The sequence below is a fragment of the Bradyrhizobium sp. Ses1 genome (assembly GCF_059512365.1).
The window spans coordinates 56549-113521 of record NZ_JCAMOQ010000004.1 but is presented as its reverse complement, the minus strand read 5'-3'; the positions used below and the strand labels follow the sequence as shown (position 1 = coordinate 113521).

The following is a 56973-nucleotide window of genomic DNA, read 5'->3' as shown; positions in this document are numbered from 1 at the left end:
ACGAGCCGCAGCTGTTCTTCAGCAACCGCTTCATCCCCGATGAGAAGGCCGAGCCGCAGGACATCCTGCAGGTGTGGTTCGCTGGTGTGCATGGCGACATCGGCGGCGGCTATCCGGAAGCGCAAAGCGCGCTGTCGAAATATCCGCTGCTGTGGATGATCGAGGAAGCCACCAAGTTCGGGCTGACGGTGAACATGCAGATGGTGAAGCAACTCGCCTGGGGCGTGCAGCGCAGGGGCAGCCCGTTCACTTACGTGAAGCCCGATGTGGCGGGCGAGATGCACGACCCGATGACCTGGGGCTGGCGCATGCTCGAATACATCCCGAAGAAGGCCACCTACAAGGAATGGCCGGAGCGCAAAACGCATTTCGGCTTCTACATCCCCGACTGCGAGCCGCGGCTGATTCCTGAAGATGCCGTGATCCATGAATCGGTGGTGAAGCGCATGGACGCGGTGACGGACTATCGGCCGATCAACCTGCCGAAGCAGTACAGGACCTTCCCGATGCCGGAAGCGCCGACAGAGCAGGCCCCACCGGAAGCGGCGTGAGCGGCGGCGCGTGTTGCGCGACGCCTGCGCCGCAGTCTCCCGCCTCTCCCCTTGTGGGAGAGGCCGGATTTCGCGCGTCAGCGGGAAATCCGGGTGAGGGGTATGCCTCCGCGAGGCGTAGTCCCTCGATAGGCCGGGACCCCTCACCCGGATCGCATTCCGCTTCGCTGCATGCGCTCAGGCCTCTCCCACAAGGGGAGAGGCGAAGCGGAGCAAGCGGCAAAACCACAGGCCAGCACCACTAATTCCTTCTCGCGGCATGCTCGCCAATCACATGCATTTGCCGCGGCGCCACCTCCCCGCCCGCGCGCTTGCCACGATCTCCGCCCGCTGGTTTGCTCATCCTGTCGACACGCCGCGCGTGCGGCGCGCTCGATCCGATAACAAGCAGAACAAGAGCAAGGGAGAGAGACAATGAAATGGCAAGCGTTCGTCGCGATCGCAGCGCTCGTGACATCGGCAGCCGCGGCGGCGGAGAAGAAATATGGGCCAGGGGTGACCGACACCGAGATCCGGCTCGGGCAGACCTCTCCCTATAGCGGGCCGGCCTCGGCCTACAGCGTCATCGCGAAGACCCAGCTCGCCTATTTCAAGATGATCAACGACAAGGGCGGCCTCAACGGGCGCAAGATCAACCTGATCAGCCTGGATGATGCCTACAGCCCGCCGAAGACCGTGGAGCAGACCCGCAAGCTGGTCGAGCAGGAGGAAGTAGCCGCGATCCTCAACCCGCTGGGCACGCCGACGGGATTGAGCGTGCGCAAATATCTCAACGACAAGAAGGTACCGCAGCTCTTCGTCGGCGCCGGCGCGACGCTGTGGGGCGACCACGAGCACTTCCCCTATTCGATCGGCTTTCAGCCCTCCTACCAGGCCGAGACCGCGGTCTACGCAAAATACGTGCTGAAGAACAAGCCGGACGCGAGGATCGCGCTGTTCTACCAGAATGACGACGCCGGCAAGGATTACGGCAACGGCTTCAAGAAGGGATTAGGGCCGGAGCACGCCAAGATGATCGTGGCGGAGGCGACGTATGAATCCACCGATCCGACCATCGACAGCCAGATCGTGAAGCTGAAATCATCCGGCGCCGACGTGCTGTTCATGCATGCGATCCCGAAGCAGGCGGCGCAGGCGATCCGCAAGGTCGGCGAGATCGGCTGGAAGCCGGATATGTTCTTCCTGGCCGCAACCTCGACCTCGGTCTCCTCAGTGCTGAAGCCCGCCGGCTTCGAACATGCGAAGGGCATCATCTCGTCCTACTCGCTGAAGGACCCGAACGATCCGCAGTGGAAGGACGACAAGGATGTCCAGCAATGGCTTTCCTTCATGAAGGCCTATTTCCCTGACGGCAACATGCAGGACCAGCTCATCGTCTACGGCTATGTCGTGGCGGAAGCCACGGTGCAGGTGCTGAAGCAATGCGGCGACGAGCTGACGCACGAGAACATCATGAAGCAGGCCGCCAATCTCGACACGACGCTGCCGATGCTGCTGCCCGGCATCAAGCTCAAGACATCACCGACCGACTACTTCCCGATCGAAGCCATGCGCCTGCAGCGCTTCAACGGCGAAACCTGGGAGCTGTTCGGCGAAACCATCGGCAACGATTGAGGCGTTGCTTTCTCCTCCCGGTCGTCCCGGGCAAGCGAAGCGCGACCCGGGACCCATAGCCACGACCGCAAGTGTGGCGCGAGACTCGGAGTTACAGTGAACGCCCACAACGAGATCCTATGCTTATGGGTCCATGCTTTCGCAGGGACGACAGCGGAGTGTGACTGCCTGACCGGCAAACCAGAAACGTAGGGTGGGCAAAGCGAAAGCGTGCCCACCATCCGCACTCAGCTCGTGGCGGTGGGCACGCTGCGCTTTGCCCACCCTACGACAGATGCAAGTGTTGCGCGACGCCAGCGCCGCACGACTCGCGGATCGGGGGCACGTGTCACTCACCATTACTCCCACCGGCGCTGCGCACGCGGCGTGGCGAATCGCCGAAGCGGGCGCGGAATAGTCGGTTGAAATGCGAAATATCCGAAAAGCCGACTTCCAGCGCGATGTCGGAAATGCGCCGCGCGTTGTCGTGGGCCTCGCTCAGCAGCATGAACGCCCTTTGCAGCCGTAACTCATTCACGCGCCCCGTGAACGACGTCCCGGATGTCGCCATCAGGCGCTGCAGATAACGAGGAGAGATGCCCTGCCTATCGGCTACCACCTCAAGGCTGAGCTCCGGGTCCTGAAAGTGCGCCGCGATATGGTCGAGGGCGGCGCTGTGGCGCGCAGCCATGACTGCGCTCGCGTTGCTCTCACCCAAGGGAGCGTGCTCGCTCATTGCGAGCGCCGCGAGATCGTGGATGTGACTAACGATCGTATCACGTAGCTTAGGGGCAGCTAGCGCGCCCTCCTTCAATGCCAACTTCACATAAGTCATGAGAAGTCGAAGCGCTTCGGTCCGGCGATGAATCGGCCGCATGGTGAGGTCGTCGACACCAGTCACGCGCGAGGCAAGCGCATCGCGCGGCAAGGCCAGACCAAATTGCAATCCTTCCAGATAGGTGACAGCGACGGGTTCCGAATGCAGGATAGCCATTGCATCGCCGCCGCGGAGCTCGAACTCCTGGCCGCGCTGCGACAGCTGACTCCTGCCGGGCAGACCGACGATGAGGCCGATCGAGTCATCACCATCAACAATGTTCGTTTGTGACCGCTTGAAGCGCATTGCTGAACCCTTCAAGGACAGCATGCGCAACCCCTGAAGGGCGTGTAGTGCCGCTTCGGCCTGAAACGGCACCTCCGATGACGGCTCGATATCGGCGCGGACTATGGTTCGACCAAACTTCTCGCGCCATATCGGGATGCGCATCCGCTCCGGGAGCTCGCGCGTCGAGAATCGATACGATACGAAATCGGCTGGGCCGCTAGACATGGCAACTCTCCCAGCTTTGATAAAATATTCGGACAAAGTGCTCCAACAAACGACTGCTGGCATTATAGTTTGCTATTCGCGCACCAACCTTCCGTTACGCGGTGCGCAGTAGTCCAAGAAACGACAGCGTCCGCCTGCTACTCTCACTCACCCGTGATCGATACTGTTGTGAATTGGCTCACTTGGCGGCCGGAAAATCAGTCCCATAGTTATTGTTAAGAGAGTCGTGACGCCAAAAATCTCCTTTAAGGAGAGATAGCCGTGATAGCTCTATTTCTCGTTGCCGCCATCACGTCCATTTTCAAAAATTGCTGGCGCCAGCAAGCGCGGGTCCAGCTTTACTAATTTGTTCGCGATTGATCGAACTCAACGATCCGCGGTGCAGATCGATCTGCAGATCCTCCCCCGGCACAGGTCATTTTCGGCCGTGGGCGAAATGCGTGGGATGTCGACGGTGATGATCAAGCGAGGATTCGATCATGTCCATCATATTAGACCTGCTTTACCGCGAATATTGCCGCGCCCGCCTCGCCGAAATGCGGCAGCAGCTTCTGATCCCGGTTGCGAGCGACGAAGTCCGGAAAGCGAATTGGGACGCCGGCGATCGTGCCGGCCCTGGTGATCGGGTTAGCGGTGGGGACGGCGGACCCGCCACGGAAGAAGCCCAAGCCATCCGATAGCCGGGCCTTGTAACCGCATCGGCTGTCTCGTCGACCTGTGTCCCACCGAGAGCGCGCCCGCACGCTGGACAGCGTAACCAAATGCATGATCGAACTCACATCTCCAAGCGATCGGCTGACGAGTCGACGCCGGAACTCGAGGGGTTTGGCCGCGACCTGCGGATCGATGCCTGCCGCGGCATCGCACTATGGTGCATTTTTCTTGACCATGTCCCCGGCAACATCGGAAGTTGGCTGACACTGCGGCACTACGGCTTCAGCGATGCCGCGGAAGTATTCATGTTCATGTCGGGCGTCACCTGTGCGCTGGCCTACGGAAGGGCACGTCAGCGCGAGGGCTGGAGCGGCGTGCTCGGCCGTTCGCTGCGGCGAGGATGGGACATATATGCTGCATCTTTGCTCCTCACGCTCGCTTGCGTCATCATGGTTTACCTTGCAGGCCGCGACCATCTTGCTGACGAGACCAATACGCGCATCCTGTTGGAGCATCCGGGCGCGGCGCTCGCGCATGCTGCGATCCTGCAATACCGTCCCGTCAACACCGACATCTTGCCGGTTTTCGTGATTTATCACGTCTTGTTCGCGCCGCTTCTGTGGCTGTTGTTGCGAGTACCGAACGTGACGCTTGGCGCCTCGGTGTTGCTTTATGGGCTCGTGCGCGTCTTCGGCTGGAGCGTTCCCGCCTGGCCGCACAACGTCTGGTTCTTCAATCCACTTGCCTGGCAGCTTCTGCTTGTGCTTGGCGCCTGGTGGGTCATCGAGGGAAACAGATTTCGGCCGTGGGTGACCTCGCGCGCGGCGCTGGTCCTGGCCGTTCTTTATCTGGTTTTCAGCCTGGTTATCGCATTGAGCTCGCGCATGACGTCGCTGGAACCGCTGGTCCCGCAGACCCTGACGAATCTGCTTTTCCCAATCGACAAATCGAATCTCAGTCCATTTCGACTGCTCCATTTTCTTGCTGTTGCGGTTTTGGCCGTATGGTTTGTGCCTCACAATTGGCGAGGGCTGGCGACGCCGGTGATGCGCGGCGCGATACGCTGTGGCGCGAACTCGCTTCCAATCTACTGCCTCGGCGTTCTGCTGGCGTTCGCCAGCCACGTGGCGCTGCTCGACATCTCGGATGGGCTGTCGATGCAGATCGCGGTCAGCCTTGGCGGAATCCTGGTGATGATCGTCGCCGCGATCCTGCTGAGCTCGATCAGGATCAAAACCTGGAGGCAGCCGCAGCCGACCGAGCCCCCTCCCGCCGTCCCAAGGTTGCGCGCCGCGGCGAAGTCTTGGCGTAGCCGGGTCCCGGGACCCATAACCACAAGCGTTTGCAGTCTGCTCCGCCGCAACCGCTCGCTCGCGCCACAACGATCAGCTGTGGTTATGGGTCCCCGCTTTCGCGGGGACGACAGCGGAGTGTGACTGTGCCTACCCTACGGTTCGTTCCTCAAGAGGGTGAAACGGCCGCAAGCCTCGGGCGCCTTTTGCCGCGAGAACGCCGGCGCGCATCCCCTCGGTTCTTTGACATCAGAAGCGAAAACGTCGCGCCGGCATGGGCCGTCGTCATCATGTGCTCGGCAAGCGCGGCGGCAATCCATTCGACGCCGGCGGCGGCGTGAAGGACCGCCTGCCTCGCAACAACGAACGCCGCGCGACCGCGGGTCGTCTTCATCAGCGCGGTGCTCAATATACCCGGTCGACCGGCAAGCCGAGCGCCATCGATCCCGCATATTGCGCCTGCGGGCCCGATTGCAACGGATGGTAGCGCGCCGCCTGGATGTCGCGGAAGCGCCGCTCCAGCCCCGTTGCGCGATAGAAGCCTGCGCCGCCGGCGAGCTCCATCGCATATTCGACCGCCGCGATCGCATGCCGCGCGACGAGCTGGCGGCCCATCATCACCTGATTGACGGTCGCAGCCGACGGCGCATTGAGCCTGACAGCAGCCAGCATCCATTCCCGCGCGAGCCGCGCCGCCGCGAGCTCGGTATCCATGCGGCCGGCGAGCTGGATCGCATGCTGGTCCGGCGTCTTGCGCTTCGCGGTCGCGATTGCAATGTCGCGCGCGCTCTCGGCAACGCCGAGATAGACCGAGTAGATCAGCGGGAACGCGGTGGTCGCGATGATCTGGAACAACGGATGCCATTCGCCGGCCTTGCGCTTTGCTGCGACCGCCGCCTCCGGCACGATGTGGCCATCGATCACGACATCGTTGGAGCCGGTGCCGCGCATGCCAAGCGTGCGCCAATTGTCGAGCACCTTCACATGCGGCGAGTTCATGGGCACGCCGAAATGCAGCACGGTCGCCGGCTCGCCTTCGCTCTCCAGCACCGCGCTCGTCATCAAGAGGTCGCCGGCGGGAGAGCCGGACGAGAACACCTTGCGCGCAGTGATGCGATAGCCGCCGTCGACCTTCTCGGCCCGGCCGGAGCCGCCGATCCAGTCCGAGCCGCCGCTCGACAACAGGATGATGCGCTCATTGGCGATGCGCCGCAGCAGCGGCTCCGCGGGAGCCGCCTTCTGCACCTTCCAGCGCCAGGCGGGGACCGCGACCTGGTGGGTGTGCATGGAGAAGGCGAGCGCGGTCGAGCCACTGTAATGGGCCAGCGTGCGCAGCATCTCGGCGAGTTCGTCGACCTCGACGCCGCCGCCGCCAAGCTCGGCCGGCACGCCGGCTTCAACGAGGCCTGCCGCCTTCAGGTCCGCGAAATCCTCGGCGACGAACCTGTCCTCGTTCGTCTCTTGCTCGGCGCGCCGCGCGAAAATCGGGCCGAGCTCCTCTGCGATCTCGACCGCGCTGCGCGATTTTGACGCATCGAAACTGTGTGCTGCGTTGCTGCTCATGACACTCTCCATCGTTGAGAATATCCACCGTGGGAGAGCCTAATTCCGCCGCAAAGGGCGCTCCAGTTCAGGAACTGTACTGCGACGCCGTGTCCATCGATGAGGTCTCTACAGCGTCCGGAATGCTTACATTTTTCGCGCCATCTTCCGGCCTGGTGCCGGGTCCGCGCTAGCATACCTGTACTACCGCATTTCAGGAGGAGCCGATTGCCTGACAGGACCGAGCGCGGAAGCTATGGGCAGTTTTGCCCGGTCGCGATGGCAGCCGAGATCGTCTGCAATCGCTGGACCGTGCTGGTGCTGCGCGAATTGCTCTGCGGCACGACGCGCTTCAACGACCTCCGGCGCGGCGTGCCGCGGATGTCACCCTCGCTGTTGTCGAAGCGGCTGAAGGAGCTGGAGGTGGCCGGGCTGATCAGCGTGACGCCATCGGGCCAGCCGGGCGTGATGGATTATCGGCCGACGCAGGCCGGCGAGGATTTGCGCGAGGTGATCATGTCGCTTGGCTTCTGGGCCCAGCGCTGGGTCGAGTCCTCGCTGTCGCTGAAGAACCTCGATCCCTCACTTTTGATGTGGGACATGCGGCGGAACCTCCGCCCCGAGCCGCTGCCGCCGCGCCGCTGCACCATCAACTTCATCTATCCGGAGCTGTCGGGCGAGCGCAAATCCTGGTGGCTCGTGATCGACGGCGCCACCGTCGACCTCTGCCTGACCGATCCCGGCTACGAGGTCGATCTCTATGTGACCTGCCCGCTGCGAACGATGACCGCGGTATGGATGGGGATCGCCACGCTCGAGCGCGAGGTGGCAAACGGCGGCATCGAGCTCACCGGCGACAAGGCGATCGCCCGCTCGATGCAGCAATGGCTGGGCTTGAGCCCGTTCGCCAAAGGCGTGCGCGCCGTCGGCTGACGTTTACGCGCCCTTGTCGAGCAGCGCCTTGAAGTCCGTCCGCGCGCGCTGCGCCTCGGCCCGCGCGGCCTCGGAGGCGTCGACAAGGCCGAAATAGCCGTGGATCAGGCCCTGCCCGTCATGATGCGTGGTCGGCACATCGGCCTCGCGCAGCGCGTTGGCGTAGGCCACGCCCTCATCGCGCAGCGGATCGAACCAGGCGGTGGTGACGACGGCGGGTGCAACGCCCTTCAACTCCTTCGCCCGCAGCGGCGAGACCCGCCAATCCGCGCCATGTCCGCGTTCTTCGAGATAATGCCCGCAGAACCACTCCATCACCGCGCGCGACAGAAAATATCCTTCCGCGTTCTCGGCCCGCGACGGAAACCGCGCATTCTCAGCAGTGTCTGCGAAATTGCCGACGACGTCGGTGACGGGATAGACCAGCAGCTGGCCGGCGAGCCTGATCCCGGCATCGCGGCAGGCGAGCGCGCTGGCGGCTGCGAGATTGCCGCCCGCGCTGTCGCCGGCGACGCCGACGCGGGCTACGTCGCCGCCGAATTCCTTGATGCGGCCGACCACGTCGCGCACCGCGGCAAAGGCATCCTCGAACGCGCCGGGGAAACGCGTCTCCGGCGGGCGGCGATAGTCGACGGAGACCACCACCGCGCGGGTTTCGATGGCGAGATTGCGCGCCTGCCGGTCATGGGTCTCGAGGTCGCCCGCGACCCAGCCGCCACCGTGGAAGAACACGACCGTCGGTGCGGTCCCGCTGCCATTGCGATAGACCCGCGCCGGACGCGGCCCGGCGCCGCCGGCGACGTTGACGTCCTTCACGTGCTCGACCGGCGGCGGCGGGATCTCGGCGCGCGCGGCGGCCAGCGCCCGCAGCGATTCCCGCGCGCTCTGCGGCGTCATGGTCTTAGGATCGCGCAGCGGCAGCAGCGGGATGATCTTCTCGATCACGGGATCAAGCGGGAGAGGCATCGAGTTCCTCCAAAATTCCGGCCGGCGTCGCAGAGCCGCCCGAGTGTTGTTGGTTATGAGCTTATTGGACAACAGGAACGCGGGAAGGACAACCGCCTCAGCCATCGTCATTGCGAGCCAACGGGTCGGCGCGGGGCGCCGCCCGATGACAGGCTCCGCGAAGCAATCCATGCTTCCGCGTGCGGAGAAATGGATTGCTTCGTCGCGGAGCCTGTCATCGGGCCCGCCAGAGGCGGGACCCGTTACGCCACGTCGGCCATCGGCTCTGCCGACGGCGCCGCGGTAGCGAGTTCCTTGGCAAGCGCGGTTGCCGCGACATAGTCAGTCTTGCCGGAGCCGAGCAGCGGCACTTTGTCGACGACGCGGATGTCGGCCGGCACGGCGAGCTCGGAGGCACCTGTCGCCTTGGCCTGGCGCTGCACCGCAGATCGCTCGGCATCGCGCTGCGTGGTCAGGAGCACGATGCGTTCGCCCTTGCGCGCATCGGGAATGGAGACCGCAACCGAGATCGCCTGCGGCCACAGCGCGGACGCCATCGCTTCCACCGCCGACAGCGACACCATTTCGCCCGCTATCTTGGCAAACCGCTTGGCGCGGCCCTTGATGGCGATGAAGCCCGCGGCATCGATGGTGACGATGTCGCCGGTGTCGTGCCAGCCATCGACGAGCTTCTCCAGCACGCCGGGGTTTTCTGCGCGCAAATAGCCGAGCATCACGTTCGGACCGCGCACCGAGAGCCGGCCGCCCTCCTCGATGCCGGGGACCGGATCGAGGCGGTATTCCATCAAAGGCGACAGGCGGCCCACGGTGCCGGGGCGGTTCGCCATCGGCGTATTCATGGCAAGCACCGGCGCAGTCTCGGTGACGCCATAGCCTTCGAGGATGCGGATGCCGTGGCGCTCCATATAGACCTGCCGCGTGCGATCCTTCACCGCCTCCGCGCCCGCCAGCACCAGCCGCAGCGTGCGGAAGTCGTAAGCATGCGCCGAGCGGGCATAGCCGGTGAGGAAGGTGTCGGTGCCGAACAGGATGGTGGCGCCGGTCTGATAGATCAGTTCCGGCACGATGCGGTAATGCAGCGGCGAAGGATACATGAAGATCGGAATCCCCGCGAGCAGCGGCATCATCATCCCGCCGGTGAGGCCAAACGAGTGGAACACCGGCAGCACGTTGAACACCTTGTCGTTGCCATTGGCATCGACCCGCGCCAGCGCCTGCGCCGCATTGGCCAGGATGTTGCGGTGGGAGAGCACGACGCCCTTCGGCGTCCCCTCCGAGCCCGAGGTGAACAGGATCACGGCGGGATCATCGGCCCTCCGCGCAACGCGCGGCGCGGTGCCGGCCAACAGGCCGCGGATCTTGTCGAGCGCGTTGACGGTGGCGCGGATGTCTTCGAGATAAACGATACGCGCTTCAGGAGCGATCGCCGCGATCAGCTTGTCGAGCTTACCCTTCTCGATGAAGGCGCGGGAGGTGAGCACGGTCCTGATCTGCGACGCTTTCATCGCCGAGAGCACATTCACGGGGCCGGCGGAGAAGTTGAGCATCGCCGGCACGCGGCCGATGGTCTGCAGAGCCATGAAGACGACGGCGACGCCAGCCGAGTTCGGCAGCAGCACGCCAATATTCTCGCCGATGGCGGTGCCCTGCTCGAGCTTGCGGCTCAGCACCTGCGCGCCGAGGATGAGCTTGCGATAGGTTAGTTTCGTGCCTAGCGCATCCTCAACGACCGCCTTGCCGGTGTCGCGGTCGCGATGGGCATGGGCGAGCGCCTCGAACAGCGTGTGATCGAGCATGGCGTTCTTCACCATGGCCTCGATCATGATGTCCTGCAGCGCGGCGCCGGCGGCATTGCGGCGGGCCTTGCCCTTCAACGACTGATCGATCGGCAGCTTGACCGGCGGCAGAATCGTGATCGTCACCTTCGGGAACCAGGAGCGCTTGATCTCGCCATTCTTGAGATAGCTGAGATGCGAGCGCTGCGCGCCCTCGATCCTGACAGGAACGATCACGGCATCGGCCTTGTCGGCGATCATCGCGGTGCCGTCATAGACCTTCATCAGCGAGCCATGCACGGTCAGGCGGCCCTCGGGGAAGATCACGACAGGTTCAGCGGAGGCGACCAGCTTGATCAGATCACGCGCGCCGAGCGGCTTGGTCGGATCGAGGGTGATGTGACGGACCATTTTCAGGAACGGCTTTGCCCACCACGCCCTCGCGATCCCCGTATCGACCGCGAAGCTGGCGTCGATCGGCAGCGTCGCGTGCAGCAGCGGGCCGTCGACCAGACTGACATGGTTGGGCGCGATCAGCATGCGCGTGCCCGCAGGCGGCAGGTTCTCGATGCCGCGAACCTCGACGCGGAACAGCGCACGGAACAAGAGCGCGCCGAAGTCGCGCACACCCTCCTTGCCCCACTTCTTGAGCACGAACCACACTGAACCAAAGCTTGCGACGGCAAGGCCGAAGAAGATCCAGGCGATCGAAAGCCCGGCATATTGCAGCAGCGCGACGAACAGCGATCCCACCACCATGAAGCCGGCCTGCAGGATATTGCCGGCCGCGATGATCCGGGCGCGCTCCGACGGCGCGGTCCAGGCCTGCACTGCGGCGAACGCCGGCACCACGAACAGGCCGCCGCCGATGGCGAACAGGAAGAAACCGACCAGCATATGCAGCCCGCCGAACGAGGTTGCGAACGCCGCCGCGGTCACACCGTTGCCCGGCACGGTCGCGCCAATCGCCGCGGCGAGATCGAGGCCGACCACGCCCATGATGATGGCGCCGGTCGGCACCAGCGCGAGATTGGGCTTCACATGGCTGAGCTGGGCCGCAATGAGCGAGCCGGCGGCGATGCCGATCGCGAAGGTCGCGAGGCACAGCGTGACGACGCCTTCGGTGCCTCCAACGCCTTCCTTGATCAGCGCGGGCAGCAGCGACAGCACGACCGCGCCGGCGAGCCAGAACCAGGAGACGATCACCATGCCGTCCCACAGACGCGGCTCAGCATAGAGCGACTTGAGCAGCCGCACCGTGGACGTCCAGGGATTGGTGGTGATGGCGAGTTCGGGCGCGGACGGCGTGCTGGCGGGAATGCGCGCGGCGAAAGCCCAGGACAGAACGGACAGGCCGACCACGGCAAGCGAGATCCAGCCCATGTGGCTCGCGCCCGCGACGAACAGGCCGCCGGCGATGGTGCCGATCAGGATTGCGAGGAAGGTTGCGCCTTCTACCAGTGCGTTGCCGGTGGCAAGCTCGCCGACCGAAAGCTGGTCGGGCAGGATTGCATACTTCACCGGACCGAACAGCGCCGCGACCGTGCCAAACAGCGCCAGCGCAGCGAACAGAAGCGGCACCGAATGCAGGAAGAAGCCGGCCGCCGCAAAGCAGGCGGCAAAGATCTCGACGAATTTCAGCCGCCGCGCGACGACCGACTTCACATACTTGTCCGCGAGCTCGCCGCCGAGTGCCGACAATACGAAGAAGGGAAAGATGAAAACGGCGCCGGCAAGGGTTACCAGCGATGCATTCTCGCCGGTGGTGGCGCCATAGAGCAGGATGATGACCAGCGCGTTCTTCAGGACGTTGTCGTTGAGCGCCGAGAAGAACTGCGCCCAGAACAATGGCGCGAAACGGCGCGACGACATCAACTGTTTGATCATAATCGGTTCCTGGGCAGTTCGGCCGGAAATCCTTGGCCTTGTAAAATTCGTTTTGGGGTTATCGGGGTCAGGAAAAGCGAAAGTTAAGCAGCGATGCCGTTGCTATTAGTGTTCTTGATTGCCTCGCGGTTCGACGTCGCAAGTTGCGGCATTCGGCCGACCATGCACGTCAAAGATGTAGGAGACCTTGTGCCTGGCTATGGGGCGGCCACGTCCGCCGGACGTGCGGAGCATGGTGATTTCTTGGTTAGGAACCCGGCTCCGCAATCGAGGCGAATTGGACCGTCTCAGGTGAGTTCGCTGAGCGAACCGAACGGCCAACGCCCGCGCGGACGCTGCATTTGCCGCGCACGACGCCGCATCTGTGCTGCGAACCGGCGGCGTTCGAGCACGCCGGCAACGTCGCAGGCGTTGGCAATACGATTGATCGGCGCGGTGATGCCGCGGGCGATCGACCTGCCAAATTCCAGGACGGACTTGAGAACATCCTCGAAGAAGGTCGCGGTCAGTTGCCGGGTCAGTTGCAGGACAAGCGTTTCCATGTGAGCGGCCTCCGGATCATTTTGAGCAACGCTCATCCGTATAGCGAGAAAATGAGCAATGCTCAAGAAATTTCTTCACGAGACCGAAAATCGAATGCTCGGTCGGCAGGAAACCGTCCGATACACGAGGTAAACCACTGATTTTTCTTTAAAATCCATCGAAGATCCAGCTTCGACTAGCGCATGCGCGCGATCGTGCCGGCGACAATCTGCATGGCGACGCCGAACACCCATCCGATCATGACCGCAACCGTCCAGGCGACGTGCGGCTCGATGCGAAGCACGATGAGGACCACCGAGACGAAGGCGACCAGTGCCGCAAGGAAGGTCCCGAACGCGCTCAGGAATTCCGCCGCATCGATATTCCCGCGCGAGGATTCATCGCTCGGCGGCTGGAATGGCAGTGGCGGCGTGTCGATGCCGACATAGAAGCCGATTGCGCCGCAGACCATCATGAGCAGAAGAAATCCCTGCGACGTAAAGGCAGCGATGCCTGACCCGACAAGGGCCGCCACGAACAGGCCGCTCGCGGCTCCCGCCATGGCAAGGCCAAGGCGCTCGAGAACATGGGCGAACTTTCGTACGCGGGACCGCATCGTGCCGATCCCCCATGATGATGATCAGGCTACGCCTCTTTCGAATAGCGTGAAAGATACCGTTCGCATGTGGCGCTGCACATGTCCGGCGGCCCGCGTTCACCGCAAGTTGCGCTGATAGCAGCGATTAATTACCGCGATTATCGATTTTCTGCAGACTCGTCGGGTGGGCAAAGCCAACGGGTCGCGCGAACGCGCGCCCGATGACAGGCTCCGCGTGCCCACCATCAAGCACTCAGCTCGTGATGGTGGGCACGCTTTCATCGTCACTTGTGGTGAGCTGCGGTGGGTGTAGTCGCTTTGCTCACCCTACGCCGCTACGCGGCGCGGCCGAACTCGCTGCCGAGATGCTTCAGCCGCGGCAGCACTTCCTGCTTCAACAGCTGCAGCGAGTGGTGCCAAGCTTCCGGCTTGTGCTTGTAGTCGAAGCCGAACACGAGCAACACGCCGAAGCCGCCGACCTCTTGATAGATCCTCTCGATCTTTTCGGTCACGGTCGCGGGCGAGCCGACGATCCAGTTGTGCCGGGCGCAATATTCGACGTTCACGTCGCTGTCCGGCACGTCGGGCGTGGCTTTCAGATAGTCCTTGAAGCCGAAGTGACCGAGTAGCGGCAGGAAGTACTCGCCCATCATCCGTCCCATCATGTCGCCGGTCGACAGCCGCCAGGCTTCCTCGTCGGTGTCGGCGACAAAGACTTCGCGCACCAATCGCCAATCCTGCCTGCTCGGCTTGCGGCCGGTCTTCGCTGCGCCCGCCTCCACCGAATCCCAGTGGCTGCCGACATAGGCCGGGTTGAGGTTGAGGCTCATCGGGATGAAGCCGCGCTCGCCCGCGAGCTTCAGCGTATCGGAGTTCTTGGAGAGGCCAGCGACGCCGATCGGCGGATACGGCGCCTGCTTCGGCTTGAGGTGCGGTTTGAGGAAATCGAACATCGTGTCCGGCTTCGTCACCGTCCAGTATTTGCCCTTGTATGTCCACGGAGCATCGTCGCTCCAAAGCTTCAGGATGATTTCGAGCGCTTCGCGCGTCATGTCGCGGTTCTGGCCCGACATGCCGTCGACATTGAACATGGCCCAGTCGCTCGGCAGGCCGCTTGCAGCGACGCCGAAATTGAGCCGCCCATCGGAGAGATGATCGAGCATCGCGACGCGATTGGCGAGTTCGGCCGGATGGTGATAGGGCAGCAGGAAGCCGCCGGGGCCGATGCGGATGTTCTTGGTCTGCAGCAATGCCTGCGCGACCAACAGATCCGGAGACGGATGCGGCTCCCAGGGCGCGGTGTGATGCTCACCAATCCACGCTTCCTGATAGCCGAGTTCATCCAGCCACCTGAGCACCTGCAGGTCCCAATCGTGGCCCTCCTTCAATCCGCACTCCGGCGGATGCGAGGGCATCGCGAAATATCCAAGTTCCATGGCTTTCCTCTCGCTTGTTTTCTGGTGCGACTTTGCCGTCGCATCTCATGCACAAGCGAGAGTACCCACCCCGGTTGCGGCGGAATAGTGGCTTTCGTCGTTGCAGAGCGGGATAGCCGTCTCACTTTCGCTCGCAATAACGGTGATGATTTACCGCGCTCCGAACGTGGTCGCGCCGAAGAGCGCTTTGTGCGTCGACGGTTGCGAGCGCCAATACTGCGGCGGTGCGTCAACCTGTCCGCCGAGTTCGGCGGCAGCGTGCCAGCCCCAGCGGGGGTCGTAGAGCATGCCGCGCGCAAGGGCGACCATGTCGGCCTTGCCGGAAGCGACGATCTCTTCGGCCTGCTTCGCTTCCGTGATCAGCCCGACTGCCATGGTGGTGACGCCAGTTGCTTCTTTCACAGCCTGCGCGAACGGCACCTGATATCCCGGACCCAGCGGGATCTTTTGCAATGGCGAAACGCCACCGGAGGAAACATCGATCCAGTCGACGCCGCGCTTCTTCAATTCCTTGGCGAATTCGATCGTCTGCGCGATGTCCCAGCCGCCCTCGACCCAGTCGGTCGCCGACACCCTGATGCCGACGGGCTTGCGATCCGGAAATGCGGCACGCACCGCGTCGAACACTTCAAGCGGAAAGCGCATGCGGTTTTCGAGCGAACCGCCATACTGGTCGGTGCGCTTGTTCGAGATCGGCGACAAGAACTGATGCATCAAATAGCCGTGCGCGCCATGCAGTTCGAGCGCGTCGATGCCGAGCCGGTCGGCACGCTTGGCGGCCGTCACAAAATCGTCGCGGATGCGCTTGAGCCCGGCCTCATCCAGCGCGAGCGGCGCCGCCTCGCCTTCCTTGTGCGGCACTGCCGATGGCGCCACGGTCCGCCAGCCGCCTTCGGACAGCGGGATCAACTGCCCGCCGTCCCAGGGCCGATGGCTCGACCCCTTGCGGCCGGCATGCGCAAGCTGCATCGCGACCGCTGCTTTCGAATGTTTGCGCACCGAGGCCAGGATCGGTTTCAGCGCGGCCTCAGTGGCGTCATTATAAAGTCCAAGGCAGCCGGGCGTGATCCGCCCGATGGCCTCCACATGCGTGGCTTCGATGCAGAACATCGCCGCGCCCGACAGCGCCAGCATGTTGATATGGGTGAAATGCCAATCATTGGCCTCGCCGTTGTCTGCCGAATATTGGCACATCGGCGATACCATGATCCGGTTGGGCAATTTCAGGCCGCGCAGCTCGATCGGGGAAAACAGGGCGCTCATGTGGGGGATCCGGATAGGAGGGAAACTGCCTTCTTATCTAACCACGCCCCGGCCCCGCCTCAACCTGCCGGTTACTGATTGATTCCGGCCGCCTTGATCAACTGCAGGTTAGCGACGGTCTCGCGCTTGATGAAATCGTCCATCTGGGCTGGTGTCATCGGCATCGGCTCGACACCAAGTTTCTTGAGGCTTGCCTGCGTTGCCGGATCGTTCAACACCTTCATCCCTGCCGCATGAAATTTCTCGATGATCTCACGCGGCGTTTTCGCCGGCACGAAGATCCCGAACCAGCTCATGCTGTCGGCGCCGGTCAAACCGATCTCCGACGGAGACGGCACATCGGGCAAATCGGCGGCGCGCTTCGGCGTCGACACCAACAGCGCCTTCACCTGGCCGTCGCGGATCAGGGGCAGCGCGGTCGCGAGCGGGCAGAAATAGAGATCGATGCGCCCGCCCAGGATGTCGGCAATCACTTCGGGGCCGCCGCGATAAGGCACGTGGGTGCCTTCGATGCCGGCGGCGAGGAGGAATTTTTCCGCGCTGATATGCACGGCGCTGCCGACGCCGACCGAACCAAAGGAGATCGAGCCGGGCTTCGCCTTGGCGTCGGCAATGAAATCCTGGATGGTTTTCCAGGGCCGCTCCTTCGGCACGATCATGACATTGGCACTGGAGCCGATCATCAGCACGGATGAAAGGTCTTTGGTCGCGTCGAAAGAGAGATTCGGGAAGATTGCCGGCGCAATGGTCAGCGCCGAGGAATGCGCGAGCACGTTGTAGCCGTCAGGCTCCGCCTTGGCGACGAGGCCGGTGCCGAGCGTGCCGCCAGCGCCGGCACGATTCTCGATCACGAAGGGCTGGCCGAGCTCTGCCGAGAGCCGATCGAACACCAGGCGCGGCACAACATCGGTGGCACTGCCCGCGCCGAACGGGATCGTCGCCTTGATCAGGCGCGAGGGCCAGGTCTGCGCCTGTGCAACTGCGGCAAACAAACTCGCGGCGATGACAATGGGGAACAACTTGCGCATCATGGCTCTCGGTTTCGATTGACGCCCCAGCGTTGCAAGAACCGTTCCGTCAGAGCGGGCCAGTGTGTTTGCCAACCCCGAGACCAATCCTCTATTCCACCAGCGTGAACTGCAGCAGCAGCGTGCGCTGGATCATCGAGAAATTATCGTCGGAGATCATGGTGATCACGGTGTCGCCTTCGGCCGTGGTGTGGGCGTCGATGCCTTCCATGTTGTCGATCTCGTTGCCGAGATCGGCGTTGAAGACCGAAGGACCGTCGAGGACGGCACCCGGCATCACGGACGCAAGTGCGATGCGGCGGATACGAATGCCTACGCCGTCAACCCAGGAGAATTTGCGCTCGAGCAGCAGCAGGTCGCCGGAGGGCAGCAGCACCGCGTCACTGATGTCGAAATTGTCTGTGCGGCGAACGGAAAACTGTCCCGGCGTCTTGCCGCCGACCAGGAAGCCGGTGATGTTGCCCTGCGCATCAAGGCCGCGCTCGGAGATCGCGATCAAGGTTCCCGCCAGCGGCAGCCCTTGCGGCACCATCAGCAGCGCCTCCAGCCCCTTGTTGTTCGGGAGCCGTTTGGCGGCCGGCGGCAGCGACACCACCTCGCCGCGTGCGCGCGTGAATCCCTTGGAGAAATCGAAGCGCAGCACCTGGTTGACGCGCTCAAGCCCGACATAGACGAATGAGCCGTCCAGCGCCATTGATTCAGAATCGTACCAGCCGCGCGCGGTGATCGGCCTGCCGTCGGGGCCGAGCAGCGGCGCCGCCTCGACATCGGCAAGTCCCGTCATCTCGCGGCCTTTGTAGACGATGCGGCCGGTGAACCAGCTACCGTGGTCGCTGACGGCGATGAAGCGTTCGCCCTTGGCGTCGAGCCGCAACGCCGACAGGCCGCCGAAGCCGCGAAAGGAGGAAGTCAGCACCAATCCGCTGCGATATTCCAGCGCGCCGAACCTGACATGCGCGCGATCGCGGATGTCGAAGGACGACAGCGGCCGCGCATTGACGTCGATCGAGACCGGCGCCGCCACCGTGGACTCGCTCGGCAGGATCGGCTTCGTCGGCGGCTCAATAGCAGTTTGAGCGAGCGCCAGATGCGGCAATGCGGCGGCCGAAAGCCCCGCCGCGGCGCTAGCGAGAAAACGACGGCGGGAGAGCGTCGGGGACATGGATTTGGAATCCGCTACCGTTTTCACCTCTCCCGTAGGGAGAGGTCGATTTGCGCCAGCAAATCGGGTGAGGGGTTACGGTCTATCGAGGGACCTGAACCCCTCACCCGCGCCTTCGGCGCGACCTCTCCCTAGGGGAGAGGTGGATCGGAGCTCGCGGCATCATCGAGAGAATCACTAAGAATGCAGCCGCCTCGGCCGACGGTCGGCCGTGGGAGCAGGGCCGTGAGTCTCGCTGAAGAGTTCGGCGAGCTTCTCTGTGATGGCGCCGCCGAGTTCTTCGGCATCGACGATGGTGACGGCGCGGCGATAGTAGCGCGTGACGTCGTGGCCGATGCCGATCGCGATCAATTCGACCGGCGAGCGGGTCTCGATCTCCTCGATGATGTGGCGCAGATGCCGCTCGAGGTAGTTGCCGGGATTGACCGACAGCGTGGAATCGTCGACCGGCGCGCCGTCGGAAATCATCATCAGGATCTTGCGCTGCTCGGAACGAGCCAGCAGGCGCTTGTGCGCCCAGTCCAACGCCTCGCCGTCGATGTTCTCCTTGAGCAGGCCTTCGCGCATCATCAGGCCAAGATTCTTCCGCGCCCGCCGCCACGGCGCATCGGCTGACTTGTAGATGATGTGACGGAGATCGTTGAGCCGGCCGGGATTCGCCGGCTTGCCGGCGGCGAGCCAGGCTTCGCGGGACTGCCCGCCTTTCCAGGCGCGCGTCGTGAAGCCGAGGATCTCGACCTTGACGCCGCAGCGCTCCAGCGTGCGTGCCAGAATATCGGCGCAGGTGGCGGCGACCGTGATCGGACGGCCGCGCATCGAGCCGGAATTGTCGAGCAGCAGCGTCACCACGGTGTCGCGGAAGGTCGCTTCCTTCTCGCGCATGAACGACAGCGGGTGATAGGGATCGGTGACGACGCGCGACAGGCGCGCGGGATCGAGTATCCCTTCTTCGAGGTCGAATTCCCAGGCGCGGTTCTGCTGCGCCATCAATCGGCGCTGCAACCGATTGGCCAGCCGCGCGACGATGCCCTGCAGATGCGCGAGCTGCTTGTCGAGATAGGAGCGCAGACGCTCCAGCTCGTCATGGTCGCAAAGGTCTTCGGCGGCGACGATCTCGTCGAATTTCGGTGCAAACGCGTGGTATTCGGGACCGCGCGGCTCATTGCCGCCACGCGTATTCGGCCGCGTCGCCTCGCCCGGCGTCTCATCGTCGCCGAGCTCGCCGTCGTCGAAAGTGTCGCTGGTGGACGCCTGCGCGCTTTCCATCGCGCTCTCGGACATCTCTTCCGAGGTCGTCTGCGCCTGGTCGGCGCTCATCTCCTGCGCGGCATCGGAATCAGGCGAGCCTTCGGCGCCGGACTGATCGCTCTCGCCATCCGGATTTTCATCCTGGTTGTCGTCCTCGTCGGAGTCCATGTCGCGCTCGTCGCCGAGGTCGAGCGCCGACAACAGATCATGCACGAGGTCGCCGAACCTGGCCTGGTCCTCGGTGAAGCGCGCCAGTTTATCGAGCCGCGTGCCGATCTTGTCTTCCAAGAGCGGGCGCCAAAGGTCGACCATCTTGCGCGCAGCCTGAGGGGGCGCCAATCCGGTCAGTCGCTCGCGCACCAGCATCGCCAGCGCATCCGCCAGCGGCGCATCGGCGCGGTCGGTGATCTCATCATACTTGCCGCGATGAAAATGATCGTCGAGCATCGCGTTGAGGTTTTTCGCAACGCCCGCCATCCGCCGCGAGCCGATCGCCTCGACGCGCGCCTGCTCGACCGCCTCGAACACGCCGCGCGCCTGCGGATTGCCCGGGATCAGCTTGCGATGCACCTTGGGATCGTGACAGGCGAGCTTCAGCGCGATGGAGTCCGCGTGTCCGCGCACGATCGCAGCGTCACGCTTGGTCAATTTGCGCGCCGGCTCCGGCAGCCGCGCCTTGCCGGGCGCAAGCCCCGGTCGCTCGGCGGCGAACGAGACTTCGAGCTCCGGCGTTTTCGCGATCGCCTTCAGGCACGACGTCACCGCGCGCTTGAACGGCTCAGTCGGCGCTTCCTTCGTGTTGCGGAATTTGCTGTTGGATGATGCGGTCATCTCGCTCTCACCGTCGTCCCCGCGAAGGCGGGGACCCATAACCACAGGAAGAAATCATTGAGCGCGGAGGAAGCCCCAATCTTCGCAACTGCATCCTGGGGTTATGGGTCCCGGATCGCGCTTCGCTTGTCCGGGACGACATGCCCCCTAGCTGAGCGCCACGTTGACAGCGGATTCGGGCAGCTCCGCATTGAAGCAGCGCTGGTAGAATTCAGCCACCAATGGCCGCTCGAGCTCGTCGCACTTGTTGAGGAAGGTGACGCGGAAGGCAAAGCCGATATCGCCGAAGATCTCGGAGTTTTCCGCCCAGGTGATCACCGTGCGCGGGCTCATCACCGTCGACAGATCGCCATTGGCGAAGGCGTTGCGGGTGAGATCGGCGAGCCGCACCATCTTGTTGACGATGTCACGGCCTTCCTGGCTGCGGTAGTGCTTCGCCTTGGCGAGCACGATTTCGACTTCCTCGTCATGGGCGAGGTAGTTCAACGTGGTGACGATCGACCAGCGGTCCATCTGGCCCTGGTTGATCTGCTGGGTGCCGTGATAGAGCCCCGACGTGTCGCCAAGGCCGATCGTGTTGGCCGTCGCGAACAGACGGAACGCCGGATGCGGCTTAATCACCTTGTTCTGGTCGAGCAGCGTCAGCCGTCCCGAGACTTCCAGCACGCGCTGGATCACGAACATCACGTCGGGCCGGCCGGCGTCATATTCGTCGAACACCAGCGCGACATTGTGCTGCAGCGCCCAGGGCAGGATGCCGTCGCGAAATTCGGTGACCTGCTTGCCGTCCCGGACCACGATCGAGTCCTTGCCGACCAGGTCGATACGGCTGATGTGGCTGTCGAGATTGACGCGTACGCAGGGCCAGTTGAGCCGCGCTGCAACCTGCTCGATATGGGTCGACTTGCCGGTGCCGTGATAGCCGGTGACCATCACACGGCGGTTCCTGGCGAAGCCGGCGAGGATCGCGAGCGTGGTGGCGCGGTCGAAGCGGTAATCCGCATCAACCTCCGGCACGTGCGGGTCGACTTCCGCATAGGCCGGCACCTCAAGGTCGCTATCGATGCCGAACACCTGCCGGACCGATACTTTCATGTCGGGCAAGCCGGCGGTGTCTTCCAATGTGGTCTGGGCGGCGGTCGTCATTCGTCCTCCGAGGTCCCGGGAATCCCGAAACCAGATTATTCGTTTGGCTGCGGATTGGGTGCTATGCACAAGCCTAGCAGACTGCAACCGCCGGCAGAAGCCCGCGGCGCGATCAAAGTTCCGTTGTTCTTTCATAAAGATAGGTGCTGGGACGCGGTTTTTGGAGGGCTGCCCTGCGAATCGCGCCGCACTTTGCCGCGAGGGCCCGCCGCGATCCCTTTCCAGGCCGGGGGCGAGTTGTTAGCTCTCAAGGTCAGGCAAGACCTGAGCTGCGGGAATTTTGTGACCACATTCCTCGACCCCCTGATCACCTTCGTTTCGGCCCATGCGTGGCTTGCCTATCTGACATTGTTTGTGGCCGCCTTTCTGGAGGCGGTCCCGGTGGCGGGGTCGCTGGTGCCCGGCTCAACGATCATTGTGGCGATGGGGGCGCTGATCCCCGGCGGCGAGCTGAAGCTATGGCCGGTGCTGGCCGCCGCTGCCGCAGGTGCCCTGCTCGGCGACGGCTCCGCCTACTGGATCGGCCATCGCCGCCAGCGCGAGATCCTGGCTACATGGCCGCTGTCGGGCTATCCGCGCGTGGTCGAGCAGAGCGAGGCGTTTTTCCATCGCTGGGGCATACTCGCGGTGTTCTTTGCGCGCTTCGTGCCGCCGTTCCGCGCCTTCGTGCCGCTCACCGCCGGCGCGCTGGATATGCCGCCGGTGCGCTTCTACAGCGTCAATATCCCCGCGGTCCTGCTCTGGGCACCGGTGCATGTGCTGCCGGGCGTGCTCGCGGTCTCTGCGCTGCACGAGTATGGCGGGCTGCCGTATCACCACCATCACGCCGGCAAGCATATCTGGATCCTGACGGTGATCGCCGGCGCCTTGGTCGTGGCGCTTGCGACCTGGATCATCCGCCGCCGGCGCGGCGTGATCGAGCCGGCCGCGAAGCCGCACACGTAGCCTGTAGCCCGGGTGGAGCCAACGGGTCGCGCGAAAGCGCGCCCGATGACAGGCTCCGCGCAACCCGGGACGTCTCCATCAACGATTACCGCCGGTCCCGAGTTACGCTGCGCTGCACCCGGGCTACGTCAGATACTCTTGGCCGCCGCGCTGCGTCCGGGCGCCGGCCCGACATATCGTGCGCGCGGGCGAATCAGCCGGCCGTGCTGCAATTGCTCGCTGGCATGCGCGATCCAGCCGACGCTGCGTGCCATCGCAAACAGCGCGAGCTCGCTGCCGAGCGGAAGCCGCAGGCTGTGCACCAGCACGGCCAGCGCATAGTCGATATTGACGAACTCGCCGGTCGCCTCCGCGATCCGCTCTGGAACCTCCCTGGTGAATTTGCGCGCGGCGCCGGCGCGCGCGAGCGCATCCAACAGCGACTGCGCGCGGGGATCGCCGCGCCGGTAGACGCCATGGCCAAAACCGGCGAAGCGCTCGCCGAGCGCGACGCGCTCGCGGATCACCGGCTCGACATCCTGATCGACCAAGGTCTTCACCAGCCGCGATGCCAATACGCCGGCGCCGCCGTGTTTCGGACCCTTGAGCGCCGCCAGGCCGGCGATCACCGCGTCATAGAGATTGAGCCCGGTCGAAGCGGCACAGCGCGCCGTGAAGGTCGAAGCGTTCAATTCGTGATCGGCGAGCAGCACCAGCGTGCGTCGGATCAGGTCGGCGGCATGCTTGTTGCCGGATGCCCAGGCGCCGGCGATCTGCACATGCAGCGGTTCGGACGAGGGTTCGCGGTTCAGCATGGTCGCAACCAATAGCCGGACGATGCGCGCGCCGACCATCGCGCGGCCGTCGGGCGCGCGGGTGAAGGCGCGGGGATCGGCGCTTGCGGCGAGCGCCAGCACGGCGATGGCGCGGTCAATCGGCGCGGCGCGGTGCGCGGCCTCGGCGATGGCGCGCATCTCCCCAGAGACAAACGGGCAGTTGTTCGGCGCAAAGGGATCGACGCCCGTGACATCCCACAACAGCGTCGCCGTGTGATCGAGCGTATCCTTCTCGGCAAGATCGACGCAGTTCACGCCGCGATAGATCGGCCCGTCCTCGGTGATGGTTGCGATCGCCGAATCCATCACCGGCAAATCGGCATCGAAGCTGCGCAGGCCGCGCGGCTCCGGCGACGGGGTGCGGCGCTCCTTCAACCCGCGGATGTCCTCGGCCCGGTAGCGGTGGCTGCGGGAATCCGCCGAAGGCTCGGAGCGGATCAGGCCCCGACTGACATAGGCGTAGAGCGTAGCCGGCGAGATCGCGAGCTCGGCCGCCGCCTCGCGGGCGGAGAGATAAAGGCCATCGGATTTTTTCATATTGATTAAGCTAATCAAGATTGATCAATCTGTCGAGAGGATCGACTTTCTCCTGATCACGAAAGGAGATCCGCCATGAATATTCAGGTGACCAAAAGCCCGATTGGGCTGGACGGCATTGCCGCCGCCGAAACCGTGCTCAGCCATGTCGACGGCGAGCGCGGCGAACTGATCATCGCCGGCGAGCATGTCAGTGTGCTCGCCTCGACATCGAGCTTCGAGGGCGTCACCGCACGATTATGGAATGCGGCAACCGGAAGCACGCTCAGCGAGGCCAATGTGCGCGCCAAGCTTGGCGACGCGCGCGAGCGCGCCTTCGCCCGATTGCCCGACGTGCTGCCGGCGACGCGCGGCATGTCGATCGTGGACGGCTTCCGCGCCGCAGTCGCTGGCTTGCGCGCCGAAAACGGGCTCGAGCACGAAGCGACGATCGTCGGCGCCTTTCCGGTGATCGCCGGCGCGCTGGTGCAGCGGGCCAAGGGCCACGATCCGCTCGCGCCCGATCCGAATGTCAGCCACGCTGCGGATACGCTGACGATGCTGCTGAGCCGCAAGCCCGAACCGCGCGAGGTCGCGGCGCTGGATGCCTATCTCGTCACGGTCTCTGATCACGGCATGAACGCGTCCACCTTCACGACGCGCGTGGTGGCCTCGACGCAAGCCGACCTGTTCGCGGCCGTCACCGCCGGCTATTGCGCGCTGACCGGGCCGCTCCATGGCGGCGCGCCGGAGCCGGTGCTGGAGATGTTAGACGCGATCGGCACGCGCGAACGCATCAGGCCCTGGGTCGATGCGGCGCTGGCGCGCGGCGAGCGGCTGATGGGATTCGGCCATCGCGTCTATCGCGTGCGCGACCCGCGCGCGGATGTGCTGAAGGATGCGATCGAGCGGTTAGCTGCCGAAGGCGCCGACCTGCCGTTCGCGGGCGAGGTCGAGGCCTATATCCGCGAGGCGTTGCGGCGGAAGAATCCGACCCGGCCGCTGGAAACGAATGTCGAGTTCTTCACCGCGATCCTGCTCGATGCGCTTTCCATCCCGCGGCAGGCCTTCACGCCGATCTTCGCGGTGGCGCGCGCGGCGGGATGGACCGCGCATGCGCGCGAACAGCAGCGCACCGGCCGGCTGATCCGGCCAAGCTCGTCCTATGTGGGGCCAATGCCGAAGGTGTGAGGCGCAGACCGTCAATAGGACGACGGCGGGACCACATATTCCGCCGTCGTCCCGGCGAAAGCCGGGACCCATAACCACTGACGTGAATTGGAACGAAGACTGGCCGACAATTCCCATAACAACAGCGTCCTGTGGTTATGGGTCCCGGGTCAAGCCCGGGACGACGTCATGCCTCGCGGACCACGGTCTTGAGATAGTTATACGCCTTGATGATCTCGATCAGGCGGTCTTCGGTGGAACGGTCGCCACCGTTGGCGTCGGGATGGTGCTGCTTCACCAGCGCCTTGTACTTCGCCTTGACGTCTTCAAGCGTGGCTTCGGCGGAGAGTCCCATCACCTGCAGTGCCTTGCGCTCGGCGTTCATTACCTTGCGCGCCTCGGGCTTGGCCTGCGCGCCGGGGCCAGGCCGCCAGCCGGCGCGGCCGTTGAGTTCGGAGAACACATTAAAGGGATCGGCGGCGCCGCCGAGATCGTCCTCGGCGCTGCCCTTGCCGTGCTTGGCGCTGGTGTTGGCACCCATCTTCCAGGTCGGGCGATGGCCGGTCAGCGCATCCTTCTGGTAGCGCGCCACCGCCTCAGGATTCATACCCTGGAAGAAATTGTAAGACTGATTGTACTCGCGAACATGATCGAGGCAGAAATGCCAATACTCGCGCGAGTTCTCGCGGCCCTTCGGCGCGCGGTGCGAACCCTTGTTCTGACAGCCGGCCCATTCGCAGGTGATGGCTTCCTGACCAGCCTGCGCCTGGCGCTTCGCACTCACCTTCGTCGGCTTGATGCGAATGGAGTCGAAGAATTTTGATGAATCGATCGCCATGACTGACTTTGACTACGCAATGCAAAAAGCTTCAAGTCTTGACATTGCGAATACCTCTGCTTCGGATGTGCCATTGACGAAATGCAGCCTTCGAACTATTGCCGCCGCCATGAGCACAAGAGACGTTATTATAAACAAGTTGCGTGAAGCTTTCTTGCCCGAAAGCCTCGAGGTCCAAGATGAATCACATCTGCATGAGGGCCACGCGGGGCATCGGCCAGGCGGCGAGACGCATTTCCGTGTTTATATTGTATCTCAAGCGTTCGAAGGGAAGAGCCGGATCGAACGCCATCGCATGATTAATGCGGCACTCGCCCAGGAACTCGCGGATGGCGTGCATGCGCTCGCGATCCATGCGCAAGCTCCAGCGGAACGACCGCGCTGAGGGGCGCCGCCTGGAAATTTAGCTGAAGAACACGACCGAACTGCGGTTTTGATCAACGTCGCGCAAGACGCCACGGCTGTTTTCCTTTATCAGAGATAGCGGCCTGGGCGATGGACAGTTCCATTGGAATTGGGCAGGCTCATTGCACCATCGCCACCTGTAGCGAGGGGCTGTCAGATGGTTCACTGGGCACATCTGCGATTGGCCGCGGCCGTGATGGCAATGCTGGCGCTCTCTGCGCCCGTACCGGCTGCAGCACAGGCCATGCCGAGCCCGCTCGTTCAGGAAGTGCTCGTGAAAAGCATTTTGGTGACGCTGAGCGATGCCGTCGCCGCCAATAATTTCACCGTCCTGCACGCCAAGATGTCAAAGCCGTTCGCCGAGCAGTTTCCGCCGGAGAAGCTGCAGGCCGTCTTCAAGGATCTCGTCGACAAGCACGCGGTGTTCGACGCCGTGGTGGCAAAGCCTGTCATTGCCGACGAGGAGGCGAAGATCGACGAGAAGGGCGTGCTGCGCCTGAAAGGCCATTTCGAGACCACGCCGAAGCAGGTGAAGTATCAGCTCGCCTTCATCCCCGCCGACGGCACCTGGAAGCTTTCCGGGGTCACCATCGACATTGAATAGGGCGCCAACATCCAAGCCCGTCATGCCCGGCCTTGTGCCGGGCATCCACGTTCTTGGCTGCCGCGAGAAAGGCGCGTGGATGGCCGGGACAAGCCCGGCCATGACGGAGAATCGACGCGCCTGTGCTAGAACGCCGTCCCGGCACGCTTCGGCCTGGGCTCCTCGGCCTCGGCTTCGCGCGGCAGCGCGGTGATGCGTAGCGCCGTGATGCGGTTGCGCTCGCGACGCAGGACGCGGAAGCGGAAGCCGTGGAAGGTGAAGCTTTGGCCGCGCTCGGGGATCGAGCGCGCTTCATGGATCACGAGACCCGCCACGGTCGTGGCTTCCTCGTCCGGCAAATGCCAGTCCATCGCACGGTTGAGATCGCGGATCGGCACCGAGCCGTCGACCACTACGGAGCCGTCGGGCTGGGCACGAACACCCGCGACCACCACGTCGTGCTCGTCGGAAATGTCTCCGACGATCTCCTCCAGGATGTCTTCCAGTGTCACCAGACCTTCGACTTCGCCGTATTCGTCGACGACGAGGGCGAAATGCGTCTTGCGGCGGCGAAACGCCTTGAGCTGCTCGGAGACGGGCCGCATCTCCGGCACGAACCACGGCGGCAACGCGATGGTGGCGACGTCGATGTTCGACGTGTCGCCGTCGGCGGCGCGGATCGCGCGCAGCAAATCCTTGGCGTGCAGCACCCCGATGATGTTCTCCGGCTTGTCACGCCACAGCGGAATGCGGGTGTATTCGGTGGCGAGCACCTCGCGCACCAGTTCCTCCGGCGGCAGATCGGCGTTGATCATGGTCATTTCGGTGCGGTGGACCATCACGTCCGACACCTGCAATTCGCGCAGATCGAGGAGCCCGCCGAGCATGTCGCGGTCCTGCTTCTCGACCTTGCCCTCGTGATGCAACAAATCGACGGCGCCGCGCAGTCGCTCGGTCGGCGACAGGATGGCCTGGTTGGCACCGACCTTGATGCCGAAGAGTTTCATCAAGGCGAGCACGATGACCTCGATCACCGTCAGGAACGGTCCGAGCAGATAGACCGTGACCTTCATCGGCCGCGCCACCAGGAGCGATATCCGGTCGGGCGCGTTGATTGCGATGGTCTTGGGCAGCACCTCGGCGAAGATCACGACCATCACCGTCATCACCGCGGTCGCATAGAGCACACCGACGTCGCCGAACCACGCGGTGAGGATGCCGGTTGCGAGCGCCGAGGCGCCGATATTGGCGATGTTGTTGCCGAGCAGCAGCGCGCCGATCAGCCGCTCGCGCATGTTGAACAGGCTGGAGACCACGCCAGCCTCGCGATTGCCCTGCTTGGACAGCCGCAACATGCTGGCGCGCGAAGCGCCGGTCAGCGCGGTCTCGCTCGCCGCGAAAAAGGCGGAGACCAACAGGCAGACGACGACGATTGAGAACGAAACCCAGGTCAAGCTACGTCATCCGAAGAGCGTTTTTAATTCTCGGCCAGTTTTGCCTTCAGAAAGTCACGCACCGGCGCAGGCTCGACGTCGCGCGCGATCACGGCGCGGCCGACGGCCTCCAGCAGAATGAAGGTCAGCTTGCCGCGCTTGACCTTCTTGTCCTGCGCCATCAGCGCCATCAGTGTGTCGGCATCAGCCAGTCCTTCCTGGACGAAGCCGCCGATATCCTGCAGCCGGGTCGGCAACCCTACCGCAGTGAGGTGGCGTTTCACGCGCGCCGCATCCGCTTGCGCAATCATGCCGAGAGAAGCAGAGAACTCCGCCGCCAGCGTCATGCCGATGGCCACGCCTTCGCCGTGGAACAGCCGGTCGGAAAAGCCCGTCGCCGCTTCCAGCGCGTGACCGAAGGTGTGGCCGAGATTAAGCAGCGCGCGTTCTCCGGTTTCGCGTTCGTCGCGCGAGACGATCGCAGCTTTGGCGCGGCACGAGGTTGCGATCGCGTGCTCGCGCGCCGCGCCGCCGGAGAAGATGTCGGCGTGATTGGCTTCCAGCCAGGCGAAAAAGGCCTCATCGCCGAGCACGCCATATTTGGCAACCTCCGCATAGCCAGCGCGGAACTGGCGCGGCGACAGCGTATCGAGCACCGACGTGTCGGCGACGACCAGCACCGGCTGGTGGAACGCCCCGATCAGGTTCTTGCCCTGCGGCGAGTTGATCCCGGTCTTGCCGCCGACCGATGAATCGACCTGCGCCAGCAGCGAGGTCGGCACCTGCACGAAATCGACGCCGCGGCGCAGGACGGCAGCAGCAAAGCCCGCGAGATCGCCGACCACGCCGCCGCCGAGCGCGACGACGAGATCGTTGCGCTCGATCTTGGCCGCGATCAGCGCTTCGCTGACCTCTGTCAGACCGGCATAGCTCTTCGAGCCCTCGCCTTCCTCGACGATGATGCGCGAAGTCGGGATGCCGGCCGCGGCAAGCGACGCCTCGGCCTGTTCCAGCCAATGTTTCGCCACCGTGCGGTCGGTGACGATGGCGGTGCGCGCACCCGGGCGGAGCGCAGCGATCCGTGCGCCAAGCGACGGCAGCATCTCGCGCCCGATCACGATGTCATAGGCGCGGTCGCCGAGTGCGACATCGACGGTGATGGGATCAGAGTGTTTCAATGGCGCAGTCATGATGGGAGGCTAATTCCGTTGGTTGCCGGTTGTGCCGTGCCGTTGCCACAGAGATAGGCATGCAGCGCCTCTAAGCACTCCTCGACGATCCGGTCATGCGGCACGTCGCGCGACGAAATCGTCAGATCGGCGCTCCGGTAGACCGGCTCGCGCTCACCGAGCAGACGGTTGACCGTCCCCTCGGGATCGGCCGTCTGCAACAGCGGGCGGTCGGCGCGGCGCCGCACCCTGCGCATGATGACATCGGCATCGGCACGCAGCCAGAGCGAGATCGCCTTGGCACGAATGCAGTTGCGGGTCTCCTCGCGCATGAACGCACCGCCGCCGGTGGCGAGCACCGCCGGCCCGTCGCTAAGCAGGCGGGCGATCACCCGCGCCTCGCCATCCCTGAAATAGGCCTCGCCATGGGTTTCGAAAATCTCCGGGATCGACATGCCCGCCGCCGCCTCGATCTCGGTATCGGCATCGGTGAAGGGCAGCCTCAGCCGCGCGGCCAGCCGCCGGCCGATGGTCGATTTGCCGGCGCCCATCATGCCCACCAGCACGATCGTCCTCGACCCCAGCACGGCCAGGATGTCGGCCTCCAGGGTCGGGAGCACAGGGAGCGGTGCGGCGCTGTCTGGCATCTAAAGCTCGGTCTCTCGGCGAATTTGCGGCGTTCCGGTCACCTATACTACCCCCGCCAATACCGTTGCCAGAGCCTTGCAACGGCTGAGGGAACATGATGGATGATGCCAATGGTTAATTCGCCGCCCGAGCCTTCGATATGCCGAGCCTGTTCCGCTTCCTGACGGTCCTCGCCGTGATCGGCGGTATCGGCTACGGGATCATTTTCGCACTGGCCAATTTTGTGACCCCGAAATCGCGGGAAATGACGGTGACGATCCCGCCGGATAAGTTCCTCAAGAAATAGCCGCTATGGTCCGGGGATGCGTTCCAAGACACGTTCCAGCACATCAGATGCCGGGCTGATCAGCCTGTTCCTCGACATGCTCGCGGCCGAACAGGGCGCGGGCGAAAACACGCTCGACGCGTATCGCCGCGACCTCGAAGACCTCTCCGAATTCCTCACCCATGCCGGCAAGAGCTTTGCCGGCGCCGACACCCAGACGCTGCGCGACTACCTCGCCGACCTCGACACCCGCGGTTTCAAATCAACCAGCGTCGCCCGCCGGCTCTCGTCGATGCGGCATCTGTTCCGATTCCTGCTCAACGAGCGCATCCGCAGCGACGATCCTGCCGCGATCCTCTCTGGCCCGAAGCGCGGCCGCAGCCTGCCCAAGGTGCTGTCGATCGCCGACGTCGACCGCATGCTGACGCGGGCCAAGGAACTCACGCAAATCGACGCCAAGCCGGCGCAGCGGCTGCGCGCGCTCCGGCTGCATTGCCTCTTGGAGGTGCTGTACGCCACTGGCCTACGCGTCTCCGAACTGGTCTCGCTACCGCTATCGGCGGCGCGGCGCGATGCCCGCATGATCGTGGTGCGAGGCAAGGGCAACAAGGAGCGGCTGGTGCCGCTGAACGAGGCCTCGCGCCAGGCGATGGCCGACTATCTCGCTGCGGTGCAAGTCATGAAGCCGGAGAAGAAGGCGGCGCCGTCGAAATGGCTGTTTCCCTCCTTCGGCGAGAGCGGCCATTTGACCCGGCAGCACTTTGCCCGCGACCTCAAGGAGTTGGCGGCCGCTTCCGGCCTGGCGCCGCGGCTCGTCTCCCCGCACGTGCTGCGGCATGCCTTTGCCAGCCACCTCCTGCACAACGGCGCCGACCTGCGCATCGTCCAGACCCTGCTCGGCCATACCGACATCTCCACCACCCAGATCTATACCCATGTGGTCGAGGAGCGGCTGAAGAGCCTGGTGCGCGACCTGCATCCGCTGGCGGAGAAGGCTTAGCCTGGTCGATCCCCGGATTACGCTTCCAGGCCGGGCTATGGGTTACGCCTTGACTTCGGCGGTTTCTCACAGGAAAGAGCGTTACCGCTTGCGGTCAGCCCACGCGCCTCGGCTTTGGCTGCGTGTTAACTTGTTGAAGATACAAAACTTCTCTTCCAGACCCCAGACCCGCTTCGCCGCCCGCCAGGTTCCTTCCTATATTGCCGTAATGCCGGATCAGATGCGCAGTTACCTCGACTTCGAAAAACCCGTCGCCGAGCTTGAATCCAAGATCGACGAATTGCGCGCGCTGGCAGCGTCCGGCAGCGACATCGGCGACGAGATCGCGCGGATCGAGGAGAAGGCCGGCCAGGCGCTGGCCGACCTCTATGCCAACCTGACGCCCTGGCAGAAGACGCTGGTGGCGCGGCACCCGCAGCGACCGCATTTCACCGATTTCGTCAGCGCGCTCATCACCGAATTCACGCCGCTGGCCGGCGACCGCAAATTCGCCGACGACGAAGCCCTGCTCGGCGGCTTCGGCCGCTTCCGCGGCGAGAGCATCTGCGTGATCGGCCAGGAAAAGGGCGCCTCCACCGAGAGCCGGATCAAGCACAATTTCGGCATGGCCCGCCCCGAAGGCTACCGCAAGGCGGTCCGGCTGATGGAAATGGCCGACCGTTTCGGCATCCCGGTACTCTCGCTGGTCGATTCGGCCGGCGCCTATCCCGGCATCGGCGCCGAGGAGCGCGGACAGGCCGAAGCCATCGCGCGCTCGACCGACGCCTGCCTGTCACTGGGGGTGCCCAATGTCGCGATCATCACCGGCGAGGGCATGTCGGGCGGCGCGATCGCGATCACCACGGCCAACCGCGTCCTGATGATGGAGCACGCGATCTACAGCGTGATCTCGCCGGAGGCGGCATCCTCGATCCTGTGGCGGGACGGCACCAAGGCGCAGGAAGCCGCCAACAGCATGAAGATCACCGCCCAGGACATGCTGCGATTCGGCGTGATCGACGAGATCCTGAAGGAGCCGCCGGGCGGCGCCCACCGCGATCCCGCCGCCATGATCGCATCCACCGGCGATGCCATCGCCCAGGCTTTCAACGACCTACGAAATCTTGATGCGGACGCGATCCGCAAGCAGCGCCGCCAGAAGTTTCTCGATATCGGCCGCAAGCTCGCCTAGCTAACCGGCAATCGCGGCATTTTGCTCCAGGTCGGCCGGTTTGGCCGCAATTCGGCCCCGGGGCCGGTCTTTAACTCTTGCTTGACCATGCCTGTCATGGTTCCGGCCCGCCGGGCCCCGTTCAGGTTGCGGGTGGGAAGTCCAAAGGTTAGTATTTTAACGATCGCTTCAAGGCATAAGGGTTGATTTGGGGTTGCCCGAAATGCCCGGTGGGTGTGGAGCTTGGACTTGAATCACCGCACGCTGGTTCGCGCGCTTCTGGCCTCGGCTGCCCTTGCGGCCGCTGTACTGCTCGCCGGTTGCAATAGCGACGACATCTCACTCGCATCGAATGCCAAGGCCAACCAGCCGGTGCCGCCGAAGCTGGTCGCGGCAATCGCCGAAAAGGACATGGATCTGCAGTCGCCGATCCTGATCCGCCTGTTCAAGCAGGAAGCCGAGCTCGAAGTCTGGAAGCAGGACCGCTCCGGCAGGTTCGCGCTCTTGAAGACCTATCCGATCTGCCGCTGGTCCGGCGATCTCGGTCCGAAGATCCGCGAGGGCGACCGCCAGGCGCCGGAGGGCTTCTATACGATCAGCCCGGGCCAGATGAACCCGCAATCGGCCTACTACCTCTCCTTCAACACCGGCTACCCCAACGCCTTCGACAAGGCGCTCGGCCGCACCGGCTCACAGTTGATGGTGCATGGCGACTGCTCCTCGCGCGGCTGCTACGCGATGACCGACGAGCAGATCGCGGAGATCTATTCGCTCGGGCGCGAGTCGTTCTTTGGCGGCCAGAAGGCATTCCAGTTGCAGGCCTATCCGTTCCGGATGACGCCGGTGAACATGGCCAAGCACCGCAACAATCCGAACATGCCTTTCTGGAAGATGATCAAGGAAGGCTACGATCATTTCGAAGTGACGAAGCAGGAGCCGAAGGTCGACTTCTGCGAGAAGAAATATGTCTTCGACGCCGCCAAGCCGCCGGGCGCCACCCGCGATCCGGTGTTTGATGCGTCCGCCAAATGCCCGGCCTATGTGATTCCCGACCAGATCGCCGAAGCGGTCCGCCAGAAGCAGCAGGAAGAGGCGACCGAGGTTGCCAAGCTGATCTCCAAGGGCACGCCGGTGGCGCGGATAAACACCGGCATCGACGGCGGCATGAACAAGATCTTCGCCTCCAAGCTGCCGGAGGGCAGCACCGGCCTCTCCGAGGGTGGCGACAGCCAGAGCCTGCAATCACTGTCGCTGGCGCGCGCGCCCGGCACGATCCCGTCCACCGTCAATCCGCCGAAGCCGAACCTGGCGCAGCCGGAAGAGCCGGTGGTGGCGGTGTCGACGACGTCGGCGATGTCATCGGCCCGCGTCGCTTCCGCCGCGCAGTCGGGTGAGCAGTCGGAAGGCCTCTTCTCCAGCATCGCCCGCAAGGTCGGGATCGGCGCCACGGCCGACGCCAACGCCGCCGCCACCAGCGTGCCGCCCTCTGCACCGGCCGCCGCCACGAAGCCCAAAGCTACTGAGGCCAAGACTGCTGAGGCCAAGTCTGCTGAGATCAAGCCTGCTCAGACCAAGTCGCAATCGGTCGTTCGCGTCGCACCGAAGCCCACCGAAACCAAGCTCGCTGCCGCCAAGCCGGCGCTCAAGCCGACCGTCACCGATGCGCCGGCCACCGCCGCACCGGCCACCAGGGACACACAGCTCTCCGGCTCGCAGCCGATCGTGCAGCCAAACTCCTTCGACAACCGCTTCGGAGCGATGAGGTAGGCGCCCGCGCAGCGAGGGGCCAGCGCTTTCTCCTGCCGTCATTGCGAGCAAAGCGAAGCAATCCATGCCTCGGCAAGCGGCGCGATGGATTGCTTCGCTTTGCTCGCAATGACGTGCGGAGAGTTCTGATTCAAATGTCAAACAGCGATTCCGTAGGATGGGTAGAGCGCAGCGAAGCAATCCATTTCTCCGCAAGTGGCGCGATGGATTGCATCGCTGCGCTCGCAATGACGGGGATGGATTCTGATTCAACTTTCAAACAGCGTGAGGACGTGAGTTCGCGTTCTCGCGGCATTCGCTGCCCGAGCTCTGCGTCACTTTCCACCCTCCTCGATATCAGAGGGCGCAGGGAAAGCCGGGTGCTGGTTGCACCCATGGGTCCCGTGCAACAAAAAGCACGGGGGTAGGACCACAGGTTCAACCGAAGCATTCCGGCTTTCCCTGCGCGATGGTTTACGGCTTATTTCGTGCTCTCCCCGGTGACCGGCTCTTTTGCCACCGTCACTTCATAGAAGCTTAGCGCCAGCGTCGGGGCGCCAGGACCACACGACTTCGCCGTCCGTGATGCGTATGCTCGTCAGTCACATCCATCACGTCCACCGCATCTCACCGCAACGTTCGTGACGATCGCGAGCCGCCCCTCATTTGGGTGAGACGCGCGGAGTTAAATCACTGATTTGCCCGACGGCGAAAGCCGAATGTTTTTTCTGCGAGGGCTGGACAGACTTTCGGTGATTTGCCCGTCGGGTTGTTATGTCGCACCCAAACTAGCCACATCGTCATTGCGAGCGGAGCGAAGCAATCCATAGCGCCGCTTGTGGAGACGTGGATTGCTTCGCTGCGCTCGCAATGACGGGACTGTCATTCCGGGGCGACGCTAAGCGTCGAGCTCGCAATGACGACGGAGGTGGCGGCGATGTTGTCGGTCAACGACCGAGAGCGTGGAATGCTGCCCGCAGCTACGGGCGGCTCAGCTCACGCATACCGGCCGTGGCAGTGCTTGTACTTCTTGCCGCTGCCGCAAGGGCAATCCTCGTTGCGGCCGACCTTGCCCCAGGTGGCGGGGTTGTTGGGATCGCGGTCGGAGGGGGCGGCCTTCGGCACCAGCGAGGCGTTGGCGAAGGACATCTCGTCCTCGCCGGTGTTGGGATCGAGCTTGTGCGCCTCCATCGCCGGCAACACCGGCTGCTGCTCCTCCGGCGGGATGATCTCGACCCGCATCAATTGCGCGGTGACGGCCTCGCGCAGATGCGAGCTCATCTCCTGGAAGAGGTTGAAGGCTTCCGTCTTGTACTCCTGCAGCGGATCGCGCTGGCCATAGCCGCGCAGGCCGATCACCTGGCGCAGATGGTCGAGCATGATCAGGTGCTCGCGCCAGAGATGGTCGAGCGTCTGCAACAGGATCGTCTTCTCGACGTAGCGCATCACGTCGGGGCCCCATTGCGCGACCTTGGCCGCCATGCGCTCGTCGACATTCTTTTCGATCCGCGCCAACAGCTCCTCGTCGGCGATGCCCTCTTCCTTGGCCCATTCGTCGACCGGCAGGTCGATATCGAGCACACGCTTCAATTCGTCCTTCAGGCCAGCCGCATCCCACTGCTCGGCGTAGGCATGCTCCGGGATATGCTTGGCCACCAGATCCTCGATGAAGGCGTGGCGCATGTCGGTGACGGTCTCGGCGACGCTCTCGTCCTTCATCAATTCGACGCGCTGGTCGAAGATCACCTTGCGCTGGTCGTTCTGGACGTTGTCGAATTTGAGCAGGTTCTTGCGGATGTCGAAGTTGCGCGCTTCGACCTTCTGCTGCGCCTTTTCCAGCGCCTTGTTGATCCAGGGATGGATGATCGCCTCGCCCTCTTTCAGGCCGAGCCGGGTCAGCATGCTGTCGAGCCGGTCGGACCCGAAGATGCGCATCAGATCGTCTTCCAGCGACAGGAAGAATTTCGAGCGGCCGGGGTCGCCCTGGCGGCCGGAACGGCCGCGGAGCTGATTGTCGATGCGGCGGGATTCATGCCGCTCGGAGCCGATGATGTAGAGGCCGCCGGGCTTGGTCACCGTCTTCGCCGGCTTGCTGCCCTTGGCGGGCTCGACCTCGACAACCTCCTCGGCCTTCAAGACGATCTCGCGGAAGCGCTCGATGTCGGCCTTGATCTGCTCGATCTTCTGCGCCTTCTCGGCTTCGTCAGCGATCGAGGCCGTCTCCTGCTGGATCCGCATCTCGAGCGAGCCGCCGAGCTTGATGTCGGTACCGCGGCCGGCCATGTTGGTCGCGATCGTGATCGCGCCGGGCACGCCGGCTTCCGCGACGATATAGGCTTCCTGCTCGTGGAAGCGCGCATTCAAGACCGCGAACAACTTGGCCGGCTTGCCGGCGCGCGCCGCGGCATAGAGCTTGTCGAGCGCGCCGTGATTGCTGAAGTCGATCTGCTTGTAGCCGTGCTTGCGCAAATATTCGGCCAGCACTTCGGATTTCTCGATCGAGGCGGTGCCGACCAGGACCGGCTGCAGCCGCTTGTTGGCGCGTTCGATCTCTGCGAGGATCGCGGCATATTTTTCGGTCTGCGTGCGATAGACCTCGTCGTCCTCGTCGAGGCGCGCCACCGGCAGGTTGGTCGGGATCTCCACGACCTCGAGCTTGTAGATGTCGAACAATTCGTCGGCTTCGGTCGCGGCCGTGCCGGTCATGCCCGCCAGCTTCTCGTACATCCGGAAATAGTTCTGGAAGGTGATCGAGGCCAGCGTCTGGTTCTCCGGCTGGACCTGGACGTGCTCTTTGGCTTCCAGCGCCTGGTGCAGGCCTTCCGAGTAGCGGCGACCCGGCATCATGCGTCCAGTGAACTCATCGATGATGACGACCTCGCCGTCGCGAACGATATAATCCTTGTCGCGGGTGAACAGCGTGTGCGCGCGCAGCGCCTGGTTGACGTGGTGAACGACCGAGACGTTCTCGACGTCATAGAGGGAGTCGCCCTTGAGCTGGCCGGCATCGCGCAGCAGCCCTTCGAGCTTTTCCATGCCGCCTTCGGTCAGCGTCACCGTGCGCTGCTTCTCGTCGACCTCGTAGTCCGACTTGTCGAGCTTGGGAAAGAACGTGTCGATGGTGTTGTAGAAATCCGAACGGTCGTCGAGCGGGCCGGAGATGATCAGCGGCGTCCGCGCCTCGTCGATCAGGATCGAGTCGACTTCGTCGACGATGGCGTAATAGTGCCCGCGCTGGACCATGTCCTCCAGGCGGTACTTCATGTTGTCGCGGAGGTAGTCGAAGCCGTATTCGTTGTTGGTGCCGTAGGTGATGTCGCAGCCATAGGCCGTCTTGCGCTCGGCATCGTCGAGCCCGTGGACGATGACGCCGGTGCTCATGCCGAGGAAGGAATAGATCTGGCCCATCCAGCCGGAGTCACGGCGGGCAAGGTAGTCGTTGACGGTGACGACATGGACGCCCTTGCCGGCAAGTGCGTTGAGATAGACCGCGAGCGTCGCCACCAGCGTCTTGCCTTCGCCGGTCTTCATCTCGGCGATGTCGCCCTCATGCAGCACCATGCCGCCGATGAGCTGCACATCGAAATGGCGCTGGCCGAGGGTGCGCTTGGCTGCTTCGCGGACGGTGGCGAAGGCCGGAACCAGGAGGTCGTCGAGCGTCTTGCCGTTCGCCAGCTCCTGCCGGAATTCGGCGGTGCGGGCCTTCAACGCCTCGTCCGAAAGCTTTGCGAGCTCGGGCTCCAATGCGTTGATGGCGTTGACGCGGGCCTGATAGCCCTTCACCCTCCGGTCGTTGGCGGAGCCGAACAATTTGCGGGCGAGCGCGCCGATCATGCGTAGTTCCTGTTCTTCTGCGTTGCAACCAGAGCGTGGTGCCGCCGATTGTCTATCAACTCACCGTGACGCACCCCGGCAACGGCCCCAACCTGGGGCCCGATCCGCCAATTAAGTGGGAAGCAAGCAATCCAAGGTTCAACGGCCAAAAACGTAAGCAAAATGAGCGCTATCGCCATTGACACGATGGGCCAGAGATATGGCCCGCTCCGGGGGTTGTCAACGCTCGGCAGGATGTCAAGGAATTCATCATTTTGTCAGACTTTTCGCGTTGCCAAGGCGGCTTGATTGGGCGAGTGTCCGCCCCGCTCAAGAGAAGTTCCCCCTGTTCGAGACAAGTTAAGGATTTTGCATGACCACGTCGTTCGCGGAAATGAAACCCGGCTTGCGTATCGGCCTCGCATCCCTGGCCGTGACCGGCTCGATCGCCGCGGTTCTCGCATTCGGTCTGCCGGTCCGTGCTGAGGATTCCAACCCGGTGCTTGCCAAGGTCAACGGGCAGGAGATCCGCCAGAGCGATGTGGCGATCGCCGAAGAGGAACTTGGGCCGAGCCTGCAGCAGATGGACCCTGCGACGCGGAAGGATAACCTCCTGGCCTTCCTGATCGACATGAAGATCGTCGCCAAGGCCGCCGAGGACAAGAAGGTCGACAATACCGACGAGTTCAAGAAGCGCCTCGCCTTCACCCGCAACCGGCTCCTGATGGATAGCCTGCTTGCCAGCGAGGGCAAGGCGGCGACCAACGACGACGCCATGAAGAAGGTCTATGAAGAGGCCTCCAAGCAGATCACCGGCGAGCAGGAAGTGCATGCCCGCCACATCCTGGTCGAGACCGAGGACGAGGCCAAGGCAATCAAGGCCGAGCTCGCGAAGGGCGCCGATTTCGCCGAGCTCGCCAAGAAGAAGTCCAAGGATCCCGGCGCCTCCGATGGCGGCGATCTCGGCTTCTTCACCAAGGAGCAGATGGTGCCGGAATTCTCTGCCGTCGCCTTTTCGCTCGAGCCGGGCAAGATCTCCGACCCCGTGAAGTCGCAGTTCGGCTGGCACATCATCAAGGTCGAGGAAAAGCGCAACCGCACCGCGCCGCCCTTCGACCAGGTCAAGAGCCAGATCGAGACCTATGTGACCCGCAAAGCGCAGGCCGACTATGTCGCCAAGCTGCGCGAGGCCGCCAAGATCGAGCGCATGGACAAGCCGGAAGAGACCGCCAAGAGCGACGCCAAGCCTGCTGATACGACGGCCCCCGCCGCCAAGCCGTCCGACTCCAAGATGGCGCCGCCGGCGAAGAAGTAAGAATTCGCTGTCACTTCAGCGAAGCCAATAGTATCTACACTCGTCATGGCCGGGCTTGTCCCGGCCATCTACGTCTTGGCGCCTCGCCGGCCGGGAAAAGGACGTGGATGGCCGGGACATCTTGCGCGAAGACGCGCTTCGCGCTTTAGCCCGGCCATGACGATTGCGCCTCCCTGATTGGAATCCGCCATGTCCACCGCCGTTTCTCCCCTCGCCCCGACAGACGTTCCCGATTTGCCCGCGATTGCGGGCGTCAGGCTTGCGACGGCGGCCGCGGGCATCCGCTACAAGGGGCGCACCGATGTGCTGCTCGCGGTGATGGACAAAGGCACCGCCGTCGCCGGCGTCTTCACCAAGTCGAAATGCCCGTCAGCCCCGGTGGAGTGGTGCCGCGCCAAGCTCGGCAAAGGCGGATCTTCTAAGGGAGGATTTGCACGCGCGCTGGTGGTCAATTCCGGCAATGCCAATGCCTTCACCGGCAAAACCGGCAAGCAGTCGACCGCGCTGACCGCGCAGATCGCCGCCAAGGCGGTCGGCTGCGGCGTCAATGAGGTGTTTTTGGCCTCCACCGGCGTGATCGGCGAGCCGCTCGATGCGACCAAGTTCGACGGCGTACTGGCGACGCTGGCCGAGCAAGCCGGGCCCGACGACTGGATGGGCGCGGCGAAGGCAATCATGACCACCGACACCTTCCCGAAGGTCGCGACCGCGACCGTGAAGCTCGGCAAGGCCAAGGTGACGATCAACGGCATGGCCAAGGGCGCCGGCATGATCGCGCCTGATATGGCGACGATGCTGTCGTTCATCTTCACCGATGCGCCGCTGTCATCGGCCGCGCTGCAACAGCTCCTGAAGAGCGGGGTCGAGGACACCTTCAACGCCGTCACCATCGATGGCGACACCTCGACCTCGGACACACTATTGGCATTCGCGACCGGCACCGCGGCCGCGAACGGCGCGCCGAAGATCAGCCGCGCCAGCGATCCGCGCCTGAAAGCGTTTGCGAAGGCGTTCCGCGATGTGCTAGCCGATCTTTCCGAGCAGGTGGCGCGTGACGGCGAAGGCGCGCGGAAACTAGTCGAGATCATCATCGATGGCGCGACGACCAAGGCTTCCGCTCGCAAGATCGCGATGTCGGTGGCGAACTCGCCGCTGGTCAAGACCGCGATCGCCGGCGAGGACGCCAATTGGGGCCGGGTGGTGATGGCGGTCGGCAAGGCCGGCGAGCCCGCCAACCGCGACAAGCTCTCGATTTCCTTCAACGGCATCCGCGTCGCCAAGAGCGGCGCCCGCGATCCCTCCTACAACGAGGCGGAAGTGTCGCAGGCGATGAAAGAGCCGAAGATCCAGATCAAGGTCAATCTCGGCCTCGGCAAGGGCCGCGACCGCGTGCTGACCTGCGATCTCACCAAGGAATATGTCGCGATCAACGGCGATTACAGGTCATAGGACACCGTCGTCCCTGCGAAAGCAGGGACCCATAACCACAGGGAGGCGTTGTGGCGCGCGCAAGTGGTTGTAGCGGAGCACATCGCTAAACCCTGTGGTTATGGGTCCCGGCGCAAGGCCGGGACGACAGCGGAGTTCGGGCGGACTGCATGACCGATATCAAACTCACCCTCGTGGTTGCCTGCGCGCTCATCGATGCCGACAAGCGCGTGCTGCTGGCGCAGCGGCCTGCCGGCAAGCCGATGGCGGGGCTCTGGGAATTTCCGGGCGGCAAGGTCGAGGCCGGCGAACGGCCGGAAGCGACGCTGATCCGCGAATTGCATGAAGAACTCGGCATCACCGTCGCCGAGCCGTGCCTGGCGCCGCTAACCTTCGCGAGCCACGCCTATGAGACGTTTCACCTGCTGATGCCACTCTATATCTGCCGGCGCTGGGACGGCATGGTGACGGCGCGCGAGGGACAGAACCTCGCCTGGGTCCGCGCCAACAAATTGCGCGACTATGAGATGCCCGCGGCGGACATTCCGCTGATCCCGCATCTGATTGATCTGCTGTTGTAGGTTTGCTCGCGACAGGGCCGCCGCACCCTCAGTCGTCATGCGCGGGCTTGACCCGCGCATCCATCGAACAAGACTCTCTCCAGATCGATGGATCGCCGGGTCAAGCCCGGCGATGACGGCTGCGGTATTCGGCGTCAGTCGCGTTTTGCCCGCTTCACCGCCTCTGCCAAACTCGCTTTCGCCGAACCCGGCCGCAGCGGTTTTTGCTGGCTTTCATGCGGCGCCCAGCCGGACAGCCAGATCACGTCGAAGGTGGCGCGGATACGGCCGTCAGGATCGGCGAAGCGCTCGGCATAGATTTGCGCCAACCGCAATAGCGTGGCGCGGCGGGTTGGCGCGCGGCGCCGCTCGACCAGGATATTGGTGGCGCCCATGCGCCGCAATTCCTGCATCAGCGCGAAGGCGTTGGCGTAGCGCACCACGATGCGGTCGACGTCGGTCACCGGCAGCGCGAAGCCGGCACGCTGCAACAGCGCGCCGATGTCGCGCAAATCGGCGAATGGCGCCACGCGCGGCGACACTCCGCCCTCGCATTCGGCTTCGGCCGCGGCGAAGGATTGCCGAAGCTCGGTCAACGTATCGCCGCCGATCATCGCCGCGAGCAACAGCCCGTCGGGCCTCAGCGCGCGACGCAGCTGCGCGAGCACGCCGGGAAGATCGTTGACGAACTGGAAAGCGAGCCCGGAGACCGCAAGATCGAGCGAAGCCGGCTGCAGCGGAAGGACTTCGGCAGCCTCGAACGCAACCTCGCGGACGGACTTGCATCGCGCGCGCAAGAGATCATGGAGCGCATTGCCCGGCGTCCAGATGTCGGCGGCATCGGCAAACTCCCGCGTGACCGCCTGCAAACGCTCCGCCATGTCCTCGCCGACGCGCTCGAGCAGGAAGGTGACCGGCGCATCGCGCCGCGCGCGCTTCAGCCGCGCCGCGAGCAGCGAACGATCGAACAACACAGGTGTGGTCGGATTTGCGGCCATGCCCGCTGGTTACGCCCTGCCTTCGCCTCTGGCAACGCAATGCTTGAGCTGACACGATCATGAGGCTAGCCTCGGTCCATGGGCGCCGAGGCATCACCATCCCGCTCCATTGCAGGCCATCTGCGTGGCGCGCTGAGCGTTGCGCAGGGAGCATGGACGCATGCAGCACGGCTGATGCTCGACATCGCGCTGCCGACGCTGTGCGTTTCGTGCCGCGAGCCGGTCGATGGCGAGGGCGTCTGCGCCGCCTGCTGGGCCAAATTGTCGTTCATTGCACCACCGTTCTGCCCGCGGCTCGGCATTCCCTTCGTCTACGACCCCGGTCCGGAGCTGTTGTCGATGGAGGCGATCGCCAGTCCGCCGGCCTACCAGCGCGCCCGCGCCGCGGTGCGCTATGACGACGTCGCGCGCACGCTGGTGCACGCATTGAAATACCAGGACCGCACGGACCTCGCGCCAGCAATGGGTCGCTGGATGGCGCGCGCGGGGAAGGAATTGCTTCGCGACGCCGATATTTTGGTACCAGTTCCCCTGCACTGGCGGCGCGGCTGGAGCCGCCGCTACAATCAATCCGGCGCGCTTGCCCGCGTCATTTCGCGCCAGAGCGGCGTCGCGCTCGCCCCCGATGCGCTGCGCCGGGTGCGCTCGACCGAGCAGCAGGTCGGATTGTCGCGGGCACAGCGGGCGACCAATGTCCAGGGTGCTTTCAAAGTGGGGCCGGACCGCGCGGCCGAAGTCCAGGGCCGCCGCGTGATCCTGGTCGATGACGTCCTGACCTCGGGAGCGACGGTCGACGCCTGCGCGCGGGCGCTTCTGCGCGCCAAGGCGGCACAGGTCGATGTGCTGGTGTTCGCCCGGGTTGTCGATAGCCACAAAACTCCCATATAATCCCGGACAAAATCACAACCGAGCGCACCATGACCGCTGCGATTGAAATCTATACCCGCCCGGGCTGCGGCTACTGCAGCGCGGCCAAGTCGCTTCTGACCCGCAAGAAGGCGGCATTCACCGAATTCAACGTGGCCAGTGACGCGGCTTATCGCGACGAGATGTACAAGCGGGCCGGCGCCGGTTCGACTTTTCCGCAGATCTTCATCGGCAGCACCCATGTCGGCGGCTGTGACGAGCTCTATGCGCTCGACCGCGAGGGCAAGCTCGATGGTCTCTTAGCCAGCGAAGGCGTGGCCTGATGAGTGCCGACAGCACCTTCACCGCAGCCATGGTGCAGATGCGCACCTCGCTTCTGCCGGAGCCGAGCCTCGAGCAGGGCATGAAGCTGGTGCGCGAGGCGGCGGCGCAAGGCGCGGACTATGTGCTCACGCCCGAAGTGAGCAACATGATGCAATTGAACCGCAAGGCGCTGTTCGAGCATCTGGCGACGGAAGAGGACGACAAGTCGCTGAAGGCCTATCGCGCGCTCGCAGCCGAATTGAAGATCCATCTGCATATCGGCTCGCTGGCGCTGCGCTTCTCGCCGGAGAAGGGGGTGAACCGCTCCTTCCTGATCGGCCCGGACGGCAATCTGCTCGCCAGCTACGACAAGATCCATATGTTCGATATCGATCTGCCCGGCGGCGAGAGCTACCGCGAATCGGCCAATTACCAGCCGGGCGAGACTGCTGTGATCTCCGATCTGCCCTGGGGCCGGATCGGATTGACGATCTGCTACGACGTGCGCTTCCCGGCGCTGTACCGCGCGCTGGCCGAAAGCGGCGCGTCCTTCCTCACCGTACCGTCCGCCTTCACCCGCAAGACCGGCGAGGCGCATTGGCACATTCTGCTCCGCTCCCGCGCCATCGAGACCGGCTGCTTCGTGTTTGCCGCCGCACAAGCCGGCCTGCACGAGAACAAGCGCGAGACCTATGGTCATTCGCTGATCATCGATCCCTGGGGCGAGATCCTCGCCGAGGGCGGCGTCGAGCCGGGCGTGTTCCTGGCGAAGATCGATCCGGCCAAGGTCGAGACCGCGCGCAGGGCGATCCCCTCGCTGCAGCATGGGCGCCGCTTCACCGTCGCCGACCCCAAGGCAGGTCCGGAGCATCTGCACCTCGTCCGGGGCTCAGCATGATCCGCTACAACCTGCGCTGCGAACGGGGCCACGCTTTCGAAAGCTGGTTCCAGACTTCGTCGGCTTACGATTCTCAGGTCCGCCGCAAGCTCGTAGCCTGCCCGACCTGCGGCTCGTCCAAGGTCGAGAAGGCGATCATGGCGCCGCAGATCGTCGGCAAGAAAGGCCGCGAAAGCGCAGCGCCTGTGCCGGCCGAGCAGCCGGCGGCAGCGCCGGCCGAATCGACGCCGCTGATGATGGCGCAGGAGCGCGAACTGCGCGCCAAGCTGAAGGAATTGCGCGACCACATCGTCAAGAACGCCGACAATGTCGGCGACCGCTTCCCCAACGAGGCGCGCAAGATGCATTACGGCGATATCGAGCACCGTCCGATCTACGGCGAAGCCTCACCGGAGGAAGCCCGCTCGCTGATCGAGGAAGGCGTCGAGGTCTCGCCGCTGCCGGTGCTGCCGGACGACCGCAACTGATCCTCACGCCGCGATCAATAGCGCCACACCGATCACGATCAGGACGATGCCGGAAAACTCGCGCGGCGAGATCGGCTGCTTGAATGAATAATACGCCACGCCTTGCGCGAACAAGACTTCGATCAGCGCCAGCGTTCGCACGTTCGCCGCCGCTGTCAGTGCGAAGGCAAGGAACCAGAATTGCGAGGCGAACGCGCCCATGAAGCCCGCCAGCATCGATGGCCGCCATAATCCGAGGATCGCCTTGAGCACCCCGGGCGCCCGCAGCAACAGATAGATCGACAGCACCAGCGTCTGCACGAACAGGCCGAACACCAGCGTATAGGACGACGCCGTCACGAAGGAGACGCCGGGCACCGCGATGATCGCGCCCCGGAAGCCGATCGCCGACAGCGCAAACGCAGCCGCAGCGACCAGGCCCATGATGGTCGGCCTCAGCTCCGCAAACCCCTTCTCGCCGCCGGGCCGAAGTGCGGTGATGACGACGCCGATGGTCGCGATCAGGATCGCGATCACCTTCAGCAAGGTGAGATGATCGCCGAGGAAGACGAAGCCGAAGATCGCGGTCTGGATCGCCTCGGTCTTCAGATACGCCGTCGTCACCACGAAGGAGCGCTCGTTCATCGCCAGCAGCATCAGGCCGGTGCCGACGATCTGGCTGAGCGCACCGAGCAGCAGCCACGGCCAGAACGCCACCGGCGGCCACGGAGCGGAATCGCCGGTCACCACGATGACCAGCGCAAAAAACAGGATCGAGAACGGAAAGCCGAACAGGAAGCGGATATTGGTCGCGCCCCAGGTCCCGAGCGGCCCGGTCAGCGACCGCTGCATCGCATTGCGCGCAACCTGCCCGAGCGCAGCGACGATGGTGAAAGGAATCCAGAGCCAGGAAATCGTCAGCATGTGCGCAAGAATCGCGGGCGGGCGGGGAAAACGCTCTCACCGTGCCGGGCGCCGCGCGCGCGGTCAACCGGAACAGCGCATGACAGGATTGCGCTGCGGCGCCTCGTCATTGCGAGCGGAGCAAAGCAATCCATGCTTCGGCGAGTGGCACTATGGATTGCTTTGCTCCGCTCGCAATGACGGCTTCGCGGGAAATGCTTACCCCTCCTCCGCGACCACCATGTAGTTCACGTCCATGTCCGAGGAGATGTTCCATTGGTCGGCGAGCGGGTTGTAGACCACGCCGGCCTGGTCGGTGATGGTGAGGCGGTTGTCTTGCAGGTAGTGGGCGAGTTCGTCGGGGGTGACGAACTTGCTCCATTGATGGGTGCCGCGCGGCAGCCACCGCAGCACATATTCGGCGCCGACGATCGCGAGTGCAAAGCTCTTCCAGTTGCGGTTGAGCGTCGAGAGCACCATCAGCCCGCCGGGCTTGAGCATCGCCGCACAGCGCTTTAGGAACACGCCGACGTCGGTCACATGCTCGACCACCTCCATTGCCAGCACGATGTCGAAGCGCTCGCGCGCGTCCATTTCTTCCACCGTGGTGCAGCGATAATCGATCGCCAGATGCCCCCTGTCGGCATGCAGTTTCGCGGCGGCGATGTTGGAGGCCGAGGGATCGATGCCGATCACTTGGGCGCCGAGCCGGGCCAGCGGCTCGCACAACAGCCCGGCGCCGCAGCCGATATCGAGGATGCGCAAGCCGGACAGGCAGCTCAGGCTCCTGACGTTGCGGTCGAACTTGCGGCAGGCGGCATCGCGGATATAGCCGAGCCGTAACGGATTGATCTTGTGCAGCGGCGCCATCTTGCCGCGCGGATCCCACCACTCCGCCGAGAGTTTTGAGAATTTTGCGACCTCGGCCGGATCGACCGTGGTGCCGGAAAAGTCAGACTGCATAGCCATGATGCGCGCGCCCCTATCGCGCCGTGATGTAACTACGGAATGCGAGCGGCGAAGCAATCATTTTGATCGTCTTCTGCCCCTCGCCGACGCCGAGAATTCTCACATTGCCGTAGTTGAGGATACGGCCAAGAATGCTCTGGGAGACGTCGACGCTCTCAACTTTGTCGAGGCTCATTTCAAACGTCTCGCGCTGAATGAACCCCTCTTTGTGCACAATCCGCAGATTGGTCACATCGGTCTCGGTGGTCCAACGATGGAACCAGGCGGTCACCGTCTTGTACAACGCCGCGAGCGCCGCGATTCCGCTCAGCGCCAGGCAAAGCACCGCCGGCGCGCCGGTTGGGACCATGTAGGCCAGAATCAGGAACACGATCGCCACGACCCAGCCGGCAATGGCCGGCAGGAAGAAAATCCAGTGCGCGTTCGTCGAATACAGCACCCTCTCACCGGGCTGCAGGATCTCGTCGATATACCGCCCCATACAAACGCCTCAGTTACCGCCGCGCGCCCGCCACGGACGGCGCCAGGAACCCGCTTGCCCCCGGCCGCTTCGCTATGTATACGCGCGTTTCAGCCCCCGTGCTTGGGTTAAGCGCGGGCAATCTACCTATCCTCACAGGGAATGCACGCGTCGTCATGGGCCGCCTCGTGATGAAGTTCGGCGGCACCTCCGTCGCCAATATCGACCGAATCCGCAACGTCGCACGCCATGTCAAACGCGAGGTCGATGCCGGGCACGATGTTGCCGTGGTGGTCTCCGCCATGTCCGGCAAGACCAACGAATTGGTGGCCTGGTGCAGCGAGGCTTCCCCGATGCACGATGCACGCGAATATGACGCGGTCGTCGCTTCCGGCGAGCAGGTCACTTCGGGCTTGCTGGCGATCACGCTGCAGAGCATGGGTGTCCAGGCGCGCTCCTGGCAGGGCTGGCAGATCCCGATCAAGACCTCCGACGCGCACGCCTCGGCGCGCATCCTCGATATCGACGGCACCGAGCTCATGAAGCGCTTCAAGGAGCGGAAGGAGGTCGCGGTCATCGCTGGTTTCCAGGGCATCAATCCCGAGACCGGCCGCATCACCACGCTCGGCCGCGGTGGTTCCGATACCTCGGCGGTGGCGATTGCAGCGGCGGTCAAGGCCGACCGCTGCGACATCTATACCGACGTCGACGGCGTCTACACCACCGACCCACGCGTGGTGCCGAAGGCGCACCGGCTCGATAAGATCGCGTTCGAGGACATGTTGGAATTGGCCTCTCAGGGCGCCAAGGTCCTTCAGGTGCGCTCGGTGGAACTTGGCATGGTGCACAACATGCCAATCTTCGTCCGCTCCAGCTTCGACAAGCCTGAAGATATCGACCCGCACGGCACGCCGCCGGGAACGCTGATCTGCAGCGAGGAGGAAATCATGGAAATGCACGTCGTCACCGGCATCGCCTTCTCCAAGGACGAAGCCCAGATTTCCGTGCGCCAGATCGAGGACAAGCCGGGGGTGGCAGCAGCGATCTTCGGCCCGCTCGCGGATGCCAACATCAATGTCGACATGATCGTGCAGAACGTCTCCGAGGACGGCAAGACCACGGACCTTACCTTCACGGTTCCGGCGAGCGACTATGGCCGCGCCCGCGACACCATTACCGCGGCCAAGAGCAAGATCGGCTACCAGCGCTTCGACAGCGCCACCGACGTCTCGAAGGTCTCCGTGATCGGCAGCGGCATGCGCAGCCATGCCGGCGTCGCCGCCAAGGCCTTTGCCGCGCTTGCCGCGCGCAACATCAACATCCGCGCCATCACCACGTCCGAGATCAAGTTCTCGGTGCTGATCGATGCCGCCTATACCGAGCTCGCGGTGCGCACACTGCACACGCTGTACGGTCTCGACCAGGCCTGAGGGCCACCTCTCCTGAAGGGAGAGGTTCCGCACGGGGCGGGCCTCATGGTTCGAGACGCGCCGCAAGCGGCGCTCCTCACCATGAGGGTCCAAGATTCCGCCGCGAAACCAGACCTCATCCTGAGGGGCGCGCAGCGCGTCTCGAAGGATGGGCCACGAAGGAATCGCCCGCCAAGTTCTATTTCATAGGCAATAGCCCTGCCCTGAAAGGGGAGGGTAAAGGCGCCTCCCTGTAGGAGAGGTGGAACAGCTCAAGCCCACGTTTCTCGCTGTTGCGAGTAAGAATTTCTCTTAGCTACCGCAGCATTGGGCTGACAGAGACGTTATATCTTTTGGCAGGCGTTTTGCTTGGCAAAACAAGCCTCGATTGGCTATACGGCCTGATCGGAGGGTGCCGCAAACTGTGTCACAGTCTTGGCGAATCCGATTCGGCCGGGTTGCGAGGTTGCGGCGGCGCCGATGGATAAAATTGTTGGATTAATCGAGTTTCTCGCCAGTTGCCGGCCACACGGCCTGCTGGTCATGTGGGGGAGGGTTGCAACCTATGCGGAGCGCTTCGGGAGGTCCCCGCGTCCTGTTGAGACGGCTCCGCGAAACCATGGCGGAGCAGGTCTCAGCCCAGGAGCGGCTGGACAAGATCGTGGTCCTGATCGCGGCCAATATGGTGGCCGAAGTCTGCTCGGTCTATGTCCTGCGCGTCGATAACACCCTCGAGCTCTACGCCACCGAAGGTCTGAACCGCGACGCCGTCCACAGGACGGTGCTCAGCGCCCATGAGGGCCTGGTCGGCCTCGTCGCCAGCGAGGCCACGCCGCTTAATTTGAGCGACGCGCAAAGCCACCCGGCCTTCTCCTATCGCCCGGAAACCGGCGAAGAGATCTATCACTCCTTCCTCGGCGTGCCGATCCTGCGCGCCGGCAACACGCTCGGCGTGCTGGTCGTGCAAAACCGCGCCAAACGCACTTATGTCGAGGAAGAGGTCGAGGCGCTGCAGACCACCGCCATGGTGCTGGCGGAGATGATCGCCTCCGGCGAATTGGCGGCGCTGGCGCAGCCGGGCGCCGAACCTGCGGCGCGGCATTCCCTACACAAGACCGGCGCCATTCTCTCCGAGGGCATCGCGCTCGGCCATGTCGTGCTGCACGAGCCGCGCGTCGTCATCACCAACTATATCGCCGAAGACCTGCCGAAGGAGATCAAGCGGCTGGATGCGGCGCTGACCAAGCTGCGCGCCGATCTCGACCGGCTGCTGGAGCGCGGCGACGTCGCCGACGGCGGCGAGCATCGCGACGTGCTCGAAGCCTATCGCATGTTCGCCAACGACCAGGGCTGGTCGCACAAGCTGCATGAGGCGGTTGCCACCGGCCTCACCGCTGAAGCCGCGGTCGAGCGCGTGCAGTCCGACACCCGCGCGCGCATGCTGCGCTCGACCGATCCTTACCTGCGCGACCGCCTGCACGACCTCGAGGATCTCGGCCATCGCCTGATGCGGCAACTGGTCGGCCAGGACCACGCGCCGTCGCGCGAACAATTGCCCGACAACGCGATCCTGATCGCCCGCGCGATGGGCCCGGCGGCGCTGCTCGACTATGACCGCAAGCGATTGCGCGGACTGGTGCTCGAAGAAGGCACCGCCAATTCCCACGTTTCGATCGTGGCGCGCGCGCTCGGCATTCCCGCCGTCGGCGAGGTGCCGAACGCGCCCGGCATCGCCGATCCCGGCGATGCCATCATCGTCGACGGCATCTCGGGCGAGATCTATGTCCGTCCGTCATCGGAGATCGAATCCGCCTACGCCGAGCGGGTCCGCTTCCGCGCGCGCCGGCAGGCGCAATATTCGGCCCTGCGCGACAAACCCTGCGTGACCAAGGACGGCCAGCCGATCGAGCTCCTGATTAACGCCGGCCTGACCATCGACCTGCCGCATATCGATGACACCGGCAGCGCCGGCATCGGCCTGTTCCGGACCGAACTGCAGTTCATGGTGAGCCCGAACCTGCCGCGCTCCAGCGACCAGCTCGCGCTCTATCGCACCGTGCTCGATGCGGCGGGATCGAAGCCCGTCACCTTTCGCACCCTCGACATTGGCGGCGACAAGGCACTGCCCTATATGGAGACGGTCGTCGAGGAAAATCCCGCGCTCGGCTGGCGCGCAATCCGGCTCGGCCTCGACCGCCCGGGACTGTTGCGCGGTCAGATCCGCGCGTTGCTTCGTGCAGCCGGCGGCCGCGCGCTGAAGATCATGTTCCCGATGATCTCTGATGTTGCCGAATTCGATCAGGCAAAGGCGATTGTCGAGAGGGAACTGACTTATCTGCGCCAGCACGGTCATTCGCTGCCCGAGCGCGTCGATGTCGGCACCATGATCGAGGTTCCGGCGCTGCTGTACCAGCTCGACGAGCTGTTGAAGCGGGTCGATTTCCTCTCGGTCGGATCGAACGATCTGTTCCAGTTCCTGTTCGCGGTGGATCGCGGCAACGCCAAGGTCTCGGAACGGTTCGACACCCTGTCCGCGCCGATCCTGCGCGCGCTGCGCGACATCGTGCGCAAGGCGCAGGCAAGCAGGAAGGTCGCCTCGCTGTGCGGCGAGATGGCATCGAAGCCGATCGGCGCGCTGGTGCTGATCGCGCTCGGCTACCGCTCGCTGTCGCTGTCGGCGACCGCGCACGGTCCGGTGAAAGCGATGATCCTCGAGCTCGACGCGAAAAAGGCCGAAGCGATAATCAACCCGCTTCTGGACGCACCGGCCGGCAGCGTTTCGATCCGCGAGAAGCTGACGGAATTTGCGGAAGCCGAAGGGCTCACCTTGTAGCGACGCTCTCCTCGACGGCGCCGCCCCATGCCCTTTCCGTTATTTGAGAACCATCCATGCTGCCCGAAGCCAAACTCGATGTCCTGCTCGCCCATCATGCCTCGCTCGAGGCCGAACTGCTCGGCCAGGTGAATTCGGAACGCTATGTCCAGATCACCCGCGAGCTCGCCGAGCTCAATCCGCTGATCGAGGCGGTGAAGGCCTATCGCGCCGCGCGCACCGAGCTCGCCGACACCCAGAGTCTGATCGCCGATCCCACAACCGAGCCCGACATGCGCGGCATGGCGGAGGCCGAGCTCGAGACGCTGCATGCGCGGCTTGCCGAGCTCGAGCAGAAGATCCGCATCGCGCTGTTGCCGAAGGACGCCATGGACGATCGCAACGTCGTGCTGGAAATCCGCGCCGGCACCGGTGGCGACGAAGCTTCGCTGTTCGCGGGCGACCTGTTCCGCATGTATGAACGCTTCGCCGCGCTGCAGGGCTGGAAGGTCGAGGTGATCTCGGCCAGCGAGGGCACGGTCGGCGGCTACAAGGAAATCATCGCCGAGGTGCAGGGCCGCGGCGCATTCGCGAAACTGAAATTCGAATCCGGCGTGCATCGGGTGCAGCGCGTGCCCGACACCGAGACGCAGGGGCGCATCCACACCTCCGCCGCGACGGTGGCCGTGCTGCCGGAGGTCGAGGATGTCGACGTCGACATCAAGAACGAGGACTTAAGGATCGAGACCATGCGGGCGCAGGGCGCCGGCGGTCAGCACGTCAACAAGACGGAATCGGCGATCCGCATCACCCATATCCCGACCGGCATCGTGGTGATGATGCAGGACAGCCGCTCGCAGCACAAGAACCGGGCGTCGGCGATGAACATCCTGCGCTCGCGCATCTACGATGCCGAGCGCCAGCGCGTGGAGGCGGCGCGTTCCGCCGACCGCAAGGAGAAGGTCGGCTCCGGCGACCGCAGCGAGCGCATCCGCACCTATAATTTTCCGCAAGGCCGCGTCACCGATCATCGCATCAACCTGACGCTCTACAAATTGCCGCAGGTGATATCAGGCGAAGCACTCGGCGAATTGACCGACGCGCTGACGACGGAGCACCAGGCAGCGCAACTCGCCGCGCAGGGCGCGGCGGCGTGAGGACTCCCGTAGCCCGGATGGAGCGCAGCGTAATCCGGGGCAGCGAGCCGGACTGCACGAATCCCGGATTGCGCTCCACTCCATCCGGGCTACGCGGGATCGCTCCGTCCTGTGGTTATGGGTCCCTGCTTTCGCAAGGGACGACGGTGAGGGTGTGAGCGCTTTTGTCGGTCTCAATGTCGATGCGGCGCGCCGACAACTCGGCGCACGCTTCAAATCGGCGGCGATCGATTCGGCCGAGCTCGATGCACGCATGCTCCTCGGCGCGGTGCTCAAGCTCGATCTCACCGGCATGATCACGGCAGCGAGCCGGACGCTGACCGGGAATGAAGCAGCAGAATTGGAAGCGTTCGCGCGCCGTCGCCTCGCCGGCGAGCCGGTCGCGCGCATCCTCGGGCAAAAGGAATTCTGGGGACTGCCGCTAAAACTCTCCGCCGCGACATTGGTGCCGCGGCCCGACACCGAGACCGTGGTGGAGTTCGCGATGGAAATTCTCCGCGCGGACGGAGCTTCGGAAAAACCATTGCGGATCGCAGATCTCGGCACCGGCACCGGTGCCATCCTGCTGGCGCTGCTCTCCGAGCTTGCTGCGGCCACGGGCTACGGCACCGACATCAGCACGGAGGCGCTCAAGACGGCGCGCGCCAATGCGCTGATGTTGGGCATGGGCAATCGTGCGACGTTCATCGCCTGCGACTATGCATCGGGCCTTTCCGGCCACTTCGACCTGATCGTGTCGAATCCGCCCTACATCCCATCCGCTGACATTGCCGACCTTACGGTCGAGGTACGCGAGCACGACCCGCTTGCCGCGCTCGATGGCGGCGACGATGGGCTGGATGCCTATCGCGCGCTGATCCCGCAGGCCGCCGGCCTGCTGGCCCCTGGCGCCGCCCTGGTTGTCGAATCAGGCATTGGACAGAGCGAGGCCATTGAAGCTTTGATGACGGGTGCGGGGCTCGTCCCAGCCGGTCCGCCGAGGGCAGATCTGGCGGGCATCCCACGGGCGGTGGCAGGCCGCAAATTGCCGCGATAAAGTCCTATTGGAACGCAAAAAAACCTCTTGGAATATCCCCCGGGAACGACTACGTTCCGGTCATGACATCGGTTTGGCCCCGTAACCGTTAACGGGTGAAGACCAGGGTTCTCGCCGAGAGCCCGCCGATCAAAGGTTCCAAAACGCGGGTCTGTATGAGCGCAATAGCCGGGGCTGTGCCGCTCTCGACCGCCAAGCGAACGAAAGCCTGTTATTGCGCTTGAAGACTTACGTGAGAGAACTGGGCTTGCGTGGCAAGCTGAATAATTGATCCGCAGGCCGACCGGCCGGCGGTTGGGGAACGCGTTTTGCTCAACGCGATGGTTGGCGAACTTTGGCATTGATCCGAATGGCATCGTGAGTCGGTGCGCATGAGCGCGTGCGCCAGTTGCACTGGCAACTTCCACCGCAACGGCAATTTCAACGCTGGTAACTAACGCTGGTAACTTAGGGCTGGAATAAAAGGCGAGACATGAGAAACGGTCAAAATAACAAGCGGATGCGTAACCGGAATAACAATAATAACAACAACAACAACCGGCGCGGTCAGAACCCGTTGACGCGAGTGTTCGAATCGAACGGACCCGACATCAAGATCCGCGGCACTGCTTCCCACGTAGCGGAAAAATACGTTCAGCTCGCTCGCGATGCGCGCTCCTCCGGCGACCCGGTCGCCGCCGAGAACTACTATCAGCACGCCGAGCATTACTTCCGCATCATCGCCGCGGCTCAGGAACAGCTTCGGCAGAATCAGCAGCAGCCCCGCATCGACAACAATAACAATGATGTGTCGACGAGCGATGAGGGCGACGAGGACGACAACTATTCGAGCTTCGGGCAGGAGCCGGGCTTCGTGCCGCAGCCGCCCTATGCGCGCGAGAACAATCAGCAGCCCTATCAGCGCGACCAGCAGCAGCCACGCGAGCATCGCGAGCGCGAGCATCGTCAGCAGCCGCAATATCAACCGCCGCCGCAGAACCAGCCGCAGCCGGTGATCGCGGACAATGGCGGCGTCGACCGTCTGCCCTCCTTCATCACTGGCGGTGCGCAGCCGCAGGTCAATGGCAATCATGAGGGCAACGGCGGCGGAGAACGCAGCGAACGTAACGAGCGCTTCCCGCGCCGCCGCCGCCGCCCGCACGGCCCGCGCCCCGACGCCGCCGCGCAACCGCAGCCGAGCGAAGACGTCAATCCGGGGAATGAGTAGTTAGCTCGCGACAAGAAAGTAGCGAAAAATTTGTAGGGTGGGCAAAGCGAAGCGTGCCCACCTTTCTTGCACCGAACGTGGATGGTGGGCACGCTTCCTTTGCCCACCCCACTCTTCTACAATTCCGGATCACGCGCGCGACGACGACGGCACCAGCACCGGCTGCAGCGACGGGATGAGCCGCGCGCGCTCGCGGTGCGCGGGGATCGCGCGATAGACCTGCTTGGTCGCCTCCACGATGTGCACGCCCGCGAACGGCAATGACAGCGTCGCACCGAGGCGCTCCCAGGCCATCGCCCAGCGCAGGAACCAGCTCCCCGCGACCGGCGGCACGAACAGCGCCTCGCCCCACGCCGTCGGCGTGAACCAGGTCTGCCGCAGCAATTGCGTGATCTGCGCCCGCGAATAGGGCCGGCCGTGGCCGAAGGGCGTGGTGTCGGTGCGTGTCCATACGCCGCGGCGATTGGGTATCACCGCGATCAGCCGGCCGGACGGCGCCAGCACCCGCCACACCTCGCGCAAGAGCCGCTCCGGATCATCCGACATCTCCAGCGCATGCACGAGCAGCACGCGGTCGACCGCGGCGTCCGCGAGCGGCATCGAGAATTCGTCGACCAGGGTCGCGAGCGCCGGCCGGCCCGTCGGCCATTTCAGAACACCCTGTGACGCCGGCATGAAAGCGATGCAGCGCTCGCAATCCTCGCGGAACAGGCCGAGATAGGGGGTGGGATAGCCGAGCCCGAGCACGCGCTGGCCCTCGGCCCCCGGCCATCGCTCGCGGATGCCGCGATTGATTAACTGGCGCGCCACGATGCCCAGGCGCTGCGAATAGAAATCGCGGAGATCAATGACGTCCATGCACCCAACCTAACACGGCGCCGTTACGCGCGTGTTCCCCAAAATTGCGTTGCCGCGCGAGCGTTAACGCCATATTTCCTGCGCATATTGGGCGTGTTACAGCATGGTCAGGAAAAGTGGGAACCGGTTTTCCGAAGAGACCATGCTCAAACAATAACGCTTGGCCGTTCGCGGGAGATACCATGACTGCGGAAATCCGTCTCTTCACCTGCCTGACCGACAATTTCGGCTATCTGATCCACGACCCCGCCACCAAGGCCACCGCCTCGATCGATGCGCCGGAAGCCGGCCCCATCATCGCGGCATTGGAGCGCGAGGGCTGGAATCTCACCGACATCCTCATCACCCATCATCATCATGACCATGTCGGCGGGGTTGCCGAACTGAAACAGAAATATGGTTGCCGCGTCGTCGCGCCGCACGACAAGACCACGGCGATCGCCAATGTCGACCTGCGCGCCGCCAACGGCGACGTGATCAAGGTCGGCAGCCTGCTCGCGCGGGTGCTGGAGACGCCGGGCCACACGCTCGACCACATCTCCTATGTGTTCGACGGCGAGAAGGCGGTGTTTGCCGCCGACACTTTGTTCTCGATCGGCTGCGGCCGGGTGTTCGAGGGCAATTATCCGATGATGTGGGATTCGCTGCTCAAGCTGCGCGCACTGCCGGACGATTTCCGTCTCTATTGCGGCCACGAATATACCGCCGCCAATGTCAAGTTCGCGCTGACGGTGGAATCAGACAATCCGGCATTGAACGCCCGCGCCGAGGAAGTGACGCGGCTGCGCGCGGAGAACAAGCCGACGATCCCGACGCTGCTTGGCGAGGAGAAGAAAGCCAACGTGTTCCTGCGCGCCGACGAGCCGGCGGTGGCCGCCAAGCTGCACATGAAGGGCGCCGACGGAGCACAAGTGTTCGGCGAATTGCGCGAGCGCAAGAATAAGTCGTGATGCCAAAGCCGACTGCCGCCGAGATTATCGCGAAGCTTGCGCTGAAGCCGCATCCCGAGGGCGGCCACTATCGCGAGACGTTTCGCGATAGTGAGAAGGATGCGAGCGGACGATCGCGCTCGACTGCGATCTATTTCCTGCTCG

Annotated in this window: 50 protein-coding genes (2 of these 50 only partly in view); 27 read left to right on the top strand and 23 right to left on the bottom strand. The window is 64.0% G+C overall.

What is annotated here, in order from left to right:
* Together AC5ZG5_RS07340 and AC5ZG5_RS07335 are read left to right on the top strand one after the other, a co-directional pair.
* On the top strand, positions 1–551 hold the final stretch of the coding sequence (locus AC5ZG5_RS07340) for a T6SS phospholipase effector Tle1-like catalytic domain-containing protein (RefSeq protein WP_456641442.1). It extends 733 nt beyond the left edge of the window; the window shows 551 of its 1284 coding nt (coding positions 734–1284); the start codon falls outside the window, past its left edge; its stop codon occupies positions 549–551.
* A 414-nt stretch (positions 552–965) separates the two neighbouring features.
* Positions 966–2165: an ABC transporter substrate-binding protein gene (locus AC5ZG5_RS07335; RefSeq protein WP_456641443.1), complete on the top strand. Its 1200-nt coding sequence runs from the start codon at positions 966–968 to the stop codon at positions 2163–2165.
* Positions 2166–2493: 328 nt separating this feature from the next.
* Here the strand turns inward: AC5ZG5_RS07335 and AC5ZG5_RS07330 are convergent, their stop codons facing one another.
* Positions 2494–3474: a helix-turn-helix domain-containing protein gene (locus AC5ZG5_RS07330; protein ID WP_456641444.1), complete on the bottom strand. Its 981-nt coding sequence runs from the start codon at positions 3472–3474 to the stop codon at positions 2494–2496.
* Between the two features lie 479 nt (positions 3475–3953).
* Here AC5ZG5_RS07330 and AC5ZG5_RS07325 point away from each other — a divergent pair, with 479 nt between their 5' ends.
* Together AC5ZG5_RS07325 and AC5ZG5_RS07320 are read left to right on the top strand one after the other, a co-directional pair.
* A complete protein-coding gene (locus tag AC5ZG5_RS07325) occupies positions 3954–4154 on the top strand; it encodes a hypothetical protein (protein WP_130230940.1) in 201 nt (66 codons plus the stop codon).
* Positions 4155–4235: 81 nt separating this feature from the next.
* The gene (locus AC5ZG5_RS07320) at positions 4236–5564 is read left to right on the top strand and encodes an OpgC domain-containing protein (RefSeq protein WP_456641445.1); all 1329 of its coding nucleotides are present in this window, start codon (positions 4236–4238) and stop codon (positions 5562–5564) included.
* Positions 5565–5825: 261 nt separating this feature from the next.
* Here AC5ZG5_RS07320 and AC5ZG5_RS07315 read toward each other — a convergent pair whose 3' ends face one another.
* Positions 5826–6983 (bottom strand): acyl-CoA dehydrogenase family protein, encoded by a 1158-nt coding sequence (locus tag AC5ZG5_RS07315; RefSeq protein WP_456641446.1) that lies wholly within the window; start codon positions 6981–6983, stop codon positions 5826–5828.
* A 258-nt stretch (positions 6984–7241) separates the two neighbouring features.
* Between AC5ZG5_RS07315 and AC5ZG5_RS07310 the strand changes: the two genes are divergently transcribed.
* Positions 7242–7895, top strand: coding sequence for a winged helix-turn-helix transcriptional regulator (locus tag AC5ZG5_RS07310; protein ID WP_130230944.1), 654 nt, complete (start codon positions 7242–7244; stop codon positions 7893–7895).
* Positions 7896–7898: 3 nt separating this feature from the next.
* On the opposite strand, the gene AC5ZG5_RS07305 is transcribed toward AC5ZG5_RS07310, so the two are convergent.
* The 10 genes from AC5ZG5_RS07305 to cobS form a co-directional block, all read right to left on the bottom strand.
* Positions 7899–8861 (bottom strand): alpha/beta hydrolase, encoded by a 963-nt coding sequence (locus tag AC5ZG5_RS07305; protein ID WP_456641447.1) that lies wholly within the window; start codon positions 8859–8861, stop codon positions 7899–7901.
* A 242-nt stretch (positions 8862–9103) separates the two neighbouring features.
* Positions 9104–12523 carry an acyl-[ACP]--phospholipid O-acyltransferase gene (locus tag AC5ZG5_RS07300; RefSeq protein ID WP_456641448.1) on the bottom strand — a complete coding sequence of 1140 codons (3420 nt, stop codon included), beginning with the start codon at positions 12521–12523 and terminating at the stop codon, positions 9104–9106.
* Positions 12524–12810: 287 nt separating this feature from the next.
* On the bottom strand, positions 12811–13065 hold the full coding sequence (locus tag AC5ZG5_RS07295) for a hypothetical protein (protein ID WP_028164239.1): 255 nt from the start codon (positions 13063–13065) through the stop codon (positions 12811–12813).
* A gap of 176 nt (positions 13066–13241) precedes the next feature.
* Positions 13242–13661 (bottom strand): hypothetical protein, encoded by a 420-nt coding sequence (locus AC5ZG5_RS07290; protein ID WP_028164238.1) that lies wholly within the window; start codon positions 13659–13661, stop codon positions 13242–13244.
* A 317-nt stretch (positions 13662–13978) separates the two neighbouring features.
* Complete coding sequence (locus tag AC5ZG5_RS07285) at positions 13979–15079, bottom strand: LLM class flavin-dependent oxidoreductase (RefSeq protein WP_456641449.1); 1101 nt, start codon at positions 15077–15079, stop codon at positions 13979–13981.
* A 150-nt stretch (positions 15080–15229) separates the two neighbouring features.
* Positions 15230–16342 carry an NADH:flavin oxidoreductase/NADH oxidase gene (locus AC5ZG5_RS07280; RefSeq protein WP_456641450.1) on the bottom strand — a complete coding sequence of 371 codons (1113 nt, stop codon included), beginning with the start codon at positions 16340–16342 and terminating at the stop codon, positions 15230–15232.
* Between the two features lie 71 nt (positions 16343–16413).
* Positions 16414–17370 (bottom strand): Bug family tripartite tricarboxylate transporter substrate binding protein, encoded by a 957-nt coding sequence (locus tag AC5ZG5_RS07275; protein ID WP_456641451.1) that lies wholly within the window; start codon positions 17368–17370, stop codon positions 16414–16416.
* 91 nt (positions 17371–17461) lie between these two features.
* Entirely contained in the window at positions 17462–18532 is a 1071-nt protein-coding gene (locus AC5ZG5_RS07270) for an esterase-like activity of phytase family protein (protein ID WP_456641452.1), read from the bottom strand.
* Between the two features lie 177 nt (positions 18533–18709).
* Positions 18710–20611, bottom strand: coding sequence for a cobaltochelatase subunit CobT (gene cobT / locus AC5ZG5_RS07265; RefSeq protein ID WP_456641453.1), 1902 nt, complete (start codon positions 20609–20611; stop codon positions 18710–18712).
* A gap of 147 nt (positions 20612–20758) precedes the next feature.
* Complete coding sequence (gene cobS, locus AC5ZG5_RS07260) at positions 20759–21757, bottom strand: cobaltochelatase subunit CobS (RefSeq protein ID WP_028164232.1); 999 nt, start codon at positions 21755–21757, stop codon at positions 20759–20761.
* A gap of 282 nt (positions 21758–22039) precedes the next feature.
* On the opposite strand from cobS, the gene AC5ZG5_RS07255 reads away from it, so the two are divergent.
* Positions 22040–22702, top strand: coding sequence for a DedA family protein (locus tag AC5ZG5_RS07255; RefSeq protein WP_456641454.1), 663 nt, complete (start codon positions 22040–22042; stop codon positions 22700–22702).
* 128 nt (positions 22703–22830) lie between these two features.
* Here AC5ZG5_RS07255 and AC5ZG5_RS07250 read toward each other — a convergent pair whose 3' ends face one another.
* Positions 22831–24054 carry a citrate synthase family protein gene (locus tag AC5ZG5_RS07250; RefSeq protein WP_456641455.1) on the bottom strand — a complete coding sequence of 408 codons (1224 nt, stop codon included), beginning with the start codon at positions 24052–24054 and terminating at the stop codon, positions 22831–22833.
* A gap of 75 nt (positions 24055–24129) precedes the next feature.
* Here AC5ZG5_RS07250 and AC5ZG5_RS07245 point away from each other — a divergent pair, with 75 nt between their 5' ends.
* A complete protein-coding gene (locus AC5ZG5_RS07245; protein ID WP_456641456.1) occupies positions 24130–25224 on the top strand; it encodes a citrate synthase/methylcitrate synthase in 1095 nt (364 codons plus the stop codon).
* A 166-nt stretch (positions 25225–25390) separates the two neighbouring features.
* Here AC5ZG5_RS07245 and AC5ZG5_RS07240 read toward each other — a convergent pair whose 3' ends face one another.
* The gene (locus tag AC5ZG5_RS07240) at positions 25391–26041 is read right to left on the bottom strand and encodes a J domain-containing protein (RefSeq protein WP_130577693.1); all 651 of its coding nucleotides are present in this window, start codon (positions 26039–26041) and stop codon (positions 25391–25393) included.
* Positions 26042–26150: 109 nt separating this feature from the next.
* On the opposite strand from AC5ZG5_RS07240, the gene AC5ZG5_RS07235 reads away from it, so the two are divergent.
* Together AC5ZG5_RS07235 and AC5ZG5_RS07230 are read left to right on the top strand one after the other, a co-directional pair.
* A complete protein-coding gene (locus AC5ZG5_RS07235) occupies positions 26151–26426 on the top strand; it encodes a BolA family protein (protein ID WP_130231181.1) in 276 nt (91 codons plus the stop codon).
* A gap of 177 nt (positions 26427–26603) precedes the next feature.
* Positions 26604–27050: a hypothetical protein gene (locus AC5ZG5_RS07230; protein ID WP_130231177.1), complete on the top strand. Its 447-nt coding sequence runs from the start codon at positions 26604–26606 to the stop codon at positions 27048–27050.
* A gap of 125 nt (positions 27051–27175) precedes the next feature.
* Here AC5ZG5_RS07230 and AC5ZG5_RS07225 read toward each other — a convergent pair whose 3' ends face one another.
* The 3 genes from AC5ZG5_RS07225 to AC5ZG5_RS07215 are packed head-to-tail and all read right to left on the bottom strand — an operon-like array spanning position 27176 to position 30278.
* The gene (locus AC5ZG5_RS07225; RefSeq protein ID WP_130231175.1) at positions 27176–28483 is read right to left on the bottom strand and encodes an HlyC/CorC family transporter; all 1308 of its coding nucleotides are present in this window, start codon (positions 28481–28483) and stop codon (positions 27176–27178) included.
* 23 nt (positions 28484–28506) lie between these two features.
* The gene (gene aroB, locus AC5ZG5_RS07220; RefSeq protein WP_456641457.1) at positions 28507–29652 is read right to left on the bottom strand and encodes a 3-dehydroquinate synthase; all 1146 of its coding nucleotides are present in this window, start codon (positions 29650–29652) and stop codon (positions 28507–28509) included.
* Entirely contained in the window at positions 29649–30278 is a 630-nt protein-coding gene (locus tag AC5ZG5_RS07215; RefSeq protein WP_028164224.1) for a shikimate kinase, read from the bottom strand. Before AC5ZG5_RS07215 ends, aroB begins: the two co-directional genes overlap by 4 nt.
* Positions 30279–30418: 140 nt before the next feature.
* Between AC5ZG5_RS07215 and AC5ZG5_RS07210 the strand changes: the two genes are divergently transcribed.
* The 4 genes from AC5ZG5_RS07210 to AC5ZG5_RS07195 all read left to right on the top strand — a co-directional run bounded on the left by AC5ZG5_RS07210 (position 30419) and on the right by AC5ZG5_RS07195 (position 34461).
* A complete protein-coding gene (locus tag AC5ZG5_RS07210; protein ID WP_035690322.1) occupies positions 30419–30565 on the top strand; it encodes a hypothetical protein in 147 nt (48 codons plus the stop codon).
* Positions 30566–30581: 16 nt separating this feature from the next.
* Positions 30582–31544, top strand: a complete 963-nt coding sequence (gene xerD, locus AC5ZG5_RS07205) for a site-specific tyrosine recombinase XerD (protein ID WP_456641458.1) — start codon at positions 30582–30584, stop codon at positions 31542–31544.
* A 208-nt stretch (positions 31545–31752) separates the two neighbouring features.
* Positions 31753–32715, top strand: coding sequence for an acetyl-CoA carboxylase carboxyltransferase subunit alpha (locus AC5ZG5_RS07200; protein ID WP_130231580.1), 963 nt, complete (start codon positions 31753–31755; stop codon positions 32713–32715).
* 228 nt (positions 32716–32943) lie between these two features.
* Positions 32944–34461: a L,D-transpeptidase family protein gene (locus AC5ZG5_RS07195; protein ID WP_456641459.1), complete on the top strand. Its 1518-nt coding sequence runs from the start codon at positions 32944–32946 to the stop codon at positions 34459–34461.
* 975 nt (positions 34462–35436) lie between these two features.
* Here the strand turns inward: AC5ZG5_RS07195 and secA are convergent.
* Positions 35437–38274, bottom strand: a complete 2838-nt coding sequence (gene secA / locus AC5ZG5_RS07190; RefSeq protein ID WP_456641460.1) for a preprotein translocase subunit SecA — start codon at positions 38272–38274, stop codon at positions 35437–35439.
* Between the two features lie 352 nt (positions 38275–38626).
* Between secA and AC5ZG5_RS07185 the strand changes: the two genes are divergently transcribed.
* The 3 genes from AC5ZG5_RS07185 (at position 38627) to AC5ZG5_RS07175 (ending at position 41577) form a co-directional block, all read left to right on the top strand.
* Positions 38627–39568, top strand: a complete 942-nt coding sequence (locus AC5ZG5_RS07185) for a peptidylprolyl isomerase (protein WP_130229244.1) — start codon at positions 38627–38629, stop codon at positions 39566–39568.
* A gap of 189 nt (positions 39569–39757) precedes the next feature.
* Positions 39758–41017: a bifunctional glutamate N-acetyltransferase/amino-acid acetyltransferase ArgJ gene (gene argJ, locus AC5ZG5_RS07180; protein WP_456641461.1), complete on the top strand. Its 1260-nt coding sequence runs from the start codon at positions 39758–39760 to the stop codon at positions 41015–41017.
* Between the two features lie 149 nt (positions 41018–41166).
* Positions 41167–41577 carry a (deoxy)nucleoside triphosphate pyrophosphohydrolase gene (locus AC5ZG5_RS07175; protein WP_028164216.1) on the top strand — a complete coding sequence of 137 codons (411 nt, stop codon included), beginning with the start codon at positions 41167–41169 and terminating at the stop codon, positions 41575–41577.
* A 134-nt stretch (positions 41578–41711) separates the two neighbouring features.
* Here the strand turns inward: AC5ZG5_RS07175 and AC5ZG5_RS07170 are convergent, their stop codons facing one another.
* The gene (locus AC5ZG5_RS07170; RefSeq protein ID WP_456641462.1) at positions 41712–42554 is read right to left on the bottom strand and encodes a methyltransferase domain-containing protein; all 843 of its coding nucleotides are present in this window, start codon (positions 42552–42554) and stop codon (positions 41712–41714) included.
* A 78-nt stretch (positions 42555–42632) separates the two neighbouring features.
* Here AC5ZG5_RS07170 and AC5ZG5_RS07165 point away from each other — a divergent pair, with 78 nt between their 5' ends.
* The 4 genes from AC5ZG5_RS07165 to AC5ZG5_RS07150 are packed head-to-tail and all read left to right on the top strand — an operon-like array spanning position 42633 to position 45089.
* Positions 42633–43442, top strand: a complete 810-nt coding sequence (locus AC5ZG5_RS07165; RefSeq protein ID WP_456641463.1) for a ComF family protein — start codon at positions 42633–42635, stop codon at positions 43440–43442.
* 29 nt (positions 43443–43471) lie between these two features.
* Positions 43472–43744 (top strand): glutaredoxin 3, encoded by a 273-nt coding sequence (grxC, locus tag AC5ZG5_RS07160; protein ID WP_028164213.1) that lies wholly within the window; start codon positions 43472–43474, stop codon positions 43742–43744.
* Positions 43744–44622, top strand: coding sequence for a carbon-nitrogen hydrolase family protein (locus AC5ZG5_RS07155; protein ID WP_456641464.1), 879 nt, complete (start codon positions 43744–43746; stop codon positions 44620–44622). Before grxC ends, AC5ZG5_RS07155 begins: the two co-directional genes overlap by 1 nt.
* Positions 44619–45089 carry a DUF1178 family protein gene (locus AC5ZG5_RS07150; protein ID WP_456641465.1) on the top strand — a complete coding sequence of 157 codons (471 nt, stop codon included), beginning with the start codon at positions 44619–44621 and terminating at the stop codon, positions 45087–45089. Before AC5ZG5_RS07155 ends, AC5ZG5_RS07150 begins: the two co-directional genes overlap by 4 nt.
* Positions 45090–45092: 3 nt before the next feature.
* Here AC5ZG5_RS07150 and AC5ZG5_RS07145 read toward each other — a convergent pair whose 3' ends face one another.
* The 3 genes from AC5ZG5_RS07145 to AC5ZG5_RS07135 all read right to left on the bottom strand — a co-directional run bounded on the left by AC5ZG5_RS07145 (position 45093) and on the right by AC5ZG5_RS07135 (position 47421).
* Complete coding sequence (locus AC5ZG5_RS07145) at positions 45093–45992, bottom strand: EamA family transporter (protein WP_130229250.1); 900 nt, start codon at positions 45990–45992, stop codon at positions 45093–45095.
* Positions 45993–46190: 198 nt separating this feature from the next.
* Entirely contained in the window at positions 46191–46940 is a 750-nt protein-coding gene (ubiG, locus tag AC5ZG5_RS07140) for a bifunctional 2-polyprenyl-6-hydroxyphenol methylase/3-demethylubiquinol 3-O-methyltransferase UbiG (RefSeq protein ID WP_456641466.1), read from the bottom strand.
* A gap of 13 nt (positions 46941–46953) precedes the next feature.
* Positions 46954–47421: a PH domain-containing protein gene (locus tag AC5ZG5_RS07135; RefSeq protein WP_028164207.1), complete on the bottom strand. Its 468-nt coding sequence runs from the start codon at positions 47419–47421 to the stop codon at positions 46954–46956.
* 155 nt (positions 47422–47576) lie between these two features.
* On the opposite strand from AC5ZG5_RS07135, the gene AC5ZG5_RS07130 reads away from it, so the two are divergent.
* The 5 genes from AC5ZG5_RS07130 (at position 47577) to AC5ZG5_RS07110 (ending at position 55021) form a co-directional block, all read left to right on the top strand.
* A complete protein-coding gene (locus AC5ZG5_RS07130; protein WP_130229253.1) occupies positions 47577–48830 on the top strand; it encodes an aspartate kinase in 1254 nt (417 codons plus the stop codon).
* Between the two features lie 544 nt (positions 48831–49374).
* Positions 49375–51642, top strand: coding sequence for a phosphoenolpyruvate--protein phosphotransferase (ptsP, locus tag AC5ZG5_RS07125; RefSeq protein WP_208827534.1), 2268 nt, complete (start codon positions 49375–49377; stop codon positions 51640–51642).
* A 56-nt stretch (positions 51643–51698) separates the two neighbouring features.
* The gene (gene prfA / locus AC5ZG5_RS07120; RefSeq protein ID WP_028164204.1) at positions 51699–52778 is read left to right on the top strand and encodes a peptide chain release factor 1; all 1080 of its coding nucleotides are present in this window, start codon (positions 51699–51701) and stop codon (positions 52776–52778) included.
* 154 nt (positions 52779–52932) lie between these two features.
* The gene (gene prmC / locus AC5ZG5_RS07115) at positions 52933–53814 is read left to right on the top strand and encodes a peptide chain release factor N(5)-glutamine methyltransferase (RefSeq protein ID WP_456641467.1); all 882 of its coding nucleotides are present in this window, start codon (positions 52933–52935) and stop codon (positions 53812–53814) included.
* A gap of 472 nt (positions 53815–54286) precedes the next feature.
* Complete coding sequence (locus tag AC5ZG5_RS07110) at positions 54287–55021, top strand: DUF4167 domain-containing protein (protein WP_456641468.1); 735 nt, start codon at positions 54287–54289, stop codon at positions 55019–55021.
* A 129-nt stretch (positions 55022–55150) separates the two neighbouring features.
* On the opposite strand, the gene AC5ZG5_RS07105 is transcribed toward AC5ZG5_RS07110, so the two are convergent.
* Entirely contained in the window at positions 55151–55879 is a 729-nt protein-coding gene (locus tag AC5ZG5_RS07105; RefSeq protein WP_028164201.1) for a methyltransferase domain-containing protein, read from the bottom strand.
* 182 nt (positions 55880–56061) lie between these two features.
* Here AC5ZG5_RS07105 and gloB point away from each other — a divergent pair, with 182 nt between their 5' ends.
* Together gloB and AC5ZG5_RS07095 are read left to right on the top strand one after the other, a co-directional pair.
* A complete protein-coding gene (gene gloB / locus AC5ZG5_RS07100) occupies positions 56062–56829 on the top strand; it encodes a hydroxyacylglutathione hydrolase (protein ID WP_028164200.1) in 768 nt (255 codons plus the stop codon).
* Positions 56829–56973 carry the start of a cupin domain-containing protein gene (locus AC5ZG5_RS07095; RefSeq protein WP_456641469.1) on the top strand. The gene runs 284 nt beyond the window's last position, so 145 of the gene's 429 nt are visible here — the first part of the coding sequence; the start codon lies at positions 56829–56831; the stop codon falls past the right edge of the window. The genes gloB and AC5ZG5_RS07095 overlap by 1 nt, the downstream gene beginning before the upstream one ends.

Bases quoted from the DNA above. Each gene is read 5' to 3' on its own strand.
- AC5ZG5_RS07335 (WP_456641443.1), top strand. From the start codon at position 966: ATGAAATGGCAAGCGTTCGTCGCGATCGCAGCGCTCGTGACATCGGCA.
- AC5ZG5_RS07330 (WP_456641444.1), bottom strand. From the start codon at position 3,474: ATGTCTAGCGGCCCAGCCGATTTCGTATCGTATCGATTCTCGACGCGC.
- AC5ZG5_RS07325 (WP_130230940.1), top strand. From the start codon at position 3,954: ATGTCCATCATATTAGACCTGCTTTACCGCGAATATTGCCGCGCCCGC.
- AC5ZG5_RS07320 (WP_456641445.1), top strand. From the start codon at position 4,236: ATGCATGATCGAACTCACATCTCCAAGCGATCGGCTGACGAGTCGACG.
- AC5ZG5_RS07315 (WP_456641446.1), bottom strand. From the start codon at position 6,983: ATGAGCAGCAACGCAGCACACAGTTTCGATGCGTCAAAATCGCGCAGC.
- AC5ZG5_RS07310 (WP_130230944.1), top strand. From the start codon at position 7,242: ATGGCAGCCGAGATCGTCTGCAATCGCTGGACCGTGCTGGTGCTGCGC.
- AC5ZG5_RS07305 (WP_456641447.1), bottom strand. From the start codon at position 8,861: ATGCCTCTCCCGCTTGATCCCGTGATCGAGAAGATCATCCCGCTGCTG.
- AC5ZG5_RS07300 (WP_456641448.1), bottom strand. From the start codon at position 12,523: ATGATCAAACAGTTGATGTCGTCGCGCCGTTTCGCGCCATTGTTCTGG.
- AC5ZG5_RS07295 (WP_028164239.1), bottom strand. From the start codon at position 13,065: ATGGAAACGCTTGTCCTGCAACTGACCCGGCAACTGACCGCGACCTTC.
- AC5ZG5_RS07290 (WP_028164238.1), bottom strand. From the start codon at position 13,661: ATGCGGTCCCGCGTACGAAAGTTCGCCCATGTTCTCGAGCGCCTTGGC.
- AC5ZG5_RS07285 (WP_456641449.1), bottom strand. From the start codon at position 15,079: ATGGAACTTGGATATTTCGCGATGCCCTCGCATCCGCCGGAGTGCGGA.
- AC5ZG5_RS07280 (WP_456641450.1), bottom strand. From the start codon at position 16,342: ATGAGCGCCCTGTTTTCCCCGATCGAGCTGCGCGGCCTGAAATTGCCC.
- AC5ZG5_RS07275 (WP_456641451.1), bottom strand. From the start codon at position 17,370: ATGCGCAAGTTGTTCCCCATTGTCATCGCCGCGAGTTTGTTTGCCGCA.
- AC5ZG5_RS07270 (WP_456641452.1), bottom strand. From the start codon at position 18,532: ATGTCCCCGACGCTCTCCCGCCGTCGTTTTCTCGCTAGCGCCGCGGCG.
- cobT (WP_456641453.1), bottom strand. From the start codon at position 20,611: ATGACCGCATCATCCAACAGCAAATTCCGCAACACGAAGGAAGCGCCG.
- cobS (WP_028164232.1), bottom strand. From the start codon at position 21,757: ATGACGACCGCCGCCCAGACCACATTGGAAGACACCGCCGGCTTGCCC.
- AC5ZG5_RS07250 (WP_456641455.1), bottom strand. From the start codon at position 24,054: ATGAAAAAATCCGATGGCCTTTATCTCTCCGCCCGCGAGGCGGCGGCC.
- AC5ZG5_RS07245 (WP_456641456.1), top strand. From the start codon at position 24,130: ATGAATATTCAGGTGACCAAAAGCCCGATTGGGCTGGACGGCATTGCC.
- AC5ZG5_RS07240 (WP_130577693.1), bottom strand. From the start codon at position 26,041: ATGGCGATCGATTCATCAAAATTCTTCGACTCCATTCGCATCAAGCCG.
- AC5ZG5_RS07235 (WP_130231181.1), top strand. From the start codon at position 26,151: ATGAGCACAAGAGACGTTATTATAAACAAGTTGCGTGAAGCTTTCTTG.
- AC5ZG5_RS07230 (WP_130231177.1), top strand. From the start codon at position 26,604: ATGGTTCACTGGGCACATCTGCGATTGGCCGCGGCCGTGATGGCAATG.
- aroB (WP_456641457.1), bottom strand. From the start codon at position 29,652: ATGACTGCGCCATTGAAACACTCTGATCCCATCACCGTCGATGTCGCA.
- AC5ZG5_RS07215 (WP_028164224.1), bottom strand. From the start codon at position 30,278: ATGCCAGACAGCGCCGCACCGCTCCCTGTGCTCCCGACCCTGGAGGCC.
- AC5ZG5_RS07210 (WP_035690322.1), top strand. From the start codon at position 30,419: ATGCCGAGCCTGTTCCGCTTCCTGACGGTCCTCGCCGTGATCGGCGGT.
- xerD (WP_456641458.1), top strand. From the start codon at position 30,582: ATGCGTTCCAAGACACGTTCCAGCACATCAGATGCCGGGCTGATCAGC.
- AC5ZG5_RS07200 (WP_130231580.1), top strand. From the start codon at position 31,753: ATGCCGGATCAGATGCGCAGTTACCTCGACTTCGAAAAACCCGTCGCC.
- secA (WP_456641460.1), bottom strand. From the start codon at position 38,274: ATGATCGGCGCGCTCGCCCGCAAATTGTTCGGCTCCGCCAACGACCGG.
- AC5ZG5_RS07185 (WP_130229244.1), top strand. From the start codon at position 38,627: ATGACCACGTCGTTCGCGGAAATGAAACCCGGCTTGCGTATCGGCCTC.
- argJ (WP_456641461.1), top strand. From the start codon at position 39,758: ATGTCCACCGCCGTTTCTCCCCTCGCCCCGACAGACGTTCCCGATTTG.
- AC5ZG5_RS07175 (WP_028164216.1), top strand. From the start codon at position 41,167: ATGACCGATATCAAACTCACCCTCGTGGTTGCCTGCGCGCTCATCGAT.
- AC5ZG5_RS07170 (WP_456641462.1), bottom strand. From the start codon at position 42,554: ATGGCCGCAAATCCGACCACACCTGTGTTGTTCGATCGTTCGCTGCTC.
- AC5ZG5_RS07165 (WP_456641463.1), top strand. From the start codon at position 42,633: ATGGGCGCCGAGGCATCACCATCCCGCTCCATTGCAGGCCATCTGCGT.
- grxC (WP_028164213.1), top strand. From the start codon at position 43,472: ATGACCGCTGCGATTGAAATCTATACCCGCCCGGGCTGCGGCTACTGC.
- AC5ZG5_RS07155 (WP_456641464.1), top strand. From the start codon at position 43,744: ATGAGTGCCGACAGCACCTTCACCGCAGCCATGGTGCAGATGCGCACC.
- AC5ZG5_RS07150 (WP_456641465.1), top strand. From the start codon at position 44,619: ATGATCCGCTACAACCTGCGCTGCGAACGGGGCCACGCTTTCGAAAGC.
- AC5ZG5_RS07145 (WP_130229250.1), bottom strand. From the start codon at position 45,992: ATGCTGACGATTTCCTGGCTCTGGATTCCTTTCACCATCGTCGCTGCG.
- ubiG (WP_456641466.1), bottom strand. From the start codon at position 46,940: ATGGCTATGCAGTCTGACTTTTCCGGCACCACGGTCGATCCGGCCGAG.
- AC5ZG5_RS07135 (WP_028164207.1), bottom strand. From the start codon at position 47,421: ATGGGGCGGTATATCGACGAGATCCTGCAGCCCGGTGAGAGGGTGCTG.
- AC5ZG5_RS07130 (WP_130229253.1), top strand. From the start codon at position 47,577: ATGGGCCGCCTCGTGATGAAGTTCGGCGGCACCTCCGTCGCCAATATC.
- ptsP (WP_208827534.1), top strand. From the start codon at position 49,375: ATGCGGAGCGCTTCGGGAGGTCCCCGCGTCCTGTTGAGACGGCTCCGC.
- prfA (WP_028164204.1), top strand. From the start codon at position 51,699: ATGCTGCCCGAAGCCAAACTCGATGTCCTGCTCGCCCATCATGCCTCG.
- AC5ZG5_RS07110 (WP_456641468.1), top strand. From the start codon at position 54,287: ATGAGAAACGGTCAAAATAACAAGCGGATGCGTAACCGGAATAACAAT.
- AC5ZG5_RS07105 (WP_028164201.1), bottom strand. From the start codon at position 55,879: ATGGACGTCATTGATCTCCGCGATTTCTATTCGCAGCGCCTGGGCATC.
- gloB (WP_028164200.1), top strand. From the start codon at position 56,062: ATGACTGCGGAAATCCGTCTCTTCACCTGCCTGACCGACAATTTCGGC.